Source organism: Dyadobacter sp. HNCC25DJ186, from assembly GCF_056895235.1.
This window is the reverse complement of record NZ_JBXHAS010000005.1, coordinates 1-57,671: the sequence shown is the minus strand read 5'-3', so window position 1 is coordinate 57,671 and position 57,671 is coordinate 1. Positions and strand designations below refer to the sequence as shown.

The 57,671-nt window shown below is 41.4% G+C and carries 45 protein-coding genes (1 of these 45 running past the window's edge); 19 read left to right on the top strand and 26 right to left on the bottom strand.

Features of this window, described 5'->3' with window-relative positions:
* The 5 genes from AC1XUO_RS16210 to AC1XUO_RS16190 form a co-directional block, all read right to left on the bottom strand.
* On the bottom strand, positions 1-790 hold the 5' portion of the coding sequence (locus AC1XUO_RS16210; protein WP_483330815.1) for a glycoside hydrolase family 130 protein. The gene continues 401 nt to the left of window position 1, outside the view; only the first 790 of its 1,191 coding nucleotides appear in the window; its start codon is at positions 788-790; the stop codon falls past the left edge of the window.
* Positions 791-834: 44 nt separating this feature from the next.
* Positions 835-2,664, bottom strand: coding sequence for a sodium:solute symporter family protein (locus tag AC1XUO_RS16205; protein WP_483330814.1), 1,830 nt, complete (start codon positions 2,662-2,664; stop codon positions 835-837).
* Between the two features lie 28 nt (positions 2,665-2,692).
* Positions 2,693-3,841 (bottom strand): glycoside hydrolase family 26 protein, encoded by a 1,149-nt coding sequence (locus AC1XUO_RS16200; RefSeq protein WP_483330813.1) that lies wholly within the window; start codon positions 3,839-3,841, stop codon positions 2,693-2,695.
* 214 nt (positions 3,842-4,055) lie between these two features.
* On the bottom strand, positions 4,056-5,651 hold the full coding sequence (locus AC1XUO_RS16195; protein WP_483330812.1) for a RagB/SusD family nutrient uptake outer membrane protein: 1,596 nt from the start codon (positions 5,649-5,651) through the stop codon (positions 4,056-4,058).
* Between the two features lie 74 nt (positions 5,652-5,725).
* On the bottom strand, positions 5,726-8,776 hold the full coding sequence (locus AC1XUO_RS16190) for a SusC/RagA family TonB-linked outer membrane protein (protein ID WP_483330811.1): 3,051 nt from the start codon (positions 8,774-8,776) through the stop codon (positions 5,726-5,728).
* Between the two features lie 358 nt (positions 8,777-9,134).
* On the opposite strand from AC1XUO_RS16190, the gene AC1XUO_RS16185 reads away from it, so the two are divergent.
* On the top strand, positions 9,135-9,329 hold the full coding sequence (locus tag AC1XUO_RS16185) for a hypothetical protein (protein WP_483330810.1): 195 nt from the start codon (positions 9,135-9,137) through the stop codon (positions 9,327-9,329).
* A gap of 12 nt (positions 9,330-9,341) precedes the next feature.
* Here the strand turns inward: AC1XUO_RS16185 and AC1XUO_RS16180 are convergent, their stop codons facing one another.
* The gene (locus tag AC1XUO_RS16180; RefSeq protein ID WP_483330809.1) at positions 9,342-10,409 is read right to left on the bottom strand and encodes a branched-chain amino acid aminotransferase; all 1,068 of its coding nucleotides are present in this window, start codon (positions 10,407-10,409) and stop codon (positions 9,342-9,344) included.
* A gap of 102 nt (positions 10,410-10,511) precedes the next feature.
* Positions 10,512-11,072: a cob(I)yrinic acid a,c-diamide adenosyltransferase gene (locus AC1XUO_RS16175; RefSeq protein WP_483330808.1), complete on the bottom strand. Its 561-nt coding sequence runs from the start codon at positions 11,070-11,072 to the stop codon at positions 10,512-10,514.
* A gap of 213 nt (positions 11,073-11,285) precedes the next feature.
* Here AC1XUO_RS16175 and AC1XUO_RS16170 point away from each other — a divergent pair, with 213 nt between their 5' ends.
* The 3 genes from AC1XUO_RS16170 to AC1XUO_RS16160 all read left to right on the top strand — a co-directional run bounded on the left by AC1XUO_RS16170 (position 11,286) and on the right by AC1XUO_RS16160 (position 13,717).
* Entirely contained in the window at positions 11,286-11,804 is a 519-nt protein-coding gene (locus AC1XUO_RS16170; RefSeq protein WP_483330807.1) for a hypothetical protein, read from the top strand.
* A 6-nt stretch (positions 11,805-11,810) separates the two neighbouring features.
* Positions 11,811-13,040, top strand: a complete 1,230-nt coding sequence (locus tag AC1XUO_RS16165; RefSeq protein WP_483330806.1) for an S-adenosylmethionine:tRNA ribosyltransferase-isomerase — start codon at positions 11,811-11,813, stop codon at positions 13,038-13,040.
* A gap of 74 nt (positions 13,041-13,114) precedes the next feature.
* A complete protein-coding gene (locus tag AC1XUO_RS16160) occupies positions 13,115-13,717 on the top strand; it encodes a Uma2 family endonuclease (protein ID WP_483330805.1) in 603 nt (200 codons plus the stop codon).
* A gap of 1 nt (position 13,718) precedes the next feature.
* Here the strand turns inward: AC1XUO_RS16160 and AC1XUO_RS16155 are convergent, their stop codons facing one another.
* Both AC1XUO_RS16155 and AC1XUO_RS16150 read right to left on the bottom strand, forming a co-directional pair.
* Positions 13,719-14,555, bottom strand: coding sequence for a BRO-N domain-containing protein (locus tag AC1XUO_RS16155; protein WP_483330804.1), 837 nt, complete (start codon positions 14,553-14,555; stop codon positions 13,719-13,721).
* 130 nt (positions 14,556-14,685) lie between these two features.
* On the bottom strand, positions 14,686-16,440 hold the full coding sequence (locus AC1XUO_RS16150; RefSeq protein WP_483330803.1) for a discoidin domain-containing protein: 1,755 nt from the start codon (positions 16,438-16,440) through the stop codon (positions 14,686-14,688).
* Between the two features lie 199 nt (positions 16,441-16,639).
* On the opposite strand from AC1XUO_RS16150, the gene tyrS reads away from it, so the two are divergent.
* Positions 16,640-17,941: a tyrosine--tRNA ligase gene (gene tyrS, locus AC1XUO_RS16145; protein ID WP_483330802.1), complete on the top strand. Its 1,302-nt coding sequence runs from the start codon at positions 16,640-16,642 to the stop codon at positions 17,939-17,941.
* 98 nt (positions 17,942-18,039) lie between these two features.
* Here tyrS and AC1XUO_RS16140 read toward each other — a convergent pair whose 3' ends face one another.
* The gene (locus tag AC1XUO_RS16140) at positions 18,040-18,855 is read right to left on the bottom strand and encodes a metallophosphoesterase family protein (RefSeq protein ID WP_483330801.1); all 816 of its coding nucleotides are present in this window, start codon (positions 18,853-18,855) and stop codon (positions 18,040-18,042) included.
* A gap of 125 nt (positions 18,856-18,980) precedes the next feature.
* Between AC1XUO_RS16140 and AC1XUO_RS16135 the strand changes: the two genes are divergently transcribed.
* The gene (locus tag AC1XUO_RS16135) at positions 18,981-19,439 is read left to right on the top strand and encodes a regulatory protein RecX (protein WP_483330800.1); all 459 of its coding nucleotides are present in this window, start codon (positions 18,981-18,983) and stop codon (positions 19,437-19,439) included.
* A gap of 154 nt (positions 19,440-19,593) precedes the next feature.
* Positions 19,594-20,634: a glycosyltransferase family 9 protein gene (locus AC1XUO_RS16130; RefSeq protein ID WP_483330799.1), complete on the top strand. Its 1,041-nt coding sequence runs from the start codon at positions 19,594-19,596 to the stop codon at positions 20,632-20,634.
* A gap of 89 nt (positions 20,635-20,723) precedes the next feature.
* On the opposite strand, the gene AC1XUO_RS16125 is transcribed toward AC1XUO_RS16130, so the two are convergent.
* Positions 20,724-21,719 carry a ribonucleoside-diphosphate reductase small subunit gene (locus AC1XUO_RS16125; protein ID WP_483330798.1) on the bottom strand — a complete coding sequence of 332 codons (996 nt, stop codon included), beginning with the start codon at positions 21,717-21,719 and terminating at the stop codon, positions 20,724-20,726.
* A 336-nt stretch (positions 21,720-22,055) separates the two neighbouring features.
* Here AC1XUO_RS16125 and AC1XUO_RS16120 point away from each other — a divergent pair, with 336 nt between their 5' ends.
* Positions 22,056-23,114 carry a glycosyltransferase family 4 protein gene (locus AC1XUO_RS16120; protein WP_483330797.1) on the top strand — a complete coding sequence of 353 codons (1,059 nt, stop codon included), beginning with the start codon at positions 22,056-22,058 and terminating at the stop codon, positions 23,112-23,114.
* A 4-nt stretch (positions 23,115-23,118) separates the two neighbouring features.
* Here AC1XUO_RS16120 and AC1XUO_RS16115 read toward each other — a convergent pair whose 3' ends face one another.
* The 3 genes from AC1XUO_RS16115 to corA all read right to left on the bottom strand — a co-directional run bounded on the left by AC1XUO_RS16115 (position 23,119) and on the right by corA (position 26,229).
* Positions 23,119-24,102 carry a glycosyltransferase family 2 protein gene (locus tag AC1XUO_RS16115; RefSeq protein ID WP_235152618.1) on the bottom strand — a complete coding sequence of 328 codons (984 nt, stop codon included), beginning with the start codon at positions 24,100-24,102 and terminating at the stop codon, positions 23,119-23,121.
* A 581-nt stretch (positions 24,103-24,683) separates the two neighbouring features.
* Positions 24,684-25,247 (bottom strand): GNAT family N-acetyltransferase, encoded by a 564-nt coding sequence (locus AC1XUO_RS16110; protein WP_483330796.1) that lies wholly within the window; start codon positions 25,245-25,247, stop codon positions 24,684-24,686.
* A gap of 37 nt (positions 25,248-25,284) precedes the next feature.
* Complete coding sequence (gene corA, locus AC1XUO_RS16105) at positions 25,285-26,229, bottom strand: magnesium/cobalt transporter CorA (RefSeq protein ID WP_483330795.1); 945 nt, start codon at positions 26,227-26,229, stop codon at positions 25,285-25,287.
* A gap of 166 nt (positions 26,230-26,395) precedes the next feature.
* On the opposite strand from corA, the gene AC1XUO_RS16100 reads away from it, so the two are divergent.
* The 3 genes from AC1XUO_RS16100 (at position 26,396) to AC1XUO_RS16090 (ending at position 28,438) form a co-directional block, all read left to right on the top strand.
* A complete protein-coding gene (locus AC1XUO_RS16100) occupies positions 26,396-27,583 on the top strand; it encodes an MFS transporter (protein WP_483330794.1) in 1,188 nt (395 codons plus the stop codon).
* Positions 27,573-28,178 (top strand): IMPACT family protein, encoded by a 606-nt coding sequence (locus AC1XUO_RS16095; RefSeq protein WP_483330793.1) that lies wholly within the window; start codon positions 27,573-27,575, stop codon positions 28,176-28,178. Before AC1XUO_RS16100 ends, AC1XUO_RS16095 begins: the two co-directional genes overlap by 11 nt.
* A gap of 107 nt (positions 28,179-28,285) precedes the next feature.
* Positions 28,286-28,438, top strand: a complete 153-nt coding sequence (locus AC1XUO_RS16090) for a hypothetical protein (RefSeq protein ID WP_483330792.1) — start codon at positions 28,286-28,288, stop codon at positions 28,436-28,438.
* 151 nt (positions 28,439-28,589) lie between these two features.
* Here the strand turns inward: AC1XUO_RS16090 and AC1XUO_RS16085 are convergent, their stop codons facing one another.
* The 3 genes from AC1XUO_RS16085 to AC1XUO_RS16075 form a co-directional block, all read right to left on the bottom strand.
* A complete protein-coding gene (locus tag AC1XUO_RS16085; protein ID WP_235152625.1) occupies positions 28,590-28,757 on the bottom strand; it encodes a hypothetical protein in 168 nt (55 codons plus the stop codon).
* Positions 28,758-28,868: 111 nt separating this feature from the next.
* Positions 28,869-30,632, bottom strand: a complete 1,764-nt coding sequence (locus AC1XUO_RS16080; protein WP_483330791.1) for a RagB/SusD family nutrient uptake outer membrane protein — start codon at positions 30,630-30,632, stop codon at positions 28,869-28,871.
* Between the two features lie 35 nt (positions 30,633-30,667).
* Complete coding sequence (locus tag AC1XUO_RS16075) at positions 30,668-33,928, bottom strand: SusC/RagA family TonB-linked outer membrane protein (RefSeq protein WP_483330790.1); 3,261 nt, start codon at positions 33,926-33,928, stop codon at positions 30,668-30,670.
* 320 nt (positions 33,929-34,248) lie between these two features.
* Between AC1XUO_RS16075 and uvrA the strand changes: the two genes are divergently transcribed.
* Positions 34,249-37,104 carry an excinuclease ABC subunit UvrA gene (uvrA, locus tag AC1XUO_RS16070; protein WP_483330789.1) on the top strand — a complete coding sequence of 952 codons (2,856 nt, stop codon included), beginning with the start codon at positions 34,249-34,251 and terminating at the stop codon, positions 37,102-37,104.
* Positions 37,105-37,662: 558 nt separating this feature from the next.
* Here the strand turns inward: uvrA and AC1XUO_RS16065 are convergent.
* Together AC1XUO_RS16065 and AC1XUO_RS16060 are read right to left on the bottom strand one after the other, a co-directional pair.
* Positions 37,663-38,400, bottom strand: a complete 738-nt coding sequence (locus AC1XUO_RS16065) for a LytR/AlgR family response regulator transcription factor (protein ID WP_483330788.1) — start codon at positions 38,398-38,400, stop codon at positions 37,663-37,665.
* Positions 38,397-39,467: a sensor histidine kinase gene (locus tag AC1XUO_RS16060; RefSeq protein WP_483330787.1), complete on the bottom strand. Its 1,071-nt coding sequence runs from the start codon at positions 39,465-39,467 to the stop codon at positions 38,397-38,399. The genes AC1XUO_RS16065 and AC1XUO_RS16060 overlap by 4 nt, the downstream gene beginning before the upstream one ends.
* A gap of 367 nt (positions 39,468-39,834) precedes the next feature.
* On the opposite strand from AC1XUO_RS16060, the gene AC1XUO_RS16055 reads away from it, so the two are divergent.
* Entirely contained in the window at positions 39,835-42,708 is a 2,874-nt protein-coding gene (locus AC1XUO_RS16055; RefSeq protein ID WP_483330786.1) for a TonB-dependent receptor, read from the top strand.
* Between the two features lie 97 nt (positions 42,709-42,805).
* On the opposite strand, the gene hemC is transcribed toward AC1XUO_RS16055, so the two are convergent.
* From hemC to AC1XUO_RS16020, 7 genes are all read right to left on the bottom strand, one after another.
* A complete protein-coding gene (hemC, locus tag AC1XUO_RS16050; protein WP_483330785.1) occupies positions 42,806-43,738 on the bottom strand; it encodes a hydroxymethylbilane synthase in 933 nt (310 codons plus the stop codon).
* Positions 43,739-43,823: 85 nt separating this feature from the next.
* Positions 43,824-44,726: a 30S ribosomal protein S6--L-glutamate ligase gene (rimK, locus tag AC1XUO_RS16045; protein ID WP_483330784.1), complete on the bottom strand. Its 903-nt coding sequence runs from the start codon at positions 44,724-44,726 to the stop codon at positions 43,824-43,826.
* 6 nt (positions 44,727-44,732) lie between these two features.
* On the bottom strand, positions 44,733-45,227 hold the full coding sequence (locus AC1XUO_RS16040) for an ATP-dependent zinc protease family protein (protein ID WP_483330783.1): 495 nt from the start codon (positions 45,225-45,227) through the stop codon (positions 44,733-44,735).
* Positions 45,224-46,342: a DNA polymerase III subunit gene (locus AC1XUO_RS16035; RefSeq protein WP_483330782.1), complete on the bottom strand. Its 1,119-nt coding sequence runs from the start codon at positions 46,340-46,342 to the stop codon at positions 45,224-45,226. Before AC1XUO_RS16035 ends, AC1XUO_RS16040 begins: the two co-directional genes overlap by 4 nt.
* Positions 46,343-46,379: 37 nt before the next feature.
* Positions 46,380-47,570 carry a putative sugar nucleotidyl transferase gene (locus AC1XUO_RS16030; protein WP_483330781.1) on the bottom strand — a complete coding sequence of 397 codons (1,191 nt, stop codon included), beginning with the start codon at positions 47,568-47,570 and terminating at the stop codon, positions 46,380-46,382.
* A 125-nt stretch (positions 47,571-47,695) separates the two neighbouring features.
* Positions 47,696-47,962 (bottom strand): type B 50S ribosomal protein L31, encoded by a 267-nt coding sequence (locus AC1XUO_RS16025; protein WP_235152640.1) that lies wholly within the window; start codon positions 47,960-47,962, stop codon positions 47,696-47,698.
* Between the two features lie 132 nt (positions 47,963-48,094).
* Complete coding sequence (locus tag AC1XUO_RS16020; protein ID WP_483330780.1) at positions 48,095-49,009, bottom strand: sugar phosphate isomerase/epimerase family protein; 915 nt, start codon at positions 49,007-49,009, stop codon at positions 48,095-48,097.
* Between the two features lie 453 nt (positions 49,010-49,462).
* On the opposite strand from AC1XUO_RS16020, the gene AC1XUO_RS16015 reads away from it, so the two are divergent.
* From AC1XUO_RS16015 to AC1XUO_RS15990, 6 genes are all read left to right on the top strand, one after another.
* Positions 49,463-51,907 carry a ribonucleoside-diphosphate reductase subunit alpha gene (locus tag AC1XUO_RS16015; RefSeq protein ID WP_235152642.1) on the top strand — a complete coding sequence of 815 codons (2,445 nt, stop codon included), beginning with the start codon at positions 49,463-49,465 and terminating at the stop codon, positions 51,905-51,907.
* A gap of 219 nt (positions 51,908-52,126) precedes the next feature.
* On the top strand, positions 52,127-52,729 hold the full coding sequence (locus AC1XUO_RS16010) for a Crp/Fnr family transcriptional regulator (RefSeq protein WP_483330779.1): 603 nt from the start codon (positions 52,127-52,129) through the stop codon (positions 52,727-52,729).
* 325 nt (positions 52,730-53,054) lie between these two features.
* Complete coding sequence (locus AC1XUO_RS16005) at positions 53,055-54,002, top strand: DUF4249 domain-containing protein (RefSeq protein ID WP_483330778.1); 948 nt, start codon at positions 53,055-53,057, stop codon at positions 54,000-54,002.
* Positions 53,999-56,317: a TonB-dependent receptor gene (locus AC1XUO_RS16000; protein ID WP_483330777.1), complete on the top strand. Its 2,319-nt coding sequence runs from the start codon at positions 53,999-54,001 to the stop codon at positions 56,315-56,317. Before AC1XUO_RS16005 ends, AC1XUO_RS16000 begins: the two co-directional genes overlap by 4 nt.
* Before the next feature lie 22 nt (positions 56,318-56,339).
* On the top strand, positions 56,340-56,966 hold the full coding sequence (locus AC1XUO_RS15995) for an outer membrane beta-barrel protein (RefSeq protein ID WP_483330776.1): 627 nt from the start codon (positions 56,340-56,342) through the stop codon (positions 56,964-56,966).
* A 250-nt stretch (positions 56,967-57,216) separates the two neighbouring features.
* Positions 57,217-57,429 carry a hypothetical protein gene (locus tag AC1XUO_RS15990; RefSeq protein ID WP_483330775.1) on the top strand — a complete coding sequence of 71 codons (213 nt, stop codon included), beginning with the start codon at positions 57,217-57,219 and terminating at the stop codon, positions 57,427-57,429.
* The last annotated feature ends 242 nt before the right edge of the window (positions 57,430-57,671 follow it).

The window sequence follows — 57,671 nt, the reverse complement described above, 5'->3', positions numbered from 1 at the left end:
TTATTGGCGCAGGGCCTTGTCCGTTTTTTACTTCGTAGACCGTGTGGTACTGCTTTTGATCAACGATAAATTCTTTTTCAATAACTGCCTTATCAATCGTTTCAGAATATCCAAAACCGATACCGCCGCCGGTACCAGCTTCAATAAAACCATCTTGCGGACGGGTGTAAAAAGCATATTTTCCATTTACAAATTCAGGATGGAGCACAACGTTGCGCTGTTGCGGCGATGGGGTGACCAGATCCGGCAAACGTACCCATGTTTTTAAATCAGTTGTACGGGCAATCCCGCATTGGGCGACAGCCGAACACTCATCACCCGGTTTTGCATTCGGATCTTTGCGCTCTGTGCAGAAAAGTCCATAAATAAATCCGTCTTCATGTTTTGTCAGACGCATATCATAAACATTTCCATCGGGGACATCAGTTTCCGGCATTACGATCGGATGATTCCAGAATTTGAAATTGTCTACACCATTCAGACTTTCTGCGACAGCAAAAAAAGATTTACGATCAGCACCCTCGACCCGGGCGACGACCAGATATTTTCCATCATGTTTGATTGCTCCTGCGTTGAAAGCCGCGTTAATCTCAAAACGTTTCATTAAAAATGGATTCGTTTCAGGATTTAAGTCGTATTCCCAAAAAACCGGGACGTGTGCAGCGGTGAGAACCGGATGTGTGTAACGATCATAAATTCCGTTTCCAGGCCATACTGCATAATTTTTACGTTCGAGCAATTCCCTATGCTCTTGCTGTAGTTGTGTTAGGCGTTTTGTGAAATCCGACATACTTTAAATATTTGCTGATTTACAATGAGTTGTTTCCTTATGACTTAATTGGTTGGAAGCTTTTTGTACCACGTTTTCCAGAGGATAATAATGCACGCACCAAGGACCACAGCCGTAATACCCGTTTCCAGAGGCATCATCAATACTGCAAATACGGGCAGCGCAGTAATCGAAGTTTGTCCGATCGTACCGACCAGTACATTGAACATATCCATTTTGAAATTTCCATTAGCAAGAAAATTCGGGTCTTCTTTGACTATCGCTTCGTGGACAGGCCCCCAAAAACCCCATGGTTTTACATTTTTGTAAAACTTCTTTAAAACTTCCGGATCAGTCGCCGGCGTCAAGAATGAGCCTAAAATACATCCGAGCGCAGAAAGGAGCAGGATGATTGGGAAGTAATAGAGCGGAACGGTGCCGGGAAAGATGTAGGGCAGGATCATCGCTGAGAGAATTCCTGCAAACATTCCCCAGAAGAATCCGTTGCTATTGAATCGCCACCAGTGCCATTTTAAAACGTTGGCTGCGATGTAACCGCCATATAATGCTGAGACGATCCATTGCAGTATACTATTGACATCTTTTGCAAAGAAACCAAGGGTGATACTGATCGTGACCACAACCAGACCTGTCAGATAGTTCATTTTTTTAATCTGCGTATTGCTGGCGTTCGGATTGAATGATTTCAGGTAAATATCATTCACCATATAGGCCTGCGCGGCGTTGAACGTTCCGGCAAAGGTTCCCATAAAGGCGCCCATCAGCCCAACGAGAACAAGTCCGAGCAGTCCGGATGGAATATATGCATTCAAAACAGCCGGAAGGATCCGCTCAAAATCCTGGCCATTCGGTGAGGAAATGTTGATGTCTTTGTAGAAAATTAAACCTAAAACTGCAATACCAATAATGAGTAAATAACGCGTCGGCAATAAAACCACGTTGACGATCATGCTCATCAACGCTGCCTCACGAGGAGATTTTGTAGATAGAATTTTCTGCATATCGTAATTCGGAGCAGGCCCGGCCAGACTTGATAAGATACCTTTTGCAGTCATCAACGCGAAAAAATATCCGAAAGGGTTGAAGCCATCTGAGCTGATTTTTTCATTTACTTCGTCGATATAGCCTGTCCAGTTGAGGTCCAGATTTTTACCAAAAAACAAATCGGACCAGCCAGTCGGAACTGGTAGGCTTCCATAATCTGCAAGTGCCTGCATGGCAATAATGGCAATGGCAAAGGATACAAAAACCATGATGACGTAATGGATCAGATCTGCCCAAACAATACTTTTCATCCCGCCGAGAAGCGAGTAAAAAACGGTGAATAAGGTGAAAATGATACCATAAGTATGCGCAACGTATTCAGCAGCAATTGTGAACGGAACAAATGGCTGAAGAACTGGCCAGGGAATAAATATTTCTATAAATTTCCCAAGACCGATAAAACCATAAGCCATAAAACCCAGGCAACTTAATAAAGCGAAAGCAATAATGATTTTATGGGATAGCTGCGCATCAGCCTTGTTTCCGAAACGTGTCAACATCCATTCGGCACCGGTAGAAACATTGGATCTGCGAAGCCAGATGGATAAATAGACCATCATGAAAATCTGGTTGAAAACAGGCCACAGCCAGGGAAGCCATATACTTTTAACACCATAAATAAACATAATTGCAACCATCCACGCAGTTCCGGAAATATCGAACATTCCCGAAGCATTGGAAACACCCAGCATCCAGTAAGGCATGGATTTTCCTCCGAGCAGATAATCGTTTTTACTGCGTCCGGCTTGTTTTTTTAGTACTAATCCAATAACGGTGACAAGCAGGAGATAGGCTATTATAACCAGGAAGTCAACGAGTTGTATTTTCATCTTTCGAAAAAATTAATATAAACGTTGATTATTTCCCGGTTTGTTTCCCATATAAATTTTCACTGGCGACCTTTTTCTCTAATAAAATATTTCCTGACTGCTGTAATTTCTTAAAATCTTCAACGGTATCGTTTCCTTCAAACGGCGCATAGTAGTGATCCGGGCGTCCGTTTCGCCAGACGAGCATATAACTTAGTCCCGAATTTTGGATAATGGGCTGCACAATTCTTGTCCACCAGTTGGCTTCTGTCAGTTGTTCCAGACCTGTTTCAGTAATAGCGAAAGGTTTGCCGCTCGGTTTCCCAAGTTCCCGTATGGTTGCCACCATTCTCGTTGCGTTGGAAATAAAAGCGGAATCACTTTTCGGAGGATTTCTGTGGTAGGTATCAAAGCCTAAAATATCAACCAGGTCGTCGCCCGGATAACGTTCCAGATAATGTTCCTTATTTCTAAAATTATCTGTGGAGTAGGCGATCAGCAGATTGTTTACTTTTCTTGTTTTTTGCAGGTATTCAACGGTAAACGTCCAGAATTGTTTGTATTCCTGAGGTGTGCAATAATCAGCACCCCACCAGAACCAGCTTCCGGTATGTTCGTGATAGGGACGGAAAATTACAGGGATCAGCTCACCTTTGGGTCCTTTTAATGACAGAAAAAAGTCAGCTAATTTATCCAGCGTTTTTTCGAAATTTTTCTTGTTTTTTTCATCGGATAAAATCTTCCTGATCGTAAAATCTGCTTTATCCCAGCTTGTTTTTGAAAAATCGACAGGGTTATTGGGATGCCAGCTGATGGTATTAACGCCGCCGCGTTCATAGTTTTTCCGGATATCAGCCTTGATTCTTGCAAATGGAACACCATCAAGATTATTGGCACTGTCCAGCTCGATATGCCCCAGATCATATCCAACCAAACCAGGATGTTCTCCTGAAACTGTTTTTATATCTGACCGATCTTCATCACCGACCCACCGGCTCTTGTCTGCTTTCAATCCATAAGCAAGCGCATCCTGCTGACCAAAAATAACACCCTGCAAAGCACTTCTTTTTAATCCTATATAAAGGTTTTTTGTTGCTTGTGTAGCATTTTTATCTATCTGCGCAGTCGAAAAGGTGATAGCGGATAAGATTATTGAGAATGACAAGAAATAGGGAAACGGTGATTTGAATAAGGACATGATACTTACTAATTGTTTATAATTCAGACAGGATTTCGTTGTTTTTAATTTAACGGTTGAATGTATAACAATTTATTTATAAGTATTAAAGTTTAATGACTCCGCAGGAGCCACCTGAATTTCTACAAACAGGCAACACTTACGGAGTCATTATTATGGAGGAAGGGGTAATTTTTATATGACAGAATAGTTTACAGCGAAATTTGCCCAGAGACTAATATCCTGGATTTTGTTGTAAACCCCATGTCTGCACTTCGTTCAAAGGAATTGGTAAAACCGGAATTGGATTAACCGAACCTGCAATCGAGCGTGCCTGTGCACGTGCTCTCACATCAGCTGATAGTGAGCTCATGTAAGTTCCGGTGCGTATCTGATCCCACAAACGCAGAGATTCCATACCCAGCTCAACACGGCGTTCGTGTAAAATGGCGGTCATCAAGGCTGAACCAGTAACTGAACTTGTAAGATCAGGAAGCGCTGTTGCCGGTATATTTGTTGGTTCGTAAGTAGAACCTCCAACGACTGATCCTAGTGGTAAAGTAGATTTACGAGCTCTTGCGCGGACCTCGTTTACTGCGGCGCGGGCTGTTGCTTCGTCGCCAGTTTGGGCAGCAGCTTCTGCTTTCATTAGCAATATTTCAGCATAACGCATGCGGCGAATATTCTGGCCAGATGCGGATGATTGTGCTGGCTGAACGATCGCAGCTTTACGGTTAAGGTAACCGGTCATGTTTTCAGCCGGGAACGCTACGGTTTGTCTCACACCAAAAAGGATATCTCCGTTTCCGTAAACCGTCATCGCTCTGCGCGGATCATTTACTTCAAATTCGTTAACCAGACTTGTGGTAGGATTGTTGAAACCCCATCCCCATGTTGAACGGTTATTTTGAATTACGTTGTTTGTCACACCCGTTTTGATCGGCCCCCAGGTCTGTCCTGATTCTTTTGCCTGAATTTCAAAAATGGATTCTGTATTGTTCTCGCTTACTTCATCAAAAATTGATGCATAATTGGCTGTCAGACCATATTGTCCGGACTGCGTAACGGCGTTGGTCAGATCAAGGACCTGTTTCCAGGTATGGTTGTTCGTATTGTCCATACCAAGTTGGTACATGATCACACGGGCAAGGTAACCGCGGGCAGCGCCTTTGGTCGCACGGCCAAGGTCTGAAGCACTGTATTGCGCTTTTTCAGGAAGTGCAGCGATTGCCTGTTCCAGATCTTTTTCGATGAATGCATACGTTTCAGGCAATGAAGCACGCTGCGTAGTCGAATATTCTGTTGTTTTTACAGGCTCAGAAAATAACGGCATTCCACCAAAAAGACGCGCCAGATAGAAGTAGTAATAAGCACGCAGGAAATGGGCTTCACCAGCAACACGTGTTTTCAAGGTATTACTGATCGGCGCAGTTTCGATGTTTTTCAACACCCAGTTTGCACGATAGATACCGATCCAAAGATTACCCCAAACACCTACAACCGGCGTGTTGGTCGGCAATGCTCTCCATTCTTTCAGATATTGAATATCTAAAAAGTCACTTGGCGTGCTTCCTTTTTCAGCGTCATCAGACAATACATCTCCCCACATCCACTCGTAGTTATGCGGAAGATAATTGCCAAGTCCGTCACTGCCTTCGTCGTAAGAAGACACGTCATAAACTGCATTGATAGCCAGAAGCGTATTGGTTGAATCAGAGAAATAATTGGTGTCTGTTTCACGCCCCAGCGGTTCTTTATCCAGAAAGTCACTGCAACCCTGCAACAGCATAAAAGCTGATATCAAAAGTGCCGGAAATCTATATTTTTTCATTTTTCGAAATATTTTATGGAATTAGTTTACAGCGATTGTCGGTTGCCCGTGTAAAATCGCGTTAACTGGTTTTTTTAAAAGTTTACGCTTAGTCCGATTCTTCCTACGCGAGGCTGTGGATATGCTCCAAGGTCTACACCGAAGTTCAATGGATTGTTGTTGAACTCACCGATTTCAGGATCCATTCCTTTGTATTTAGTGAAAGTCAACAGGTTATCAGCAGCAACATATACTCTGACATTGCTGATGTGTAGTTTTTGCAAAACACCTTTTGGTAAAGTATAACCCAGTGTCAGGTTGCGAAGGCGCATGTAGTCTCCACTGCTCACAAAACGATCGCTGAATTGGTCGTTGTTGTTTGGGTTCAGCTGTGTCATACGAGGCTGGTCTGTATTGATATTATCAGGAGTCCAGCGGTCCATACGGCTTGCTACAGAGTTAAACATTCCGTTCGCATTGTTTTGCCAGTGACCCAGACCATTCACAAGTTCAACACCTGTTACACCTTGAAAGAAGAAACTGAAATCGAAACTTTTGTAACCAAGACTTGCATTAAAACCATAAGAAAGATTTGGCGTAGCGCTACCAAGATAGGTTCGGTCATCGTTATCAATGACGCCATCGTTATTCAAATCGACAAACTTGACATCACCAGGTTTTGCGTTCGGCTGAATTGCAACGCCTTCTCTTGTATAAGCATCAAGATCGGCCTGAGTTCTGAAAATTCCGTCTGTTTTTAATCCGTAATAAACCGCGATTTCACGTCCAACTTCTGTACGGGTTGTTTGTCCAAGTCCGTTGATGTCGCCGCCTGCGATTGGTTCTCCACCGCCAAGGTCAACAACCTGGTTCGTGATTTTGGAAACGTTGAAACCGATGTCATAGGTGAAATCCTTGATCTGGCTTCTATAATTCAGCGCAAGTTCAATACCCTTATTGCTCATGCTTCCCGCGTTTACGTACGGAGGTCCCACACCTGCAAATACAGGGATTGGAACACGAACAATCATATTTTTAGTATCCTTTATAAAGTAATCAGCCGTTAATGAAAGACGGTTGTTGAAGAAACCGGCGTCCACACCGAAGTTTGAACTGGTTGTTGTTTCCCATTTCAAATCAGGATTACTTGCTGTTGTTGGCGCAAATCCCTGAACAGCCTGATCTCCAAAGACGTACATATTGTTACCTGAAACGGTTGTTGCATAACCATAATTGGCAGCACTGTTCTGATTACCAACCTGTCCCCATCCCGCGCGAAGTTTCAACTGGCTGATCGCAGGAATGCTCTTGATAAACGATTCTTCTGCAAGGTTATAACCAGCTGCGAAAGAAGGAAAAGTTCCCCAGCGATTGTCAGGAAGGAAACGTGAAGATCCATCTCTGCGCAACGTTGCTGTCAAAAGGAATTTTTCGTTGAAGTTGTAATTAAGACGACCGAAGTACGATTGCAACGATTCGTCAGACTGTGTTGCTTCGACTAAATAATCAGTACCTTTTGTCGCTGTCAGATACCACTGAGATTTGTCATTAGGCACATCCAGAACAGTCAGGAACATGTCGCTGTATGTTGTGCGCTGTGCTTCGAAACCAGCCATGGCAGTAAAGCTGTGTTTGCCAATTGTTTTTGCATAGGTCAGGTAATTTGTCCAAACCCAGCCCAGTTGCTCACCTCTTCCTTCACGCAATGTGCTGTGCTGACGCTGATCATCGTTTGCAAGATAATATTGCGGCAAATATCTTTTTGCATGCGTCGTTTTCCAGTTAACCCCGAATTGTGTGCGGAAAGTCAGACCAGGAATAATTTTAGCATCCAAAAAGAAGTTGGAGTTCACCAGCGTTTCGTAGGCTTTGTTGTTTTTATATTCATCAACAATACGAAGCGGGTTGTAAGATCCACCTTCCGGCACAGGACGGGTTCCATAAAAATTTGTCGCGGGATCCCATGCTTTTGCCAAAGGGGAAATTGATAACGCACTCGTTAATACACCACCATACTGACCACCTGTATACTGCGTTTTATCCGTGTTGGCATAAGCCGCTGAAATACCGGCGTCAAGCCATTTTGTTACATAAAAGTCATTGTTGAAACGAAGAAAGAATTTTTTCAGAGGCGAGTTTTTTACGATACCTTCCTGTCCAAAATAAGTCCCTGTTACGCTGTAACGGTGTTTGTCATTACCGCCCATAATATTAAGGCTGTAATTTTGAACCTTGCCAGTCTGCATAACTTCGTCCTGCCAGTTGGTTCCTTTGTCTGTTCCGTTTTTAAATGCGTTCAATGTCTGGTACAACGGCTCGTTGGTTGGAAGTACTGTACCATCGTTGGCGTATGATTCCAAACGTAAAGTCGCATATTGGCTTGCATCCAGCACGTCTACTTTATTCCATGCTTTCTGAACACCTGCGTAAGTATCAAAAGAAATCTTAGGCTCTCCGCTTTTTCCTCTTTTTGTTGTAATCAGAATTACTCCGTTTGCTCCACGGGAACCGTAGATTGCAGTTGCGGAAGCATCCTTTAAAATTTCCATAGAAGAGATATCACCAGGAGCTAAAAAGCTGATATCGCTGGTTTGAAAACCATCTACAACGTACAGAGGATCGCTATTGTTGATCGTGCCGACACCGCGAATACGTACGCGTACCGCAGCTCCCGGCTCTCCTGACTGACTAACAATGTTCACACCCGGAACGCGACCCTGAATGGCTTGGAGCGGGTTGACAGTGGCCACTTTGGTGATCGCCTCTGCTTTTACCGACGCAACGGCTCCCGTAATATCACTTTTTCTTGTTGTTCCATAACCTACAACCACAACCTCATCAAGCGCACGTTCGTCTGAAAGCATTGTAATTGTGAAAGTTGATTTTCCACCGATCTCCACTTCGAGAGACTTCATTCCCACTGAACTTAATACTAACGTTTTTGCATCAGCGGGGATACCCAAAGTGAATTTTCCTTCTACATCTGTTGTGGTACCAATCGTTGTTCCTTTGATAACCACACCTACACCAGGTAGTCCTTCTCCTTTTTCATCTGAGACCGTCCCGTTTATATTTTGATTCTGGGCGATTGCCATCAGGCAACTTCCCAGAATCAAAGAGACGATCATAAGTAATCTTTGAAACATGCTTATGACGCTTTAATTGGTTTATAATTTTTAATACAAATTAATAGACTTTTCTGATCGATACTATAATACTATTTTATCCAATACTTGAATAATAAAAACTTATTGTTAACAATATTTTACACTTTAATTACAATATGTATTGTTATTGTATTATTCTAATGAATTTAATTGTATTATTTGAGTATTTAATTCGTTTAAAATAAAAGTAACTGTCATAATATTTGATATAATACTATTATATCATTTTTTGAAGTTTAATACATTATTTGTATGATCTTTTTATTGAAAATTCAACCTTTTATGAGTTGATTTTAGCTGGGTATTTTGCGCGGATCTTCCAGATTTAGAGTAGCTTATGAGACTGAAAACGATTGAAATTGGAAATGCCAGTCGGCTGGATTTTAATGAAAATTGTAAAATTTTAAGATTTTACGGAGTGGAGAAGTTTGGCAGGGCCTTGCGCGGAAATAATATTTCAAAAAGAGCGCGCAGAAATTTGAAAAGGAACAAAAAAATGGACGACATTACTGCCGTCCATTTTATCAAATAATATCTGTAAAAACTAAACTTTCAAAGTCCAGCCGAAAACGTCTTCTGTTTTTCCGGTACGTATTTCGGTAAGATAATTTTTTACTTTATTCACAAACGAATCTTCTTTCAATTCTGGTAACGCATAATCAACACCTTCGAAAGCGATGGTTGCAAACGGAGAAACTACAACGGCAGTTCCCGCTCCGAAAGCAGATTCCAAACGTCCTTCTTTTAGTGCTTCAATAATTTCTTTCACAGAAATTCTACGTTCTTCAACAGGAATGTTCCAATGCTGAGCGATCGCAACGATACTTTTACGTGTGATACCATCCAGCGTTGTATCAGAAACAAAAGGCGTAACAAGTTTTCCGTCGATGACAAACATCACGTTCATCGTCCCCGATTCTTCAATGTAAGCATGTTCACGTGCGTCTGTCCAGATCAATTGATCATAACCATCTTGCTGTGCAAGTTTTGCAGGATAAAGGGAGCCAGCGTAGTTTCCGGCACATTTTGTTCCACCAACACCACCTTCGGCAGCACGGATAAAATGCGTTTCAACTTTTACTCTTGGCGGCTTCGCATAGTACGTTCCCACCGGAGAAGTAAAAATGATAAAGGTATAGGTATCCGAAGGCTTCACGCCGATATATGCGTCAGTAGCAAACATATAAGGCCGGATATATAATGAACATCCGTCCTGAGAAGGTACCCATCCTGAATCCAGACGTAATAATTCCGTCAGGCCGCTCATGAAAATTTCTTCCGGAATCGTTGGCATGCAAAGCCGTTCTGCCGACTTGTTAAGACGTTTCCAGTTATCAATAGCGCGGAAAAGAAGTGTTTCGCCTTCTTCACTTTTGTAGGCTTTCATACCTTCAAAAATCGCCTGACCGTAATGTAAGGCAGCAGTAGCAGGACTGAGCGAAAGATCTCCATAAGGGACGATGCGCGGGTTGTTCCACTGACCGTCACGATATTCAGTGATGAACATATGATCGGCAATGTTCCGACCAAAAACAAGGTTGTTAAAATCAACCTCTTTCAAACGTGAATTTTCCGTTTGCTGGATCTCTATTTGCAATGTGTCGGCAGTCATAAGGCCTGGAATTTATGCTGAATATTAAGTACTCTCTTATTTCTTATATAGTCTCGCAATTTAATGAAATTATCTGCAAAACGAATATGTTTAGTATAACAATTATTTTTTTATCTTGACCCTTGGTTTCCACGTGACTTCCTCAATGCCAAGTTCGTAAGTCATTGCCCGACAAAGCATAAACAAATAATCAGACAACCGGTTGAGGTATTTAACGACACTGTCTTCCACCTCTTCCTGGGTTTGCAAATGGATAACACCCCGCTCGGCACGGCGGCATACGGTACGGGCGATATGCCCAAACGATACAGACTGATGGCCCCCGGGTAAGACAAAAGCTTTGAGTGGCGGCACGACCGCGTCAATTTCATCCATAGAAGTTTCCAGCAGTTTGGTGTCTTCTTCGGATAAATCGGGAAGGATTTTTTTTGTTTGTTCAGGTTCCGAAGCCAAATGAGAGCCTATGGTAAATAATCTGTCCTGAATTTCTTTCAGCAACGCGCGACGTTTTTCATTTACGGGCTGATCCCGGAGCAAGCCTATGTAACTGTTCAGTTCATCTACGGTTCCGTAAGCCTCAATGCGAATGTGCGCTTTGCTTAAACGGGTTCCTCCGATCAATGAAGTTGTGCCTTTGTCGCCTGTTTTGGTGTAAATTTTCATTTATTATTTATTGAAAGATAAATTTTTGGTTCAATGTCGCTTGCGATTTGTGCAAATGATCGTTAATGCTACAAAATATTACGCCCGCTCCGCAGCTTTTGCGTTTAATCTTTTTATTATACTCCTGTTGCGATTAGGTTTTAGAAAGTCTCCGACCTAATTTTGCACCCAAAATATGGCGAATTTAGAAAAGATAAGGAGGATTGATATTTCATGAAAATTGGAACTTTTAGTATAAAAATATGGCGTTGGTTTTCAATGCTGATGGTATTTGGTGCACTGGTCTGGACCTATTCGGTTTTCCCTGAGCAAATTGCATTTGATTTTGCAGCTTCTGGTCTTGCCGAAATTTATGTTAACAAAGAGCATTTGTTTTACATCGTGATGGCGTTTTTTGTTCTAAATAATGTTGTTCTTTCAGCATTCGCAAGACAAATTCCGAAAATCGATACATCACATTTACCTATTCCGAACAAAAAAGCCTGGGCTCCATATCGCGAAGAGTTGAATGAACATTTGATCAACTGGTTATATACCGTAGTCTCGTCTATTAATACAGTCATTGCGATGAGCCTTCTTGCATTGGCTACCATCAACAGCAGCCAGTATAATCTTACCGTCTTCGATTTTGCCTGGGTATCCTATGTAGGTTTGGCGCTGATGATCTTAATTTTTCTTCTTCCGTTGCGCTTGTTAAAAACGCCAGTTCCTAAAGAAGAAGATACTTACTAGAAAAGCATGGAAAATAATTGGCTGGAAAAGGCGGAATCTCTTCGTATAGAGTCGTTCGACTATGATCTGCCGGATGACAGGATTGCAAGATATCCGCTCGATCCGCGTGACAGTTCTAAGCTTCTGATCTATAATCAGGGTGTTATCGAGCATCAAACCTTCGAAAGATTAACTGAGAATTTGCCGGCAGATACCCTTTTGGTTTTCAATGATACGAAAGTAATTCCGGCCCGGGCCTATTTTCAAAAGGAAACGGGCGCGACTGTTGAAATTCTTTTGCTTCATCCGGAATTGCCAACCCGGATTATCAATGATGCAATGCTCGTGACAGGATCTTGCGTATGGGAATGTATGATCGGGAATAAAAAGCGTTTTAAGCCTACCGATACGCTTTCAATAAATTTAGTTGTTCATGGAAAGCCAGTCAAATTACAGGTTGGGTATGCTGATTATGATAAAAACTACATCAAGTTATGGTGGGATCAGGAAATTCAGTTTCTTGATATAGTGCAGGCGTTGGGAGAAATTCCTTTACCACCTTATTTAAAAAGAGATACCGAGGAAGGCGATAAAAAAACCTATCAAACTGTTTACGCACGCCAAAATGGAGCTGTTGCTGCGCCGACAGCTGGTCTTCACTTTACTGAAAATGTTTTTAAACAGTTAGCAGATAAGGGAGTTCGCAGGTCATTTCTGACATTACATGTGGGCGCCGGAACTTTTCAGCCGATCAAGGCAAATTCGGTTACTGAACACAAAATGCATGCTGAGCAGGTTGTATACTCCCGCCAGTTAATTAACGAACTCCTAAAAAGTACCGAAAATATTGTTCCGGTTGGAACGACTTCTCTTCGTTCTCTTGAAAGTTTATACTGGTTTGGTGTGAAATTATACCGCGGTAAAACAACTGAATTTAATATCGAAAAACTTTATCCGTATCCTTTTAACGCAGACGAACTTCCTTCTGCAAAGGAAGCGCTGACGGCGATTGCCAGTTTCATGGACAAGGAAAAGCTGGACGAGGTGGTCGGAGAAACAGAAATATTCATTTTCCCGGGTTACACATTCAGACTTTGTAAAGGACTAATAACCAACTATCACCAGCCGGGTTCCACGCTCATCTTATTGGTCGCTGCTTTGGTTGGAGAAGAATGGAGGCGGATCTACAAGGAAGCCATGGACCAGGGTTATCGTTTTCTAAGTTATGGTGATAGTTCTTTACTTTGGAGAAAGTAAGGGTCTCGTTGTCAATCGTTTTGCTAATCTTCTGATTTTGCCGTAATTTGTGATTATAAATTTCGATGCGTGATATGGGGGAAGTACAAGTATCTGAGAAGAAATATTCTGTTGCAGATTATTTTGAAATGGAAGAAAAGAGTGAAACTCGTCACGAATATTATGATGGCGAAATCTTCGCTATGGCGGGTACTACGATGAATCACAACAGAATCGTCGGTCGAGTCCGCGGTTTTTTTGAAAAGGTTTTTCTGAAACGGGGATGTGATGTTTTTGCAGAGAACATAAAAGTCGAAGCGATTAAAAACTTTTATTATCCCTATCCTGATGTCATTGTAACCTGTGCCCCGGAAGATATTAATGGAACTTATATCGTTCGGTATCCGAGTATTTTGGTAGAAGTTTTGTCAAAATCTTCGGCGAGTTATGATCATGGATTTAAATTAAGAAAATACCAGGAAATTCCTTCGCTGCAATACTATATGCTCGTTGCTCAATATGAATGTTATGTAGAACTTTACACCAGAACTGAGCAGGAAGGCATCTGGACATACCAGACTTTTGACAAGCCGGAATCTAATATATCTTTTGACCTACTGGATTTTAAGATGCCGGTTTCTGCTGTTTATGAAGGAATAGTGTTTTTAGAAGAGGAAAAACCCGAATCTGATTTTTAGGTTACTTATTTTCTGAGTCAATTTTACGATGCGCTTTCGCCGGCGGTAGAAAATTCTCCCCTGTTACTACATTTTTCCGGGTTTGACCCTCCAGTTCCTTTCGGGCATTTTTTGCTACTGAGCCACCTTTTTTGCTTGCTTTTGCATTTTCATTCAAGCCTTTCGCTTCTTCGCTTTCAGCAATTTGTCTTGTGGATAATTCGGCAAGTGCGGTGAAGATCAGTTCAGCTTCACTCATGTGATCCCGAAGGTTTTGAGTTTTCAAACCTTTCAGATCCTTATGCTTCTTAACCGTTAACCCGGTCCACTCTTCATGAATGATATTGGTTAATAAAGCGAACTCATCTTTTTTCTCGACACCGCTATCTTTCCAGTAATCTGTTAATTTATTCCGGGTTTCTTGTCCCGTCATTCTCTGCTGAATCCATTTTTCGCTTCGTCCCAGCTTTTGCCAGTTCTCCCTCGCGCGGTCCAGGCTTTGTTCCGGATTCGCAATTTCCTGCATTCTCTCGTACCCAACTTTGGCGAGCCACTGTTTGAAAGGCTCAGCTTTTGGAGATGGTACTGATTGAATAATGCGTAAAAGTTGTTCAGTATCAGCAACATCTGTCAAACGCATTTTGCCATCCGACGATATCATTTTCAAACCGTTACAATTTGTAACGGTTTCGTTTCCTTCATCTTTAAGTCTTTTTTTCATTACTCTCCAATAGACTTGCGGATTGGGGCTGTCTGTCAATATTGCTATCACATCTACAACAGCGAAATACCAAACCTCTTTCTCTGCATCCCAATGACTGCGAACTTTCTTTTCTTCGAATAGTTTTATGTTACTCATATCGATCGTGTGATGAATTTTACTTATCTGAAACTTGGTCTGTTTTAATATAAATCAAATATACCATTTAGGTTTCGCACCTCAGCAGGGATAACTGATATAAGCAAACTTTGAATAAAATATGAAAAAATCACTTAATGTTAACGATCTCACTAAGCGCAGAAACTCCGTTTTCATCAAAAGCTTCAATTGCAAAATAATACCGTACACCAACATTCAGCGCGCGCAGTTCGAAGTTATTCGGCTCGTCATTCCAGAACTGGTAAGTTTGATATAGTTTATCAGGAGCAATTCCCCAAAGGATATTATAGCCAACCGCTCCCGCAACTTTTTCCCAAGTCAAATCCACATTCCGCTGATCTCCCTGTCTAATCGCCGTTAGTTTTTTCGGTGTGGAAGGTATTTTATCAAATCCGTTTCCAAAGACTCTTAATTCGCTGATTGCCAAAACCGGCGAAGCAACGTGAACATGTTCATACCGGATGTAGCGGGCTTTTACCGGCTTGGATAATTCAATATAAGCACAGGGACGGTCACGTTTTGGCTGAGTGGTCAGGTCGGTGGCAAGATTCCATTTTTTGCCATCCGTTGACGTGAAGATCTTAAACTGTGTGTAGACTTTTTCAGGATCGTTATCGAAAATATTGGATTTGTAATCCGTATAATTGATCTGAATTGCTTTCACTTCCTGTTCTTTTTGTAAATCTATCGTTAATGTTTCTCCGGCCTTATTTTGCTTCGCAGCCCAGAAAGTTCGCGGATTTTCATCTGTAATTTTTGACGCTGACATTGTATCAAGCGTGGAAGAAGCAGTAACCGGTTTTTTATATGAAAGTAACATCCAGCCAGTGAATAATTCATCACCTTTTCCATCCCATTTTTTTGTCGTCATTTTATGTGGAAAATCGCCGAAACGGGTATTCGCAAACATTTGTCCATCCTTGTCAAAACCGGCCGGATGTTGTACAATTCTTCTTTCCATCGCCCAGTTTAATCCAATCCAGGAAGTGCCTGTGTTCCAGTAATTTCCATAATTATCCTGAAATGTATTGCCATGACCTGCGCCAGTGGCGAATCCACCAGGTTTGTAGGAAACCGGGTTATACGGCGCATACGTGAACGGCCCAAGCGGATCATCCGCTACATAGGTCCCGTTTGCATAAACATTATATTCGGTTCCCGGCGCGCCGTATTGCAAATAGTATTTTCCCTTATGTTTCGTCATCCAGGCACCTTCTGTGAAAGGTTTGAAAGGATCTGAATGATTCGGACCGAAACGTTCCCAGCCATGTTCGTATTGGTTCAGCCAAAACATCGCCTTATACTGATCTTTAAAAGCCAGCTTTTTTGAATGGTCCAGTTCCGCGCCGAAAATTGGGTAAACGTTTGAAGAGCCCCAATACATGAACCACCGGTTTGTTTCCGGATCATGAAAAAACGCTGGATCCCATGGGCCAATGTCTTTGGGTAAGCGCGGTGTCCAGCGGTTGTAAAATTCCCAGATTCCCTTTTCAGGAGCAACTGAATACAAGATCGGGCGCGACTCAAAAGTTGATTGAAACAGAAACAAAGTGTCGTTGACCGAAGCGGCAGCGGGAGCACACATATCTTCAAATGGCCAACGGTTTGCTGTGATATACTTCCAGTTTAGCATATCTTTCGAGTGCCAGTAACCTCCGGAAATTGTTACGAAAAGAAAATATTCTGACTTATGGTTTATAATAACCGGATCCGCACCCGAGCGGTAAGAGATCTTTTCATTGAGCTGTTCAAAGTTGTATTTGTAATCAATATCCATCGGATTGCAGTAAGTAGTTTGCTGCTGGGCGAAATTGGGGAATGATTGAATACAAAAGGCGATGGTAAGAAGAATAAGTAATCTCATTTTTGTCAGTACGTGTGATCTTGATTTGTTAAAAAAAATCTAATTATAGTTCTAAATTAAATACATAAAACCAGAATAACGCAGGAACCGATTTCTAAATTTCAGTCTTCAAATCAGATACCTTTTGTAAATCTGCAAGGTTTACCAAAATCAAACTATCTTTGCACCTTGATTTTTAAAATTGCCAAATAGTAAAAAAATGAGAACCGATTTCATTGAAGAATTGCGCTGGCGGGGCATGTTGCACGACATGATGCCAGGAACGGATGAGCAACTAAATAAAGAAATGACAGCCGGCTATATCGGTTTTGACCCAACTGCTGCTTCCCTGCATATCGGTAATCTGGCGACGATCATGTTGCTTGTTCATTTACAAAAGGCAGGGCATAAGCCAATCGCCCTGATTGGAGGAGCGACGGGAATGATCGGCGATCCGTCTTTCAAAGCAGCAGAACGTTCGTTTTTGGATGAAGAAACGCTGAGAATCAATCAGGAAGGAATTCGTAAGCAATTAGAACGTTTCCTTGATTTTGACTGCGGCGAGAACTCGGCCGAAATGGTCAACAATTATGACTGGTTCAAAGATATTGGATTCCTCCAATTCCTTCGTGAAGCAGGCAAGTATTTGTCTGTTAACTACATGATGTCGAAAGATTCGGTTAAAAAACGACTCGAAACAGGTATTTCTTTCACTGAGTTTTCATACCAGCTTTTACAGGGTTACGACTTTTATCATTTATATAAGCATAAAAATGTCCGTCTTCAGATGGGCGGTTCGGACCAGTGGGGGAATATTACAACCGGTACTGAAATCATTCGCCGAAAGGAAGGAGATGAGGAAGGTTATTTCAAGGCATATGCTTTAACAACGCCTCTTCTGACAAAATCTGACGGATCCAAATTTGGGAAAAGTGAGGGTGGAAATATCTGGCTCGATGCTTCCAGAACTTCACCTTTTGAATTTTACCAATTCTGGTTAAATCAAAGTGACGAAGATTCGCCAAGATTTTTGCGTGTTTTTTCTTTAAAATCGAAAGAAGAAATCGAAGCTTTGGAAAGCGGCCATGCCGCTGAACCGCATTTAAGAATTATGCAAAAGGCACTGGCGGCGGAGCTTACGATTCGTATCCATTCCGAGCGTGATTACCAGCTGGTGTTAAAAGCGTCTGATGTTTTGTTTGGGAAAGCGACGTTGGAGACGCTTCAAAGCATTGCGATCGATGAATTTGATACTGTTTTCAACGGCGTTCCACAGACCGGGATAAGCCGTGGTGACTGGGATTCATGCCCGAATGTACTAGATTTGATTTCGACCGTTACCAACGCGGAGATTTATCCTTCGAAAAGTGAAGCGCGTCGCGCATTACAGCAGAATGCTGTAAGTATTAATAAAGTGAAAGTTGCTTCGGCTGAGCAGTCGCTTACTGATTTTCAGCTGCTTCAGGATCGATTTATTCTTGTATCAAAAGGTAAGAAAAACCATTTGATAAGAATTAATTAAGACTGTTTTTTAATTTATTAGGTATAAAAATGAGCCAGCCTTTCAAAAGCTGGCTCATTTTTTATAATTAAACCATTGATTTAAATGCTAATCCGGGTTTATTTTTTGCCACTGAATGAATTCAGAACCGGTGAAGCAGTTGGATTATATTGATAGGTTTGCCAGGTTTCATCGTCATAAATCTCAACCACGCGATATCCCTTGTAGGTAGTTCCCCAGTTCCCGCCGAAGTGTCCGTCAAAAAAATATGGCTTCTTTCCTAATGTTTTCTGGCTGTCCTGATCATGGTCGTGACCGTGAAAAATTGCTTTTACATTGGGTGTATTTGCAAATAGATCAGTTACCTCTTTACAGTTAACTCCATTGTCTGTCCATTTCTCAGGCGTGATGTGCAAAAATATGTAAATTCCTTTTGCGGTAGAATATTTAGCAATTTCAGTGCGTAGCCAGTTAATATCAGGACAAAGATATTCGCCTTTTTCGTTGGAAGTGTCTCCCAAAATAAAAGCATATTCGCCCTTTCCAAAACTATGATTTGTCGGGTATCCCCAGGTACTTTGCCAAACGTCAAGACCGACTTTATCGTGATTCCCACGCGTCACATAAAAAGGGACACGCAGATTTTCAAAAGTTGATTTTACATCATACATCAGTGTCGGATCGTCATGAATTAAGTCTCCGTTAATCACTGTAAAATCGACGCCTTTTTGTACTTTTTCCTGATTGATCCAGCCTATCAAGTCGCTGTGAAACTTTTTATAGTCGGTGTTCGGCTGGCCAAAATGACCGTCGGAAGCGACGATGAAGCGTAAGGCTAGTTTGCCGGCTTTCGGGTTATTGTCAGGTAAATTGAAAAATGATAGTCCCGACATGGCTGGCAGAAATTTCAAAAAGGAGCGTCTTTCAAAAAGCATAGGGGTAAGCGTTTGGAATGAAGGCGTAAAATTGTTGATTTACCAAAAATAGTTATTCAGAGTTGATATTTTATCTTTAATCTTGTGGCAGAGTACGAAATATAAATATTAGTTAATATTGTCTGATGGATCGTCTAATTCTTCAAAAAGCAGCTTCATATTGTGCGTATCAGGAAAGGACGCAGGACGAAGTGCGGAAACGTCTTCAGAAATGGGAAGTCTGGGGAGAAGAGGCAGACGAGATTATTGCCGAGCTGATCAGCACAAACTACCTGAGTGAAGAACGTTTTGCAAAAACATACACAGGAGGAAAGTTCAGAATGAAGAGCTGGGGAAAAATGAAGATCAAGCAGGAACTTCATCGACGCGGACTTTCGGAATACAGCATCAAAGAAGGAATGAAGGAAATTCCGGAAGATTCTTACAAAAACAGTGTAAAAGAACTATTGGTGAAAAAGAAAATTCTTCTTGACAGAACTGAAACCGACAAGTTCAAATTAAAGCAAAAACTGGCGCGTTTCGCCCTGGGAAAGGGATATGAAAGTGAACTGGTTTGGAAAACAATCGAAGAACTTGGTTTGTAAGGGTTTTATTTTTGAAATTTTCGATTTAAACTAAAAACATATTGTGTTTTTTTTAGAAAATTGCCCTGAATTAGTTAATATAGTACAAAGAAAAATCAGCGTTAAAAAACGGTAGAAATGTTGTCGTGCGGCAATTCATGAATGATTATTTAAAATGTTAGGACGGAAGCTTAAAATTCTTGTTAGTAGGACAGATGCCATCGGAGATGTTATTTTAACAATCCCTATCTGTAATATTTTAAAAGAAAATACAGAAGTTTCTGAGTTGCACTTTTTAGGTCGTTCATATACCGAAGACGTTATTGACACCTGTATCTCAATCGACAAATTTGTCAACGCAGACCTGATTGAAAAACTTGATTACAAGGATCAGGTTAAGTTTTTAAAGGCGGAAAATTATGATGCGATCATTCACGTTTTACCGAACCTGAAAATAGCCAAATTGGCAAAGGACGCAAAAATTCCAATCCGGATTGGTACTACAAACCGTTGGTTCCATTGGATGACTTGCAACAGGCTGGTTCAGTTAAGCAGAAGAAAGTCAGTTTTACATGAAGCGCAGCTAAATTTAAAGTTGTTAAAAGCATTGGACATTGAAAAGGATTTTTCACTGGAAGATCTTTTCTTTCAATTTCAGTTAAAGAATATTGCTCCACTTCCTGAAAGATTATTTGCTTTTTTAAAACAAGACAGGCTTAATATCATTTTGCACCCAAAATCCAATAAAAGCGCACGGGAATGGGGCTTGCAAAACTTTGCGGATCTGATCCATCTTTTACCGAAAGAAAAATACAGAATATTTATTTCCGGTACCAAAGCCGAAGGGGCTTCCATGAAAGATTGGTTAAGGCAGCTTCCCGAGCATGTTGTAGATGTGACGGGTATGATGACTTTGAAAGAGTTTATATCCTTCATTTACCACGCGAACGGATTGATCGCGGCCAGTACCGGACCTTTGCATATCGCGGCTTCGATAGGAAATAACGCTTTGGGATTGTATCCGCCCATGCGTCCGTTATTCCCGATGCGCTGGGGGCCAATCGGTCCGAAGGCTTCCTATCTTGTGGGAAGCACCTGCTGTAATAAGTGCCAGGAAGATGTTTCCAAGTGTGAATGTATGAATCAGATTTCTCCTATCGACGTTGCCTCGGTTATAAAAAAGTGGGAAAAGAGCGCAGATCTTGTACGGATTTGAACCCGAAACAATTTGAACTTTCAATCAAAAAGCCTTATTACTCAGGACAAAATTGTCCAAAATAATAAGGCTATTCAAATTGAAAAATATCAGAAATCGGAATCGAAAGAGATTTTATGACCTGAATCTTTGTCCTGTAATCCGCTCATGACGCCGGCTTTTTGATAATCACCCACACGTTTTTCAAAGAAATTAGTTTTTCCGGGAAGTGATATCAATTCCATAAAGTCGAATGGATTGGTTGATCCAAATTGCTTAGGGCAACCCAGACGTTCAAGCCAGAAGTCAGCGATATACTCGATATATTGGTTCATCAGATCGGCGTTCATACCAATTAATGAAACCGGAAGCGCGTCTGTCACGAATTCCTGCTCTATTTTCACGGCATCCATCATAATCTCAATGACACGTTCCTGCGGCAGTTGATTGACGATGTGCTGTGTATAAAGAAGGCATGCAAACTCGCAATGCAAGCCTTCATCACGCGAAATCAATTCATTAGAAAATGATAATCCGGGCATTAATCCACGTTTTTTCAGCCAGAAAATAGAGCAAAAAGAACCCGAGAAGAAAATTCCTTCGACCGCAGCAAAAGCGATAATTCTTTCCGCAAAAACGGGACTATTAATCCACTTTAATGCCCATTCTGCTTTTTTCTGCACACATGGAACGGTGTCGATCGCTCTTAACAAATGATCTTTTTCTGCCGGATCCTTGATATAAGTGTCAATCAGAAGAGAATATGTTTCTGAATGGATATTTTCCATGGCAATTTGAAATCCGTAGAAACATTTTGCTTCGGCATACTGAACCTCACTCAAAAAATTTACAGCCAGATTTTCATTGACAATACCATCCGAAGCCGCAAAAAAAGCAAGAATATGAGAAATAAAATGGCGCTCGCCGTCATTTAGATTGTCCCAGTCTTTTTGGTCCTGCGAAAGGTCTATTTCTTCGGCGGTCCAGAAAGAAGCCTCATGACGCTTATACATTTCCCAAATATCCATGTGTTTTATTGGGAATAAAACAAAACGCAAAGGATCTTCAATCAACAGGGGTTCCTGCTTTACAATTTCTTGTGACATACTAAGTTATGTTGTTTTAATAGATCAGATTAAGGTTGCAGTACTGTGAGGATTCCTGAGGGTAGGTACTGCTAAAAACAAATCTACATCGTTTGACGCGGAATTTCAAGGAGATTTCGATCAAATACGCTGGTTATTTTTTTCAGATTTTATAAGCAATATTTTTATTTCGATTTGCCAATTTAAATAAAATAAAAAGAATGCGTTTGATCATTTGCCGATATTTTTCTTATAAATGAATTACTTTTAAAAAGTGAAGAAACAATATTAGCCAGATAGCCGTCATGTATTTTAAGACTATTGGGTTCAGAAATCTATTCTATTCATTTAAGGTTGATGTCTAAAAAAATTATTGTTGATTGTGAGCGGATGCGGTACCCAAACACCGGCTTATATCATTTTTGTCTGCAATTGGGTAAGGCGTTGAAAAATCAGATTGGTTCGGAAGATGAAATTGGATTTTACTTACCGAAGACTGAAAAAGATGTTTTCGGCGCGGGCAACAAGTTTGCAACGCACAATTCGATGCATAAATATTTGTTTCCCAATACCGGAGACGTCAAATTATGGCATTGCACTTATCAAAATACCAACTATTTCCCATACCGAAAAAATATTCCGGTTGTCCTTACCGTTCACGATTTGAACTTCCTTTACGATTCCAATCAGAATAAAGAAAGGACTGACAAGCTTTTAAAGCAACTTCAAAGGAAAATTAATAAGGCAGACCACGTTGTTGCAATATCAAATTATGTGTTGAATGATCTTGAAAAATATTTGGCCCTGGAAGGCAAAGCGAGTTCTGTCATTTACAATGGCTGTAATGTTGATGACAGCATTCCGATAGAAGTCCCTAAGGTTATTTATGACAAACCCTTTTTATTTACCATCGGAACGATTGCCGAAAAGAAGAATTTTCATGTTTTGCCTCCACTTCTAAAAGGTAATGATCTTTTGCTGATCATTGCAGGCATTGAACAGAGTAAGACCTATAAGCAATTAATTATTGAAGAAGCTGAAAGGGCAGGAGTGGCAGACCGGGTTATTTTTACGGGTCCAATAACTGAAAACGACAAAAAGTGGCTGTTAAGTAACTGTCTCGCATTTTTATTTCCTTCAACTGCGGAAGGTTTTGGACTGCCGGTTATTGAAGCAATGTATTATGGCAAGCCGGTTTTATTATCCAGATGTACCTCACTGCCGGAAATCGGGGGAGATTGCGCTTATTACTTTGATAATTTTGATCCGGAACATATGCGGAATGTGCTGGAAAATAGTCTTGCTGACTACAAAAAAAATCTGCCTGTTGAAAAAATCAAAACAAGAGGCAGATCATTTTCGTGGGAAACAGCAGCTATTCAATATCTCAATGTGTATAGAACTTTGATGACCTAAACATTTAAAGTTTAATGACGTGCTGATATTTGATCATCATTTTAATGTTATCTATCACATCCAGGATACCAATGTTGGAGTGATTTCTCTTCATTTGACGATTGAAAGCACTTTTCTTGATTCGTAATCCCTTTCTGTTGCTAAGGAAGTCACGATAAGCTTCGATTTTGTAAAACTGGCAGGTAAATGCGCCCATCATTACGTCACAAAGCAAAATCTGTAAATGCCACAGCGCAAGATCTGAGCCCTGCAGGTGCAGATAATGAACATAATAGCGATTGCGGAAATGTATTCTTTTTATCGCACGTTTATGGTTGTGGTTTTTGGTACTGGCCATAACTTCGTGGCGGCAAACAGCATTGTGTTCGTAGTAACATTTCCATCCCATTCTCCATGCGCGAATAGAAAGTTCCTGATCCTCACCATAATATGGATTGAACATTTCGTTGAAACCATTGATTGTTTTCAATTTCTTTGTGTCCATCAATGCGTTGGCACCCGACAAATAAAATGTTGGTGTGAAAGCGTCCATGTTTTGCAGATGGAAAAGATCCGAAGATTTGATCTTTCTGCCCATAATACGAGGCTCTCTCGCAGCCTCTCTTATCAAGTCATCATCCATACCGATAATGCGGCCCATCACCCCAAAAGTATCTTCCTTCTCGAAAAATTTATATAGCTTTTCAAGGTATCCCGGTTCAAGCGTAACGTCGGTATTAAGCAGAAATATTAAATCCATATTTGCCTGTTTTATACCCAAATTACACGTTTCAGAGAATCCCGAATTTGTTTCTTTTTTTAGAAGTGTGATGCTATCCCCATAATGTTGTTGCAAATATTCCACAGATCCATCCGTCGAGGCGTCGTCGATTACGATGATCTCAACCTCTGTATCAATGGAAGTAAGCACTTGAAAATTATGGTTGAAATATTTTTCAAATAAATGTTTTCCATTATAATTTGGAATGATTACTGAGATGCTTTTCATTCAATCGGTTATTTAGTTAAACAGATTTTTAATAACCTATACGGTTGAAACTGTCTTTTCAATTTCTCAGTACGGTTTTCTACTAAAACAGCCTATGGCAGAGATTCTCACGTCGGGATTGAAACGACTTTTTGATAAGAATCATTGCGTCGCAATTAACAAAGCTCCATAAGAGTTGGAAGCCAAATCAAATGCGTTCATAGTCCTTTGTACATAAACCTTTGATTCCTTAACTGTTAAGAATTATAGCACTTACTATAATCCATACCAGATTTCCTATGAATCTGTTGCAAGTTTTATGCCAATATCAACATGACACTGCTTTAAGAGAAAGGGTTGGAAGAAGTAAAAAAATCTGAAATCGACCTGATCTGAATCTATATTGATATATTCAATTTAGATGGTAAAATTTCAAGTATCAGGCAGATGAAAGCGTTGATTTCCACAAAATTAAATAATTAATGTCTATACGTAATATAAAGTTGAGGGATTAGCCGGAAAGTGCTAGTCTTTGCTGATTTAGTTCAAGAAAATTTTCGGAATTAACAATTTTATAACAAATAAGAAGATGCTTGTTTAACTTAAAATTTCCATGCAACCACATTCCAGATGTCCACGTGATCCTGATGTCTGTGAATGGTCTCAAAGCCGACCCTTTCATGGGCTCGTTGAGATCGACTGTTTGAAGTTGAAATTTCTGTTATTAAAAGGTCGAATTTCTCCTTATATATGTTTTTGTGGGTCTGATATAATTGGTCAAAAATCCCCTGACCGCGAAATGACTCACTTACGCAGATTTGTCCCATCACGTAATAATTATATTCGCTGACAACTCGGCCATTCCATGTAATGTTGTCAATAATTTCAAACATAGGTTGAAGGTCGGGAATAAGTTTTCCGAGCGACGGCAGCATGGCCAACGCAAAAGCAACGACGTCTCCGTTTACCGTAGCAATAATCTGGGGCGTTGTGTCCTGCATCAGTTTTAATTGTTCTGCCGTATGACAAACTGTGAGAAATCCCTGATCTTGTTTGATTGATTCGGCGATGTTGGTTTTCAGGTTAATTTGTTGCAGCGCCAGGATTTGTTCAATATGCTGATCTGTTTTGGCAAATGTATATTCAATAAGGGATGAATTGTTCATGCAGGATTTCGACTTAATAGGCAAGAGAAAGTTTGTTTTAAATCCAGCGTTTTCGTCTGAAAAACCACAGCACCACCAGCGAGGAAAGCACCATCAGCAACAAAGAAACCCAAAATCCCCAGGGTTCTTCCGTGGAAGGTATGTGGGTGTAATTCATACCGAAAATTCCGGCGATTAGGGTGGGCGGCATGAAGATGATCGTCACCACTGTGAAAATCTTGATTACCTGGCTTTGTTCAAGATTGATCAAACCCATAAATGTATTCTGTAAATACTCCAACCGCTCAAAATTGAAGGTGGTATATTCCAAAAGTGAATTAATATCTTTCAGGATAATCCTTAAGTGTTCTTTTCTATCTTCCGGGAAATACTGACTGCGCAGAATTCCTGACAGTACGCGCTGCTTATCAATACTCGTTTCACGAAGCATCATCGTTGTTTCCTGCAACGCACTTATTCGGATCAAAACCTCTTGCCTGGCTTTTTGTTCGTGTGCCAGATCCTTACTGATTACCGAAATATCCCTGGAAATTGCTTCAAGAGAATCTGCGTCAGCCTCAATTCTGGTTTCCAAAAGCATAAGCATAAAATCAACGCCGGTCTGGAAAGTATCCGGGCTTACTTTCATTTTCTTGACCGTGTCTGCGAAAGTCTTGGAATCTCCGCGACGGTATGTAAACAGAATATTTTTGTGAAGGATAAAGGAAACAGGATACGTTTTGTAGCCATCACGATCGATACTCAAAAAGTTTGAGTTGGCATTGATCGTTTCATTTTGTTCAAAAAAACGTGAACTGCTTTCAATTTCAACGATTTCCTGCGGTGTCTGAAAACTGATCTCACATTTATTCTCAACCCATTCTTCTTCCTCTGCCGAGGGTGATTGAAGATCAACCCAGACAAGACTATCAACTTTTCCTAATTCGCGAATGTCATTTTCACGTTTTATCAACCGGCCTTCTTTATAAAATATTCTTACCATAACGCATTGAATTTAAAAGTTGAGCGCCTTACCAAATCAGAAATAATAAATACTAAAGCTGATTTTCTTTTTTTACTGATTTCGTCATCAGCAATTTATTTCAACCGGACGCCAACCACTTTCAAGTATTCTTAACTTTTCTCCAAGATAGTTGTAATTTTGTGGGATGCAAAATACGGCTTCTCCAGGAATATTTACACTGCAGTTTTGGTTGTTAGGTACGAGTTCCTTTTTATTCTCTTCCAGTTTCAATATGCTGATTCCTGAGCTTCCGGGTTATCTCTCGGACATGGGAGGTGCGGAATACAAGGGTTTTATCATTGGATTATTCACATTGACGGCAGGTATATCCCGGCCGTTTAGCGGAAGATTAACGGATCGGGTCGGCCGGGTTCCGGTGATGGCCTTTGGCTCTCTGGTCTGTTTTGTGTGCGGATTTCTTTATCCGATTTTTACAACAGTAATGCCTTTTTTACTTTTAAGACTGGTCCATGGATTTTCGACCGGATTTAAACCAACGGGAACCGCCGCCTATATTGCAGACATTATTCCGGCAAATCGCAGGGGGGAAGCGATGGGGATTCATGGGATGTGCATGGGCGTTGGTTCAGCTTTCGGGCCGGCAATCGGAAGTATGATCAGCCAGGCTTTTTCGATGAATGCACTTTTTTATACCTCGTCATTTTTTGCGCTGCTTTCAATCGTTATTCTTTTCAATATGAAAGAAACGCTGGTTGAAAAGGAGAAACTATCTGTAAAGGCTTTCAAGCTTACCTGGCGGGATATTTTTGAACCCGATGTTTTCAGTCCGGCATTTGTAACTTTTCTCGCCTATTTTGGTTTTGGCGCAGTTGCGACGCTGACGCCGGATTTTAGTGAGATTCTCGGTCTGGGTAACAAGGGAATGTATTTCATGGTATTTACCTTGTTTTCCATTTTGATCCGTTTCGTAGCCGGAAAACTTTCTGACCGGAAAGGTAGATTGCCGGTTACCATAGCTGGTATTATCGTTTTAATTTTATCCATGATTATCACGGGTTATGCTGAAACTGTATTCATGTTTTTAACCGGCGCAGCCTTTTTTGGCGTATCCATGGGAATTTTGTCGCCAGTACTATCAGCCTGGACGGTCGATTTAAGCAGCGATCATAATAGGGGACGAGCAATCGCTACCATGTATATTTGCCTCGAAGCGGGTATCGGACTTGGCGCATTTCTTTCCGCGGCATTATTTGCAAACAAGGCTGAGAATTTGCCGTTGGTGTTCTTATGGATGGCAGGTTTTGCTGTTGCGGCTTTGCTTTATTCAATTATTATATACAGGTTCAAAAAAAGATCCAGACGTGTTATTTGATGATACCTACCGCACCATAGCGGAACCGGCCGAAGGGTTTTTCAAAGATAAAGGGAGCAAATTTATCTCGTTTATTTTTCCAGTTTCTTCCGAGAACGAAGCCAAAACTCATTTGCTTGAACTACGGGAATTGCATCCGAAAGCAAATCACCATGTATATGCATACCGGCTCGGACTTGATCGAATGACTTATCGGCTAAGTGATGACGGCGAACCCTCCGGTTCTTCCGGTCGGCCGATTTTGAATACACTTTATTCGAAAGAGATAACCAATATTCTCGTTGTGGTTGTTCGTTATTTTGGCGGGACACTGCTGGGAATTCCGGGATTGATCAATGCCTACCGATCTGCAACGGAAGTTGCTTTGGACAATACCCAGATCGTGGAGAAACATTTGTTCAATTTATATGATCTTCAATTTTCCTATGTTCAAATGAACGACGTTATGCGGATTGTAAAAGAAATGGAATTGCCTGTCAGAGCGCAGACGTTTGAAATGGAGTGCAAAATGGTGGTGGAAGTAAGGACTATACTGACCGAGCGATTTATGACCTGCTGCGAAAAGGTGGAAGGCCTTTCTATAAAATTATTATAATTTTTTCTCGGTATTTGCTCGGATAGCTTAATCCTGTCACATTACCTAATAGTTTCGTAACTACGCTGTATTAAGATATGGTTGTTAAGAATTTGAAATATAATACTATGAAAACCACACGCAGTCTGAATACCGATATTCAGTTAACTTTTAAGCAGCTTAAAGATCTGGCAAAGCAACTGCCAGAAAAACAGCGTAGGGAGCTTGCTACAATCTTGATAAATGAGATTGAAAATATAAAAAAAACAGTTGGTTGCTAAGATTAAAGAAGGCCTTGAAGAGGTAAGGCTTTATAAAGAAGGTAAAGTTACACTTCAATCTGGGAGAGAATTCCTGAATGAACTTTGAAATAAAACTTTCGACGGCTCAGGAAACTTGGAATTAGGCACCTTATTTCCAATTCCAGTCGATTTAAAGATCATTTTCCCTCAACATCTTCACAAAATCATCTTCGTAAGCCTTTACAGCTTTAAGCAGTTCTTCAAGCTCTTTCTTTTCCGGTGTTCCCGGTTTTGCACCGTAAATTTCTTCAATTCTTTCAGAAGCTTTTTCGTAGTCGCTTTCGTTTTTTAATACCATGTCTGATTCATTTGTAATATTTTGCAAATATAATTTTATTGGTAACAAAGACAAAAAACCGGCCCGAAGGCCGGCTCTTGGATTCAGTTTAGGTAGTTATAAAATCTTCGGCTAGTATCCCGGATTCTGAGTTAATGTTGGCTTTCCATCTAGCTGGCTGTTCAGAATTTCATCCTGAGGTAGCGGGAAATAAAGGTTTTTGTCAGTAAATGTTTTTCCTGCCATGTAACCTCTTTTACTAAATGTTCGTCCTGACGGCTCTTTACCGGCCACAGCTTCTTCTGCTGCATATTTATTTAAAACTTTTACAGCAATGCCCCAGCGCACCAGATCAAAGAAACGGTGACCTTCCATTGCAAATTCAAGGCGCTGTTCCATACGTGTTGCATTTCGGGCAAAGTCTGCACCTTTACTTGCAAAAGTTCCGACCGGATAAGGTTCCACTTTATATGTAACAGACGCATCTTGTACCGATCCTGTTTTGGCCCGGTTACGGATCTGGTTTACATAACCTTCTGCAACGGCCAGATTTCCGAGTTCAATTTCACATTCTGCCAACCATAACAATACATGGGAAAGTTTGATCATCCTGAAATTGTTGTTAACATTTCTTTTGCTGGTCGAATGCGTTGTGCTGTTTTCTTCGCCAAGGTAGTACATCCACTTTTTGCCGGTGAATGGTCCTGCGTAAGTTTGATCCCGAATCCAGGAGGAGCCTGGCATAGGTCCCCAATCCAGGAAATTTACACCGCGACGGCCTACTGTCCAGTCAAGACGAGGGTCAACAGGGATCGTTTTATCCAATGTAAATGGTGCAGATGCTGCTATTCCCTGATCGTTCGGTAGGTCTACTTTATTATATGTATCAAGCGTGCCATCTGCTGCATCACCAATTAAGGGTAATCCATTCTCGGTTTTGAATGCGTTCACGAGGTTATGTGATGCCTGGTAGAACCCGCAGCAGCCACGTCCCGGGGCACCTGCTGAATAAGGCCAGTTAAGATTATCTCCTGCGTTACCGTTGTTACCGTTCGTTCCGTCATTTACTGAAAACTGTACTTCGAAAATAGATTCACTATTATTGTTTCCCGCAGTCCGGTAATTGTCATGGTAGTTAGGCACAAGTTTCTTTCCGGAATTAGTTAATACATCGTCAAGTAGTGCCTTTGCCGGTGCCCATTTTTTCTGAAACAAGTACGTTTTGGCAAGGAAAGATTTTGCAGCCCATTGGGTAGCTCTTCCTTTTTGAGACTGCGTTGCAGGCAAATTTTTGGCAGCGAAGTCGAAGTCCTCTTCGATTTTAGCCCAGATATCCTCCGTGTTAGGTACTTTGGTCGAATTTGGATCTGACGATACATATGTCTTGTCGTCAATGTATGGAATTTTGTTCCACATTTTCTTTGCTTCAAAATGGAAGAATCCTCTGAGAAAACGAGCCTCAGCAGTTACTTGTAATATTTCCGCGTCAGTCATGTCTTTAACCAGTTCGCTGTTCACGATCTGGATGACTTCATTACACCTTCCAACACCGTCATATTGATGCCACCATTTTCCTAGAAAATACGTGTTGTCAGCCAACCAGTTGTATTGCTCGATAAACGACTGTTCAGGCTGGTCGCCGGCGTCTGTACCTTTTACGGCATCATCGCTGGCAATTCCACCGAAAACGTAATTTGAAACTGTGGACTGGCGGCCCGTATTTCCTGATCCAACGCCATCTACAAGCGAATAGGCTCCGATCAATAATGCATTGACACCATTTTTATTACTTAACTGTTCAACCGAAGCGCGGCCCTGCGGTTTTAGATCAAAAAAGCTGTCCGAGCAGGCGAAGCTGATCGCGGTCATGAAAATTATTAAAGCTATTTTTTTCATTTTAGTATATGAAATTTTTGTTAATGTCTAAAATATTAGAAACCGAAACGTACACCTACAAGATATGATTTAGCCACAGGATAGGCGCCTTCGTCCACACCTAAATGCTTATCCTCATTGTCATTACCCGATCTTCTAAGGTTAATATCAGGATCAAGTCCGGTATACTTGGTAAATGTGAGTAAATTTTGTCCTTGCAAATAAACCTGTGCAGATGCGATTTTTACCTTTTTCAGCAGCGCAGAAGGAATGGTATAGGTCAACTGGATGTTTTTGATACGGAAATAAGATCCGTCTTCCAAAAAGTAAGAAGAAACTTGCTGGCTTGTGGCATCTCCTGAATTTAATCTCGGTAATTTGGCGTCGTCGCCAGACTTTTTCCAGGAATTATAAAGCATGTCCTTTGATCTGTTACCCTGGAAAACGTTGAAATCCGTCCAATATCTTGTATAGTTAAAGATCTCATTACCGTATACTCCTTGCCCAAATACGGTTAGGTCAAATGCCTTATATCCAACATTTAAGTTAACGCCATAGTTGAAATCCGGGTGTGGACTGCCTATGATGGTTCTATCGGCAGCAGTAATAATACCGTCACCGTTCACATCTCTGAATTTAAAAACGCCTTCGCGTGTATACGAACCGAATTTAGGAGCTGCATCCGCTTCGGTTTGGTCTTTAATAACGCCATCAACAAAATAGCCATAATAGCTGGCAATTGGAGAGCCAGCCCGGGTAGCTGACATGGCAGGAAGACGGGTTGCAAATCCGAAAATGGTTGAATTGGGATCATTATTCAACTTAACAACGTTGTTTTTATAATGCCCGAAATTAACCCCTAACGCATAATAGAAGTCATTTTTTCTATCCCTGAAATTAAGGCCGATGTCGAAACCTTTGTTTGTTACCTCTCCGATATTTGTATAAGGGATTGTTCCAGTACCGGAAGTACGAGGAATAGCGATTTGCGTCAACATATCTGTTGTCTTGCGGCTATACAAATCCAGCACAACTTCAAGCTTACTCTTAAACAAAACGGCATCGATACCAATATTTGTAGAAGTATTCGTTTCCCATTTCCCGTTCGCATTCCCGAATTGTACAAGGTCGAACCCTCCGACAATGGATGAGCCTGTACCATTGATGTCATAACCATTGTTCTGTGGATCAGCAGCATAGAGCGTGTAGGCATTGTAAACATTCGGGATCAGCTGGTTGCCCGTTTTACCCCATCCAAAACGTAGTTTCAAATCGTCCAGGACTTTTCGGGTTGGTTTCATGAAATCCAGCTCCGTCATACGCATACCGACTGAAAATGCAGGAAAAATACCATAACGATATGCCTCAGAGAAACGTGAAGACCCGTCACGGCGCAGTGTGAAATCTGCCAGAAGGAGATCTTTATAGCCATAATTAATTTTACCGAACTGGGAGAAGAGTGCACTTCTTGTTGCGCCGGCACCAGCGTTGGCTAATCCGGCTGCTGCACCGGCATCCAGATAACGGTAGTCAAGATCATCAAATGCAAAACCACTTCTGCTAGCCTGAAAACCTGCCGCGTAAGTTTTAACGGCTTCTGTTCCTATTAAAACATTCACATTATGCGACCCAAATATTTTGGCATAATTCAATGTGTTAAACCATGTAAATGAGCGATCCAGGTTATTGATTACGTTCAAGCTGTTTGCATTTCTTGCTTCCGCAGCCTCAATATCTCTGTGGAAATACTCAGATCGGTTGGACTGATTGTATTCAAGACCAAAACTGGTGCGACCGGTCAAACCAGGTAGAATATCAATCTGAGCATAAGCGTTTCCGAATACGTGGGTTCCTTTTGTAATGTTGTCTTTTTCACGATACAAGCGCGCTAATGGATTAGGCGCGTTTCCGAGGTTACTTCCCCTGCTTCCGGCAAAACCGTTAAATGGAGATGTATTGTTTCCTCCCAGTGCCTGCGGGCCGCCAGTAATATCAAAAACCGGAATAATTGGATGCACACGGATGGCGAACATGATCGGGTTACTCTCATCATTATTAGTAATACCCTGCCGTTCATCGTAAGAAAAAGTAAGGTTCTCACCCACGGTAACTTTCCCTTTTTTAAATTCAGTATTGGCCCTGATAGAATATCTTTTGTAATTGGTATACTTCAAAATACCATTCTGTTTGAAATAATTTGCAGAAATAGCATACTTCGCATTGTTTGAACCTCCGCTTGCCCCGAGTTGATAATTTGAGATGGGAGCCGGATCAAAAATGACATCCTGCCAGTCAGTACCTTCCTTATTAGCCTTGGTTGTGTTGAAAGCTGTTTTTCCCAGGTTAGGATCTGCAATGTCGTTGGTATAGGTGTAGTTAGCCGGAAGCTCACCAAATACGTTAGGATAGATGTAGTCCGCTACAGTCTGGTTTCCATTTTCATCAAACCTATACTGAACCGACGGAGAAGTAACAGAAGGATTTTTACCTGCGCCAAGATCTGACTGATACAGATATTCTCCCAACTCTCTTGTGTTCAGTAAATCCAGCATTTTGCCAGGGCGCTGTGTTCCGGTATAAAAGTCAAACGTGATGCTTGGAGCTCCCGGTTTCCCTTTTTTAGTTGTAATGATCACCACACCATTGGCAGCACGTGCACCGTAAATGGAAGCAGCAGATGCATCCTTAAGTACCTGCATGGATTCAATATCATTCGGATTGAGCTGATTGAGCGTACCCTGAGTCGGAACTCCGTCAATGACATACAAAGGGCTGTTGTTGTTAATAGATCCGAACCCCCTTATACGTACCATGGTTCCACCGCCCGGAGAATTATCATTTCCAACGGTAACACCGGCGGCGCGGCCCTGAAGCATCTGTGTCACACTGGCTGCGGGAAGTGCAGTAAGTTCCTTCGGGCTTATTACCGTGACGGCCCCGGTTATGTCCTGTTTACGCTGGGAAGCGTACCCGGTAACAACGACCTCAGTCAATGCTTTGACATCATCAACAAGAACGAGATTAACTACTGACTGTGCGTTGGAGACGATTATTTCCTGTTTGATAAATCCAATTGAAGAAAATACAAGGGTAACACTTTCGGCTTTTACATTGATTGAATACTTGCCGTCGCTGTCTGTTACAGTCCCGGTTGTAGACCCTTTTAAGGTCACGCTGACACCGGGAATTGGGTTGCCATCCGCGGAGGAAGTCACGCCTCCGGTAATCGTTTTGTCTTGGGCTTTAGCTGTACCACAAAATATTGCCGTAAGCAATAGGGCAGCAGCAAACATTACAAATCGTAAATTTTGCTTCATAGAAATGAAAGGGTTGAGATGTTAAAAAAATATTACTAAATATCAATTTAGTATCAAAGCTAAACATTAGTACAGAACTATTTAAATATTTAATGTTTTTTATAAGAAAAAATATAAATATACTAATGGTTGCAAAATGGTTGTTGAGTGGCATATCCTTGTTTACATTTGTTCGAAACTATTAAAAGAAATTTACTTAGCTCACCAGATGTTGAATGCACCGGTAGCAGGAAAATCACATAAGATTTTTGCAACTCAACCCGTACATTTGTGGTTATTCTTTATAGTGCCTTCAACGATTATAAATCAATAGGATCATTTTGGAACATTTGAATGGAATTGAACTCGCTGAGCAGGATCTGATCGAAGTACAGGGAGCTCGTGAGCATAATTTGAAAAATATTGACGTTAGCATTCCTCGCAATAAACTTGTTGTCGTGACTGGTATAAGCGGAAGCGGGAAGTCTTCTTTGGCATTTGATACCATTTATGCGGAGGGACAACGCCGCTACATGGAAAGTTTTTCTGCTTACGCGCGTGGTTTTATTGGGGAAATGGAGCGTCCGGATGTTGATAAAATCAGTGGGTTATCTCCTGTTATCAGTATTGAACAAAAAACCACGTCACGAAATCCGCGTTCAACCGTCGGAACGGTGACTGAAATTTATGACTTCCTGAGGTTATTATACGCAAGGGCAGGAGAGGCCTATTCGTATGTGACGGGAAGAAGAATGGTGAAACAATCGCAGGACCAGATTGTTAACCAGTTGATGACGCAGTTTTTAGGTCAAAAAACAATTCTTTTGGCTCCCGCTGTAAAAGGTAGAAAGGGACATTATCGTGAGCTTTTTGTGCAGATCGCCCGGCTGGGTTATACCAAAGTGCGCGTGGATGGCGAAGTTCAGGACATTTTGCCTAAAATGCAGCTGGATCGTTATAAGGTGCATGATATTGAAATTGTGGTTGACCGCGTAGTTCCGAAGGCAGAATCCGAAGATCCGCAATCCCGTTATCGGTTAAGCCAATCCGTTGCGACAGCGATTAAACAAGGGAAAGGTGCTTTGATGGTTTTAGATGAAAAAGGAGAAACCTATTATTTTTCCCAAAATCTGATGGATCCGGAATCTGGTATCAGTTATGATGATCCTTCACCCAATAATTTTTCTTTCAATTCTCCTTATGGCTGGTGTCCAACTTGTCAGGGTTTGGGAATGGTGGAGGAAATTACGGAAGAGTCAATTATTCCGGATCGCTCGTTGTCAATCAGCAAAGGTGGAATTGCTCCGATGGGTGAATATCGGGATGCATGGATTTTCAAACAAATGGAGGTTTTGTTAAAACCTTTTAAAGTAAATCTGAATACACCACTCGAAAAATTTCCTGAGGAGGCAATCAAGATGGTATTGTATGGAAGTGAAGAGCCGGTTGCTGTTCCCTCCAAAAAATATCCGGGAACGGAGTGGGATACTAAGTTTGACGGAATCGTCAATTTTCTGAAACGCCAGCAGGAAACGGGAAATGATAAAATCCAGGATTGGCTGAAAGATTTTATGACGACCAATGTTTGTCCGGAATGTCACGGAAAACGTTTACGTAAAGAATCCTTACATTTTAAAATTGATGGAAAAGATATAGCAGATCTTTCAAACCGCGACGTGCGTGAATTATCCAACTGGCTGGTTGATCTCGAAGATCGCCTGGAAGAAAGGCAGCGGGTGATCGGTCACGAAGTGTTGAAAGAAATCCGGAAACGGGTGGGATTTCTTCTTGATGTTGGTCTGGATTATCTGACTTTAAACCGTGCACTTCGTACACTTTCTGGTGGTGAGGCGCAGCGCATCCGTCTGGCGACACAAATTGGAACACAGCTTACGGGCGTTCTTTATATTATGGATGAGCCAAGTATAGGTCTTCACCAACGCGATAATGTCAGACTGATTAATTCTTTGAAAAGTCTGCGTGACCTTGGGAACACCGTTTTGGTTGTTGAGCACGATAAGGATATGATGCTTGCTTCTGACTATATCGTCGATATTGGTCCCGGTGCCGGCCGTCATGGAGGAAATGTCGTTGGAGCTGGTACACCGGAAGAATTTTTAAAGAATGGATCTTCGACGGCGGACTTTTTAAGTGGTCGCCAGAAAATCGAAATTCCTAAAGTCAGGAGAAAAGGAAATGGGAATTACCTTTCATTGAGAGGATGTACTGGGCACAATCTTAAAAATGTGACTTTGGCTTTTCCGTTGGGGACGATGATTTCCGTAACAGGTGTGAGTGGCAGCGGGAAGTCTTCCCTGATCCACGAGACACTTTTTCCATTATTAAACCACCATTTTTATAAATCCCGAAGAGAGCCGCTTCCGCATAAAAGCATTGAAGGGCTGGAACATATTGATAAGGTGATTGAAGTAGATCAGTCGCCGATTGGCAGAACTCCACGTTCTAACCCTGCAACTTATACCAATTTATTTACCGATATCCGTACGCTTTTTGCGGAATTGCCGGAAGCGAAAATCCGTGGATACAAGCCTGGCCGTTTTTCGTTTAACGTTAAAGGCGGAAGATGTGAAGATTGTGAAGGAGCCGGAATGAAGAGAATTGAGATGGACTTTCTTCCTGATGTGCATGTGAACTGCGAAACATGCAAAGGAAAGCGATTCAATCGGGAAACGCTTGAAGTTCGTTTTAAAGGAAAATCGGTTGCTGATATTCTGGATATGACAGTTGAAACCGCGCTGGAATTTTTTGAAAACCAGCCCCGTATTTTAAGAAAAGTGCAAACACTTTTTGATGTTGGTTTAGGTTACATCACGCTTGGTCAGCATGCAACTACGCTTTCCGGCGGAGAAGCGCAACGGGTGAAATTATCGGAGGAATTATCAAAACGTGATACAGGAAAGACGCTTTATATTCTGGATGAGCCTACAACAGGACTACATTTTCAGGATATCAAACATCTTTTGGTAGTTCTTGACAAACTGGTTGAAAAGGGAAATACTGTTCTGATTATCGAACATAATCTTGACGTGGTAAAAGTTTCAGATTATGTGATCGACCTGGGCCCGGAAGGTGGTGCTTTGGGTGGAAAAATAATTGGAGAAGGTACACCTGAGAAAGTTTCGAAAGTGAAAGGAAGTTATACCGGGTTTTATTTGAAAGAGGAGTTGAAGGGATGAGTTAAAGCTGTTGGCTATTAACGGTTAGGATTTTAGCGATTGGAAGAGCGGTCAGGTATTGAGATAAGTATCCTTAATACCTGGCTGTTTTTTATTAATCTAACCATTATTTTTTGTTTCTGAGTAAGTGGCCAGGATATAGGAAGTAATTTATCCCAAAGTTTTCCTTGCTCCTGTGGAGCCTCCTGTTTATAGAAAGTATTTGTCCCAAAGATATCCTGGCTCCCTCGGAGCCTCCTGGAAATTGCCGGATAATTTTTGGTTAAATTTCCAGGAAACTCCGATGGAGTTACGTTCAATTTTGCAGGTGCGTTTTCTATAAACAGGATGTCCCGAAGGGACAAAACTTCTAAATCGAGTCTGCAAATATTTCAAAATATGAAAACGATGAAGAAAAATATAAATAAGAAAACCGACTCTGTGAAAATAGAAAAGATCAAGATTACTGCTTTGGTTAAAAGTATGTCATCAAGTTCAAAGTTTCCAGAAAATTTTGATTACAGAGTTGAGTATCATAAGCATCTGGAAAAAAAATATAAATGAACACGTATAAAACCCTCACATCCACTTACTCAAAAACTGGCTAAAATTCTCCTTATACTGATCACTCACCGGAATGGTCACCGTTCCAATCTGAATTGTATTTTTTGTTACGGCCCCGATTTTATCCAGATTTACGATAAACGAACGGTGAACACGCATGAATTTTGCTGACGGCAATTTTTCTTCCAACGATTTTAAACTTGTGAGAGAGAGCACCGGCTTGGTATCCGATTTAAGAATTACTTTAACATAATCCTTCAGTCCTTCGATATAAAGAATGTCGTCGTAAGCGATCCTTACGAGCTGATATTCTACTTTTAGAAACAAATAATCTTCCCTCATTTCCGGTGGCGCCGCGACATTTGCAGCGCGCTGAACCAGTTCCACATAAGCCTTACCTTTCGAGGCAGCTTTTAGGAATTCTTCATAATTGAAAGGTTTCAACAAATAATCCAGCGCATCAACGCGGAATCCGTCCAGGGCAAATTGATTAAAGGCCGTTGTGAAAATGATTCTCGGGCCCTGATTTCCTGATTTTTCAATAATCCTTGCCAGTTCAATGCCTGTTAAATCCGGCATCTGAATGTCCAGAAAAATAAGATCAACCTGTTGCTGATGAATGGCTTCCAGTGCTTCAACGGCACTGGAATATCTACCGGCAAGATTAAGGAAAGGAGTTTTATCAATAAAAGCACAGACCAGTCCGAGCGCAAGTGGCTCATCGTCAACAGCTATACATTGTAATACGTTCATGCAGTTTGTAATTCCAAATGTACTTCAAATTCCTTTTCTTCGGCGTTTTCATTCACATCCAGCTGATATTTTCCCGGATATAACAAATCAAGCCTTCGTTGTGTGTTAGTCAGGCCAATGCCGTTGCTTTCATCCAGCACAGTTCGTTTTTCAGTGAACAACGTGTTTTTCACATCTATAAAAACTTTTTCTCCTTTCTGCCAGATCTTGATGTCTATATTACTTGGCTGAACCGCGCTCACACCGTGTTTGAACGCGTTTTCTATAAAAGGTAAAAATAGCATGGGAGCAATGGAAACGTCGTGTAACGGAAAGGGCGGATCAAGCGTTACCGATACCTTATCGGTAAGTCTCAGCTGCATCAATTGAATATAATCCTGTGCAAAAGCAATCTCCTGGCTCAGCAAAACAGTACCATGTTGCGTCTCATACAAGACATAACGCATCATCCTCGAAAGTTTATGCAGTGCCTCCCTTGCCATTTCTACGTCAATAATTGTTAATGCATATATATTATTGAGGGTATTGAAAAAGAAATGGGGATTGATCTGTGCTTTTAAAAACGATAGTTCTGAATTGATTTTTTCTTGTTCAAGGTTTCTTCTGTATTGTTTATCACGTTCCGCATTCTGCACAGCTGCAACGCTTGTACTGATACCGATAATGATCAGTGCCGTTAGTAAGGCAAAATAATCAAGACGATCCTGATGTCTTTTATCCCCGTTTGCTTCCCTGGCCATTTTAAATGCCCTATCCATTTGCTCACCATGATTAATGGCAATTTTTACTTGCTCCATTAAAACAGCGAGAACAATGACGGATAAAACGTTAAATAAAATAAACTGCCAATATCTGTTTTTCGCCAAATACTGAGGAAACCAGAAATAAAAGTTCAGGTAAAAAACAGCGATTAACATTGTAAATAACACGGCCTGCTTAACCCAGAATGAGGCAGGAAACTGAATCTGCCAGCTCAGAGGCTGCCACATTAAAAATAATGCGAGAAAACTCCATCCTAAGAGATGCAAGAACAGCGGAGGATATTTTCGTACGGTGGGGTTATTCATGCAAATATTTTTATGTCGATGGTTTTAAACCTTTTATTCACAATACAATCATACAGGGAAATTTTGTAAGTGCCTAGCTGATTCGATCAAAAGAAGTTAAAAATCGACAGATCGGCACAGAGCGTCTATGAGCGAATTTTCAAAAATACCCGGAAAGATCAGTGAGCGGACAGTTCCAGCAATCCTTCTGGAAAACATGCAATTGACAAAACGAAATTTGCCAATGCGTAATTCTTACTTCAATCTCGTCGGTTAGAAATGCCGATTGATCGGTAGAACCCGGCTCTTTATCTATTGCCTTTTTTTAACTGCTTGTTTGATACTTATTTTGAACTTGATTTATACACGATATATTGCCCAATTCATCATGAACATGATAAAACGATTTACATTATTAGGACTAATCCTGGGACTGACTAGCACAGCATTTGCGCAATTTGGTGGCGGAGGCGGCGGCCGTCCAGGCGGTGGAGGTGACTTCCAGCGCGGCGGAGATCGCCAGAAGCAGGCAGTTATCCCGGGAACAATTGACGATGCGCCGAAAGGAAATGGTAGAATAAAAGGTATACTGATCGATTCTCTTAGTAAGAAGCCTGTAGAATTTGCTGCGCTTGCGCTTGTTGACGAGAAGACAAACAATCCGGTAGATGGTACCACTACGGATGAAAAAGGAGCTTTTGATATGACAAAGGTTGCTTCGGGAAATTTCAAGATCCTTATTTCTTTTATTGGTTATAAAACAAAAACAATCAAAGGAATCAAGATTGAGAAAAAGACTGAACTCGATCTTGGATCAATAATCCTTTCCCCCGATGTTGTGCAGTTGAACGAGGTACAGGTTGTTGGAATGGCACAGCTGATCGAAGAAAAAGTGGATCGTCTGGTTTTCAACGCTGAAAAAGATATTACAAGTAAAGGTGGCGATGCGAGTGATGTGATGCGTAAAGTGCCTATGCTTACGGTGGATCTGGATGGAAACGTTTCTTTACGAGGTAATTCGAACGTTCGGGTTCTTATCAATAATAAGCCTTCAACAATGGTAGCTACCAGCGTTGCGGATGCTTTAAAACAAATTCCGGCAGATATGATCAAATCTGTTGAGGTGATCACATCTCCCTCTGCAAAATATGATGCGGAAGGTTCTGGTGGTATCATTAATATCATTACCAAAAAGAGCACGATTCAGGGTGGTACCTTAAATCTTGATACAGGTGTTGGTATCCGTGGTTCTAATTTAGGTTTGAGAGGAAATTACCGCACGGGTAAACTTGGTTTCAGTCTTGGTGGTTTTGGTCGTTTCAACTATAACCAGCCGGGAAGAACAGAAAACTTACAAACAGGAGATAATTTCTCGATCGAGCAGACAACGACTTCAAAGAATAATGGTGCTTTTGGGTCCTATAACTTCGGTACAGACTATGAAATTGATCCAAATAGTACCATTTCTGCCGGTATCCGTTATGGTTTAAGAAACAGTATTACGCCGCAGACAATTACGACCAACAACACACGCAGCGGCGTTACTACTTCTTCCTACCGTGACGTTGATGTGAAAGACTTGTCGGGAACATGGGATGTCAACGTTGATTATATTAAAACATTAAGCAAGCCACAGCAGGAATTGAGTATACTTGGGCAGTATAGCCGCAATAACAGGACAAATGATTTTGACGCGGATCTTTATACTTATAAAAGTGGAGTGGCAGAATTCCTTGGACAATCAGGCAACAATAACAAAAGCTCTAACCAGGAAAGTACAATTCAGCTTGATTATCAGACGCCGATTAAAAACAACCAGTTGTTAGAAGTTGGAGGTAAAGGAATTTTCCGTCAGGTAATAAGCCGTTTTGATTATTACGATGAAGTAAATACACCAAATCCGTCAAGTAGCCTTGATTATGATCAAAATGTGGCGGCAGGATATGTTTCTTATACATTGACTACAAAAAGCAAGTTTACATTTAAAGGGGGAGCGCGTTATGAGTACACGGCCATTAATGCACAACAAGGCGAAGTTGACCTGAACTTGCCAGCCTACGGAAACTTGGTTCCGAGTTTGAATCTTTCAAAAACTTTTGGAAAAGGACAAACCGTTAAGCTAGGTTACAACCGCCGTCTGCAACGCCCGGGAATTCAATTTTTGAACCCAAACGTCAATGCTGCAAACCCGCAAAATATTACTGTGGGTAATCCAAACCTGGATCCTGAATTAACAGATAATATTGAATTAGGAACAAGTTTCTTCAAAAACAGCTTGTATGTCAACGTCTCAACTTTCGCACGTTTCACGAACAATTCGATAGAAAATATTCGTACAACAAACGAAGCTGGGGTGATCACGACGACTTACGGAAACATAGGAGATAAGCAGAACTATGGTGCCAATATCTTTGGAAACCTTACACTTTTCAAAATCTGGCAGGTAGGCGGAGGAATGGATGTCTATTATGTTAATCTGAAAAATAATAGTCCTGATGCAGCCTTGCAGTCCAGCAATAGCGGATATGTGGTAAGCGGTCGTTTCAGGACCGGTGTAACTTTGAAAGGTGGCTGGGGAATACAGGGTGGCGGATTTGCCAGAGGAAACGAAGTTCAGCTACAAGGGTCTGCCGGTGGTTTTCGAATGTATGATCTTGGTGTCAAAAAGGATTTCAAGAATAAAAGAGGTAGTGTAGGCCTGGCAATGGAAAATTTCCTGAGCGATGCGCTTAAAATGAGAACAGATCTCTCTTCGTCAACATTTAATCAGGTAAGTACAATTTATCGTTATAACCGCGGCTTCCGTATTAACTTCTCTTATCGTCTTGGTAAAATGACTTTTGTCGAAACCAAAGCACGCAGAAGAAGATCGGTTAACAATGATGATCAGAAAAGTGATGGCGGTGGCGGAAATGACGGCGGCGGACAAATGCAGCAAGCTGCACCAGCCGCAACACCAGCAATAACGCCGGGAGCAGGAGGGCGTCCGGCAGGAATGGGCAACAGACCACAGGGACAGCCTGGATTTACCGCACCTCAAACACGGCCAGATAGTGCATCCCGTATGCAACCAGGAATGAACATTCCTCAAAAGGCCGATAGTATGCAGAAAAAAATGGATAGTACGCAGGTTATGCCAGGTACAAGAATTCCACAGACACCAGCTGATAGCACGCAAAAGATGCCAGCAACGGTTATCCCACAAACACCGGCTGATAGCACGAAGAAACCCACAGATTCTATTCCTCCGATTAAAAATTAAGAATCGGCTTTCATGAAAAAAAAGAGGCTGTCTCGGAATTATCTGAGACAGCCTTTTTATGTTAAGAGTATTTTTTTTATTGTAGAAAGAAGGTATTTCAAACCAATGGATTGTGGCTGCGAATATCCTGTAAGATACGATCAGCGCCGGCTTCGATTAGCTCATCAGCGAGAGCGGTGCCAAGTTCTTCGGGAAATGCAGGTGAGCCGCTTTCAGAACGGCGAATAATTTCTTGTCCGTCCAGGCTGACAATTCCGCCTGAAATATTAATTTCATCATGTTTAAGGATGGCCAAAGCAAAAACCGGTATACTGCATCCCCCTTGAAGTCTTTTAAGAAAAGCCCTCTCAGTTCTCAGGCAGATTTCCGTCGCTTCGTGGTTAAGTAATTGTTTCAGCACTGCCTTTTTCTCGTCGGATAATGAAACAGCACTTTCAATCGCAACACTTCCCTGGCCGACAGCGGGCGTAAATTCATCCAGTAATAAATGTTCAGCAATCGCGCCATCATATTCCATACGGTGAACGCCTGCATAAGCTAATAATAAAGCGTCACATTGTCCTTCCTGTAATTTCCTGAAACGTGTCTGTAAATTACCTCGCATGTCAACAATTTTGATATGCGGATAGTAGTGTTTCAAAATTGCAATGCGGCGCGTTGAGGACGTGCCCACAACGAAAGAGTCGCCGCTTTGCAGCGAAAGGCTGGTATTATAACTTACCAACACATCGTTGGCATGTTCCCGCTCGGTGAAGGCAATAAGCTCAAAATCATCATCAAGCGAAGATTGAAGATCTTTTGCGCTATGAACCGCGATATCTATATCACCGCTTCTTAGCTGATCTTCCAATTCCTGAGTAAAGACACCTTTGCTGCCAATTTTGGACAAAGAACGGTCAAGAATTTTATCACCTTTTGTTTCTATAATGACGATTTCCGTAGTCACGCCTCCTTTTTGAAGAAGGGTTTCAACATGATATGCCTGCCAAAGCGCCAGTCTACTACCACGTGTTCCTATTTTGATATGCATGATTTTCTGTAAGCTGTTAGCTACTAAAATTTGGTGATAATAGCTGCCGATTTTTATTTCAAATTTACGAGATACAATTGGTATTCTAAACCCCAACCGTATCGCCTTCATCTGTAACTATTTTCTCTTCAATGTAAGCAACAATCAAAGAGGCAATATCGATCCCGCTGATTTCTTCAATTCCTTTTAAACCAGGTGAGGAATTTACTTCCATCACCAATGGGCCTCTTTCCGATTGCAATAAATCCACACCGGCAATTTTAACGCCCAGTGCTTTGGCAGCGGCAATTGCAGTATGTTCCTCCTCGGGAGTCAGCTCTACCAACGAACCTTCGCCGCCACGGTGCAGATTGGAGCGAAAATCTCCCTCATGTCCCTGACGTTTCATGGCAGCCACCACTTTATTTCCAATCACAAAAGCACGGATATCGGCACCCTTTGATTCAGCAATAAATTCCTGAATTAAAAAATTCGCACGCAGGCCGTAAAATGCTTCAATAGTTGATTTTGCCGCTTTCGTAGTTTCGGCGAGCACAACACCAACGCCCTGTGTACCTTCGAGTAATTTTATGATAACCGGCGGTCCGCCGACCATCTGAATAAGCTCGTTTACCTGCGCCGGATTTTTAGCAAAAACAGTTTTAGGAATATCAACACCGGATTTCGCAAGTACCTGCATACTCCGCAATTTATCTCTAGACCGTAAAATCGCTTGTGATTTAACAGTCGTAAATATTTTCATAAGCTCCAGTTGGCGAACCACAGCGCAGCCAAAAGCATTCACAGAAGTCCCGATTCTTGGAATGACTGCGTCAATTCCCTCAATTGGCTTTCCTTTATAAATGACAGTTGGTTTTCCTCCTTCAATCATCACAAAACACTTGACATGGTCAATTACCACAGCCTTGTGACCTCTCTGTTTGATTGCCTCCACCAGACGCCTCGTTGAATAAAGTTCGGGATTGGTGGATAATACGGCGATTTTCATATAAATCTATTGGATTAAAATAGTAGGGTTGGCCTCAGGATCAGGCTTTTTTTTAAGTCTGATTTTCTCGGCATTTTGTTTGAAGGAAAGATCTTTTTGCGAGACATCGACGATGAAACGGCCTTTGAGCAATTTTCTTCCGAGCAATATCGGATAGCTCATTTTCTTACGATTCGCTAATGAAAATTCAGTACGTATTTTCCGGCCAAAAAGCGTGATCTGCGTTTTGATCACATATCTTTTTTCTTCTTTCCCTGAGGAATTTCGGACAACTGTTTCTTTAAATTCACTGACTGTAAAGGATTGCCCGGGCGCGCCTTTTTTTGAATCCAGATAAAAGCAAAGTCTGGTTTCCTCGCCGTCTTTAATGAGCCGGACTTTTGCACAATGTATGGATGATGTTGCAGCACCGGAATCTACACGTACCGGAGCCTTGTACCAGCCAAGTTCGGGCAGGTCTACAATGTCAGTGGCTCCAATCAGCTCAGTCTTTTTTTTCATCTGCGTTGAAAAAATGGTGCAATCGTTAAGGACAAATCAAGAAATACCATTTTTGCTCTTACATTTCTTTCGATATGGTAATAAGCAACGTTGACTTCCTGAACCATATTTTCCAGAGCGTCGAAATTAACTGCCTTGGAAAAATTCTGCACGAAAGTAAGTTCTTCCTCCGGAACCCGCAACAACTCGGCAGCTCCCTGGCTCCACACCAGCATATCGCGGAACAATCTTAGGGAATATTCGAAAAGCCCTTTTTGCTTTTCCTTATTCATGGCGTCGAAATTATCAGCAAGTTTTACCAAACTCGCCACGTCGAATTTATAACAATACCTCATCCATTCAGCAAACCATGCTGATCTGTCATCGGAAGTTTCGTTGACAAGGCGCAGTGCTTCTGACAGGTTTCCATCAGACAGATATGTTATCTGATTTGCAATATTCTCATTAACAGATTGTTGCTTTAAAAATGAGCGAACTTCTTCATCAGAAAAAGCCGGAACAGCAACGCGCTGTGTGCGGGAAATAATGGTAGTCAATAACCGGTCCGACTGATCGCTGACCAACAGGAAAAGTGTTTTATAAGGCGGCTCTTCCAGGATTTTCAGCAAGGCATTTGCAGAAGAGGCATTCATAATTTCCGGTTTCCATATTAAGAGAATTTTATATTCACCCTCATAAGATTTAACAGAAAGTTTTTTTAGGATTCCCCGCGCTTCTTCCACAGAAATATTTCCCTGTTTGTTTTCAGCATTGATAAAATCCAGCCACTCCGGAAGAACCCGATAAGGTGTATCAAGCAAAAAACTCCGCCACAAAGGCAAGAAGGCTTCACTCGTATTTCCGTTAACTTTTTTCGATGTGGCAATCGGGAAAATAGAATGGAAATCGGGATGAATCAACTTGCTCATTTTAGCGCAGGAAGCACAAACGCCGCAGGCGTCGTCTTCACTCCGGTTTTCACAATTGATATAGGTAGAAAACGCAAGTGCCAGAGCTAATCCTCCACCTCCGCTCGCCCCATCGAACAGCAGGGCATGAGCCAGATGGCTCGTTTGTACCGAACGTCTGAGTGTTGATTTTATGTGTTCCAGTCCCGGAATATCTTTAAACAGCACAATTGTTTTAGGTTAATCTATATTAAATGTAACTATTTTATCGCTGGCTTTTAGTTTGTTCAAATACTTCACGAAGCATCGCTTCTTCATTATCACCGAACGTAATGCCCCGACGGCTAACAGTATCTTTGGCAACGGCAATGGCCTTTTCAAATCTGTATTCGGTAAATCCTTCGGCATTGCCACCCCAGGAATACGAAGGCACATGTTTCGGCTGGAATCCTGCACCAAATATATTGGCATTTACGCCCACAACCGTTCCGGTATTGAACATGGTGGATATTCCTGCTTTTGAATAATCGCCCATAAAAAGTCCGCAAAAAAGCAGGTCCGTATTTTCCAGTTTTCCGGTAACATAACTATGCAGTTTTACCGTAGTATGGTCATTTTTAAGATTGGAATTATTCGTGTTCGCTCCCAGATTACACCATTCGCCCAGCACAGCATTGCCCAGATAACCGTCGTGTCCTTTGTTGCTATATCCAAAAATCACACTGTTGCTTACTTCTCCCCCCACTTTGCAAAAAGGGCCAATGGAGGTATTGGGCCTGACTTTGGTTCCTTGTGCAAGGACTGAGCTTTCGCCGATAGCAAATGGCCCCTGGATCGTTGAACCCTCCTGTATCGAAGCATTTTTCCCAATATAGATCGGGCCGTTTTCTGCATTCAACACAGCAGCCCTGACAACGGCGCCTTCTTCAATGAAAATATCGTCGGGATTGTAGCAATATGTGAAAGGATCTGTCAATTCTGTCGATTTTCCCGACATACGTATTCTGGCGAAATCCGATTTGATCTGAACACCGTTATTAGAAAATATGTCCCAGATATGACGGATTATGATGACGGATCCGGAAAATACTATTTTGTTAAGACCGGTTATTCCAACCTCCGGATTCCATTTTTTTGAATCGGTTTTCACCGCTAAAATCTCACCGTCACCTGACATCAGGACAGATTCCTCCGTTAATTTTTCAATTGCTTCTACAATTAAAGTGTCTGGACAAAGTCCACCGTTGATATAAATCTGATCGGCTGAATAAACGCAGGGAAAACGTTGGCTTAAATATTTTTCGGTTTGAAAAGAGATTGAAGTTTCCAGCCAGTCATTCCATTTTTCAGCGATTGTCCTGATTCCGCATCGGATTTTTGCAACTGGCCGGGTATAAGTAAAGGGTAATAATTGTAAGCGGATTTTCGGATCGTCGAATAAGATGATACTACGCATAGAGTGTTTAAGTATGTATCATCAAAGTTCGTCCATTTTTTTGGTTCGGGCAAAAAAAGAAAGCAGTCCCGGACAGCTTTCGCTTTGAGACTGCTTTCTGTAAAGCACTTAATCAGTAATAAAAATTAAGCTTCTGCTTCAGTAGTTTCTTTTGTACCGTAACGTTTTCTGAATTTATCAACACGTCCCGCAGTATCAACAAGTACATTTTTACCTGTGTAGAATGGGTGAGACTTAGAAGAAACCTCAACTTTGTATACAGGATAAACTGTTCCATCTTCCCAGGTAATGTTTTCGCTGGTTTCGATTGTCGAGCGTGTAATAAATTTAAAGTCACTGGATAAATCCCAGAATACTACTTCTCTGTAATTGGGATGAATATCATTTTTCATTTGTATATGCAATTATGTGTTTCGATACAATTCTCAAAAAGGATTGCAAAAGTAAAAATTCTTATCTATTAAACCAAGCAAATCGGAGTTATCTTTCTCAATATCTACGCGATAAATATAAAATATTCAAAATCACACCTCACTAATTTGCTTTTGAAGTACTTCAATCCCCTTTTTAGACTGACTATCAAAGTCCTGATAAACGAAACATTCGATCGAAAGCCCACCTTTATATTTGATTTTTTTCAACGCGCTAAGATATGGTCTGAAGTCGTCGCCAGCGACACCCGGCGGTGTGCGATTCTGTTTTTCAGCGATATGGCAGTGAACAATATGTTTTCCGAATTTAATAATCTGGTCAGCAGGTTCGTCTTCTTTTAGCATATGAAAAATGTCGCAAAGCAGCTGAAACGATGGGCTATTAACGGCATCGATTATTTCAACGCCTTCTGAAAGACTGTTTATAAAATTAGTCTCTCCGCGGTTTAAAGGCTCTAATGCAATCGTCACACCATGTTTGTCGGCGAGCGGAGCCATTTTTTTGCTCAACTCGATATGTTGCAATTTTGCTTGGTCACGGTCAAATCCGTCCGGAATAATCCTTGAAGTGCCGCTTCCAAAAACAATATATTTTGAGCCGCATTCTTTTGCCCGTTTCAAAGCTAGATCGGTGCGTTGTAAAATCGCTTCATGATTGGCGTCCGGTCCGAGTGTTTTCAAATCTCCGGGTAACAATATAACATAAGACCTGATAGGAAATTTTTCCTCTTGCAGCTGCTTAAGATTTTTGGCATATTTCAAGTCACCATCTTTTGGAATCAAAAATCCGCCAACAGATTCCTCAATATAAGAGCAGCCATAACTTTTCAGCATTTCAGCTTTTTCATAGGAGGCGTAGACACCAAGTGGCAGCGAAAATTTCACACCGGATTCGTGGGACGCCATGGCTTCTGCGAGCGTTCCTGCCCCCAGTGACAGGCCCGCGTAGATTCCGGCAGACTGCTTCAAAAACTTTCTTCTTGATTGTTGTTCAAAAGGCTGATCCATATCGATGATTTTTTGAAAAGTATAGGTGGAAATAAAAAGGTGAAACGGTAATAGTATGAATACAAAAAGTATAACTAAATGTGAAAAGTTTGCAAATTTTAAAATACTGACAAAAATTATTTAATGGTAATGTATTGAAAATCAGATATTATTATTGTAATTATTTTGAATTTACAAAGGATACCCCGAAAAAAAGTTTACAAATTTTTTAGCTGAATATTTATCAAAATTATTTTTGGTAAACGTATTTAGGTTCTTTTTTGCTAACCGACTTGTTATAAGAATATTAACAATTTGATAATTTGTACTATCCCTGCAAAGCCATTTTTTTACTTAGATTACCGTTTGCAGTTTCGATTAATTTTCAGTTATTTCAAGAAAATATTATCCCTCCCTTCATTCACATTAACATCTAAAATCACTTTCACCTCAGAAAAAGAAATTGACATGTCCATGTACGTAATAAAGCGTGACGGTCGCCGTGAGTCGGTAAAATTCGACAAAGTGACTGCCCGTATTGAGAAACTGAGCTACGGCCTCGATAACAATTATATCCAGCCCATAGAGGTAGCCAAAAAGGTTGTTTCCGGTATCTACGACGGCGTTACAACTGCCGAACTCGATAACCTTGCTGCTGAAACAGCCGCTTCCATGACTACCAAACATCCGGATTATGCTATTCTGGCTGCCCGGATCGCGATCTCAAATCTTCATAAAAACACATTGAAGTCGTTTTCGGCAACAATGAAACGTCTTTATACCTATGTCGATGCTAAAACCGGTGAAAATGCTTCGTTGATTTCAAAGGAAGTTTATGAAGTAATTCGCCAGAATGCATCGCTGCTCGATTCTACCATTATATATGACAGGGATTATGCCTATGATTATTTTGGTTACAAAACCCTTGAAAAATCTTATCTACTTAAAGTTGACGGTAAAATTGTAGAAAGACCCCAACAAATGTTGATGCGCGTTGCTATCGGTATCCACCAGGAAGACGTACAATCGGCGATCGAAACTTATCATTTGTTGTCTGAAAAGTGGTTTACACATGCCACGCCAACATTGTTCAACGCAGGAACACCGAAGCCGCAAATGTCTTCCTGTTTCTTGCTGACCATGAAAGAAGACAGTATTGAAGGGATTTATGATACGCTTAAACAATGTGCGCTTATTTCTCAGTCTGCGGGAGGTATCGGTTTGAGCATACATAATGTACGTGCGACGGGTTCTTATATTAAAGGTACCAATGGAATGTCAAATGGTATCGTGCCAATGCTTCGTGTATTTAATGATACTGCACGTTATGTTGACCAGGGCGGTGGAAAACGTAAAGGTTCTTTTGCAATATATATGGAACCATGGCATGCCGATGTTTTTGATTTCCTTGATCTAAGAAAAAATCATGGTAAAGAAGAGCAGCGCGCACGTGACCTTTTTTATGCGATGTGGATTCCTGATTTGTTCATGAAGCGTGTAGAGGCCAATGATACCTGGTCATTATTCTGTCCGCACGAATGTCCTGGATTGGCAGATACGCATAGTGCAGAATTTGAAAAGCTCTACGAAAAGTATGAGCTAGAGGGAAAGGCAAGAAAAACAATAAAAGCGCAGGATCTTTGGTTTGCCATTTTGGAATCGCAGATAGAAACTGGTACACCTTATATGTTGTATAAAGATCACGCAAACTCAAAATCGAATCAGAAGAACCTGGGAACGATTAAGTCTTCAAACCTTTGTACGGAGATCATGGAGTATACTGCTCCGGATGAAGTTGCGGTTTGTAACCTGGCTTCAATCGCTTTACCGAAGTTTGTGGAAATGCAGGCGGATGGATTTTTCCGTTTTGATCACCAGAAATTATATGAGATCACCAAAGTGATCACACGCAACCTGAACAAAATAATTGACCTGAATTATTATCCCGTTCCGGAAGCTGAAAAAAGTAATAAAAGACACCGTCCGATCGGTATCGGGATACAAGGGTTGGCAGATGCTTTTTGCATGATGCGCATGCCTTTTGATTCTGATGAGGCGCGGCAGTTAAATAAAGATATCTTCGAAACAATTTATTTCGGAGCGATGGAATCCTCCATGGAGCTGGCGAAACTTCACGGGCCTTATGAAACCTGGGAAGGCAGTCCGATATCACAGGGAATCTTCCAGTTTGATATGTGGGGTGTAAAACCAGAAGGTAATCATTGGAATTGGGAAAAGTTGCGTAAAGAAGTTGTTCAGAACGGTGTTCGCAATTCGTTGTTACTGGCGCCAATGCCAACGGCCTCGACAAGCCAGATTTTAGGAAATAATGAGTGTTTCGAACCATTTACGTCTAATATATATGTAAGACGCGTTCTTTCGGGAGAATTTGTTGTTGTTAATAAATATCTTTTGAAAGATCTGGTAAGGCTTGGGCTTTGGAATGAGGACATGAAAAATAATCTTGTTCGTGCCAGTGGCTCTGTTCAGGCCATTCCAAATATTCCTCAGAATATTAAAGATCTATATAAAACGGCCTGGGAAATTAAGCAGCGCAGTATTTTGGATATGTCTGCTGACAGAGGCGCATTTATCTGCCAGTCGCAGTCGCTTAATATTTTCCTTGAAGAACCGAATTTTGGAAAACTTACTTCGATGCATTTTCATGCCTGGAAGAGTGGCCTGAAAACTGGTATGTATTATTTACGTACGCGCGCAGCTTCTGCTCCTGTTCAATTTACGTTGGGCAAACAAGCGGAAGCGCAGATTGAGCCAGTTACAGAATTGGTTGCTGAGAAAGAATTAAATTACATTCAATACGCAGAAGATCATACCAAACCGGTCACGCCACGTGATAGTCGTGCAGACATGCAATGTTCGCTCGATGATCCGGAAGGATGTGAGGCTTGCGGAAGCTGAGGTTTTAGCGTTTGACTTATTTAAGAATAGCCCTTGCTGAAAAGTGAGGGCTATTTTTGTAATGGCGTTTTGTGCTCACGGCCGTTAAATCAATCGCTTTTGTAACTGTTAATATATTTTAGTTTATTGCGAAAGTTATTTTTTATCGCTGATAAATACAGTCTTGCTCAACCTTTTGAAAAATGAAATGAAACTTGTTCAATTCATTTTACACACATTATGAAACTATTGCTCCAAAACCTGACAAAACTTACCAGATTACCTGATTCAGAACTTATACCATTGCTCCCCTATTTTGAGCCGATGACAACGGTTGCCGATACCGCACTTCTCTCACCAGGTGAAGTAGCATCAAGCGTATGGTTTATCGGCAGCGGCGTACTGAGGGCATTTCATATTGTTGAACAGCGGAAACGTTCGCAAGTTCAGGAAAAGCTGGTGAGAGAGATCACCAATTGGATCGTTCCGTCAGGTGGATTTCTTACCGATATCCGTAGTTTTATCTATCAAACGCCTGCAAATTATTTTGTTGAAACATTGGAAGCGTGCAGGTTGTACAGTTTATCCTTTAACAATTACCTGATCCTTCAATCTTCGCACCCCGAAATCGCCAGGGCCGTTTTTGAAAATACACTGGTCATGGCCGACATGCGCGTGCAAATGTGTAATCTCCGTGACCCTCAAAGCCGTCTTGAAATGTTTGAGAAAATGTATCCTGGTTTGAAAGGTCATTTGTCGGTGAATATTCAGGCATCCTATCTGAATATTGATCCCACTACGTTAAGTCGTTTACGTAGCAAAAGAAGTAGAAACAATTCTTAGTTTTTTATGTTTCGTGTAGTAGCAATTTTTGATTCAAATCGAAACACTTTCTGATTTGAGTCTGATTTTATTTTTAACCAGTATCCTACATTTGCAAACGAACGCACCTGCAACAGGTTTGAAAGCCAGGAAAGCTAGATGTTTAAGTTGAGTTTAGATCATTTGTTTTAAGTAAAATAACTGAAAATCAGTTTAATAATAATTGATTTTATCCTAAATTTATTTACCATCTCATCTTGCTACGAAAAGGGACAAAATCCTGTACTCATTACTGACGTTTTTCGAATTATCTTCAAAAACATAACTAATATTTCAACGGTAGTACATGATTAGAGAGACTATTATTTTCTTAATGCTGCTGGTTGTTATGGGTTGCAAAGAGACCGATCTCAATCTTGATATCCCGTATTCAGGTGATAAGCTGGTTTTATGGGGTAAACTCAAAGCGGGATCTCCCATACGAATACAAGTAACCAGAACCTTCAATCCTGTTGGATCTATACCGGAGGACGTCACCGTTTCGGATGCAAGAGTGGAATTAATATTGGATGGTAAGGAATCCATTGAACTTTCTTCATTGACAAGCGAGAAAGGTATTTATGTGTCTGATCACATAATAGAGGCGGGAGTCACCTATATTGTAAAAGCTTCGGCTCCGCTATTACCGGTTGCCGAATCAGCACCTGTACTGGTTCCATTGGATGTACCGGATGTTGATGTAGCACGAATCCGCGATGTGCCTGGTGAAATCAACCACCAGACGCGCCAGGATTTAGTAAGTCTATACTTTACAGAGCAGCAGTCTGAGGTAGAAAGCTATTACACACTTACATTTTTATCTTACTTTGATAAGGATACCGTTTCGGCTAGTCCGTATGGTGCCACGGACAATATACCTGCCAAGGAAGAAGATTGCCATACCTGGGCAACAGAAAAAATATCGACCTATTACAGTGAGGCTGCGGGACTTACATTCGACCTTTCCGCACGGGTCTTTTTGATGAAAAGTAAATGCTTACCGGAACGTAAGACCCCTATAAAATTCTATATTGAGACAAGCAAGGGAAATTTTGACACTCCTCAGTGGGCATCTAAGGTTACCATGCGCGTGGAAGTTGTTACAAAAGAGGCATTTGATTATGCCAAAATAGAATATGATCAACCCGAGGGCGTTGACCTTTTGGTGCTTCCTCCCCAAAGAGCTTTGACCAATATCAAAAATGGTTACGGGCTCATTTTTGCTTCCAACGAAAAGGTGATCGAAATACCATGACAAAATACTTAGTAATTGCCTTTTTCCTGTTAACGAGCGTACAAATAGCCTTTTCTCAAAAATTAATTATCAGTGGAACCGTGCGCGATGCCGCAAACGGAGAACTGCTCGTAGGCGCCACCGTGCGGGACAGTCTGTCGCAAACGGGCGTGCAGACAAATGCATACGGATTTTTCAGTCTTGAAATTCCTACGCATAGCCACGCTCTTAAAGTCAGTTTTGTTGGCTATGCGCCTCTATACATCAAGGATTTTGTCCAACACAAGTTCCCCTTGGATATCAAGTTAAAGCAGGACAACCTTCTGAAAGAGGTGACTGTGAAAGAAATCAAAAATATGGATGCGCCTATTGGAAGTTTATCGATTCCGATGGACAAAATAAAATCAATGCCTGCGCTTTTGGGTGAGGTGGACGTACTGAAGGCGTTAAGTTTTACACCGGGCGTTTCCACCGGAACGGAAGGTAGTGCCGGCCTGTATATCCGGGGAGGAACACCGGATCAAAATTTGATCTTACTGGATGAAGTCCCTGTTTACAATGTCACGCATCTGGGGGGATTCTTTTCGGTTTTTAATCCAAATTCATTGAAATCGGTAGATTTATACAAAGGCGCATTTCCTGCCCGGTATGGAGGCAGGCTCGCCTCAGTGATAGACCTGACGATGAAAGATGGGAACAACCAGAAATTCGGCGGGGAAGCAGGAATAGGCCTGCTCAACCAAAGTCTGACATTGGAAGGGCCGATCGTTAAAAACAAGGCTTCATTTATTGTATCGGGGCGAGTTTCTACACTGGGACTTTCTTCCTTATTACAGCCTAAGAAAACAAGCGGATATGGTGAATACCGAAAGTATCGTTTTTATGACCTGAACGCAAAATTTAATTATCAAATCAACAAAACGGATCAAGTTTACGTAAGTCTTTACAATGGTTTTGACAGATTCACCTACGGGGAATGGAGTGCTATAAACGGGAGGTCAACGGAAACCTCACTGGGTAACAACTGGGGAAACACGACCGCAACCCTGAGGTATAGCAAAGTATTCTCTCAAAAACTTTTTGCAAGGTTCATTTTGCTCTATTCCAAGTACACCAGCGAGCTGGCCAATAACTTCGAAGACCTCAATGTGGACGCGGAACCCGTGAAACTTTATCGGAACACCAACGCGGGGGTAACGGATTTAGGTACTAAAGTTCAGTTTGACTATTTCCTTTCCAATCGTGCGAATCTGAAGTTTGGCCTGGACCTCACCAGGCATTCTTTTAGTCCGTTTGTTACAAATAGCAATTACAGTGGATCACAGCTTGAGACCGGAAAGGGAAGGCTCCCCGCAACGCAGCTGGACTTTCACGTGGATGCTAATATCAGCCTAACGGACAGGTTGCACTTTAATCCCGGTCTTCGCTATAGTACGTATTATGTCAATAACCGGACTTTTTTAAATCCGGAACCACGCCTGGGATTAAACTGGTCGCTTCCGGCCAACTGGGCACTCAAGGGCGGCTATGCCGTCATGAATCAATACGTTCATCTACTTACCAACAACGGTTTTGGCTTTGGTTATGATGCCTGGCTTCCTTCCACAGGTAAGGTAGTTCCTTCGCGAAGCGCGCAATTGTCAGTCGGTGTGTATAAGACTTTTCCTGAGGGAGGTCTGGAACTGTCCTTGGAAGCTTATTCAAAAAAGATGAAAAACCTGATCGATTATCCGGACGGTACCAATTTTTCGGGCCTGCTTGCAGATTCCTGGGATGACATTGTCATCAAAAACGGTGTGGGGCGTGTGAAAGGAATTGAATTGATGTTGAGTAAAAAGGCTGGCAAATTAAATGGATGGGTCTCCTATACCTTATCAAAATCGGAACGAAAGTTTTCGGAAATCAATGATGCCGAGTGGTACCCAATGAAGTATGACAGACGGCACAATGTAGCGATAACCGCAAACTACGAGCTTGGTAAAAAATGGAAGTTAAGTGCCAGTTTTATTTACCAGACCGGACATGCCGTTACTTTGCCGGAAGCGGCCTTTATTACTGAAAATAGTGACGGCCCCAGATTTATATATGATAAAAGAAACAACGGAAGAATGCCTGCATTTCACCGGCTGGACATTGGCGCTAGTAAATCCTTAGTAACGCCCCATAAACGTAATGCGGAATTACGCCTGGGCTTGTACAATGCTTATAACAGGAACAACCCACTGTATCTGGATATGAAGACTGAACGGAATCTGAATGTGCCGACACGAATTGTTGTAAAGCAGGTTTCATTCTTCCCAATATTGCCTTATATCGGCTACACACTCAAATTTTAACATAATATCATCCATATTGACTATGAAACAAATATCTCTTTTCTTTCTTACCGCTCTTCTGATGTTTTCCACCAATTTGTTTGCACAGCAGGGCGGTGATTCCAGTCAGATTGATGGATCAACACACATTCCTACTTATAAGACCTTAAAAAAAGGAGCTTTGACTTTTTCGTTGAATGGTTCTGCGAATAATGACAGGCATTTAGCGGGCTGGTCTTTGACGCCCCAGGCGGGTTATCTGGTCGCTGATCGGCTCGTTGTTGGGCTTCAGTTGTCTGTGGCCAATCGATTTTCCAAGCAGAGAAGTAGCTGGTCAATTTTGAAACGTGGTGGTGTTAGGGAATATGCCGTTACACCAGAGGTATATGCCCGTTATTATGTGCTTCCGTTTCGGTTAACGCCGTTTGTACAATTGTCATCTGGGTATAACATTGGCGAACTTTCATTTACAGATGGATTTTTAGGGAGCAAAGTTTCAATTAGTACGAACAATTACGTTATGTTCGGAGCACTCGGACTAAGTTGTAGAGTTGGTAAGTATATGGCATTACAGGCTCAATATAATTTGCCGTTAATTGTAGACAAGCAAAAGAATGATATGATCAGAGGCAACCGTTTTCGTTTGGGATTATCCTTTTATTTCAGATAATATCTGTCAAAAAAACTGATTTGGGTAGGTTTAAAACATTTTAGGAGAGGCCCTTGCTGAAAAGTGAGGGCTTTTTTATGATGAAACTATTTTAGTGGAAAGTAATTTATTTTTTGTTATTGCAGATATACTGTCGCCGGGTCTGGTTTGCATTAGAAAGTAAGTTGGAAAGATTACAATCTAGCCATGCCGGCTCCATTTTGAAAATTTATACATGTTATTGAGGGAATCAAAAGTTGACCATAGATTTATGAAAACATATATCACAGTTCTTAGAGCAGTTCTTATGCTCACGACGATTAGCTCATTGGCACTTGGAGTTTTGTTCGCCTATCAGCATTGGGCTGGAAGTAACAATTTGTTATGGATTGGTTTGTTGCTTTTCATGATCATGGTTGGAGATCATTATTTAAGCAAGAGAACTTTTCTTAAACGCAAGAGTGATTCAGGTGATCAGGATTAGTTAAGTTCGAGTTGTTGTTGTGCTCTCATCACATGATTAATGGAATCGACTTGCATTATTTTAGGTATGTTCTGGTCATTTTAACGATACTAATTCCTGGCTCGCTCAGAGCTCACTGTTTCTAGCCATGAAGGACATCTGCAATTGTGCAGTGCTCCCTCAGTGCTCCCTTTTCCTAATCAGAAACAAATCCCGAAATTTTCCGGCACTTGGGAGCCACCTGTGAACAATCCTTAAACCTC

Coding starts and splice junctions, on each gene's coding strand:
- AC1XUO_RS16205 (WP_483330814.1), bottom strand. CDS start 2,664: ATGAAAATACAACTCGTTGACTTCCTGGTTATAATAGCCTATCTCCTG.
- AC1XUO_RS16200 (WP_483330813.1), bottom strand. CDS start 3,841: ATGTCCTTATTCAAATCACCGTTTCCCTATTTCTTGTCATTCTCAATA.
- AC1XUO_RS16195 (WP_483330812.1), bottom strand. CDS start 5,651: ATGAAAAAATATAGATTTCCGGCACTTTTGATATCAGCTTTTATGCTG.
- AC1XUO_RS16190 (WP_483330811.1), bottom strand. CDS start 8,776: ATGTTTCAAAGATTACTTATGATCGTCTCTTTGATTCTGGGAAGTTGC.
- AC1XUO_RS16185 (WP_483330810.1), top strand. CDS start 9,135: ATGAGACTGAAAACGATTGAAATTGGAAATGCCAGTCGGCTGGATTTT.
- AC1XUO_RS16180 (WP_483330809.1), bottom strand. CDS start 10,409: ATGACTGCCGACACATTGCAAATAGAGATCCAGCAAACGGAAAATTCA.
- AC1XUO_RS16175 (WP_483330808.1), bottom strand. CDS start 11,072: ATGAAAATTTACACCAAAACAGGCGACAAAGGCACAACTTCATTGATC.
- AC1XUO_RS16170 (WP_483330807.1), top strand. CDS start 11,286: ATGAAAATTGGAACTTTTAGTATAAAAATATGGCGTTGGTTTTCAATG.
- AC1XUO_RS16165 (WP_483330806.1), top strand. CDS start 11,811: ATGGAAAATAATTGGCTGGAAAAGGCGGAATCTCTTCGTATAGAGTCG.
- AC1XUO_RS16160 (WP_483330805.1), top strand. CDS start 13,115: ATGGGGGAAGTACAAGTATCTGAGAAGAAATATTCTGTTGCAGATTAT.
- AC1XUO_RS16155 (WP_483330804.1), bottom strand. CDS start 14,555: ATGAGTAACATAAAACTATTCGAAGAAAAGAAAGTTCGCAGTCATTGG.
- AC1XUO_RS16150 (WP_483330803.1), bottom strand. CDS start 16,440: ATGAGATTACTTATTCTTCTTACCATCGCCTTTTGTATTCAATCATTC.
- tyrS (WP_483330802.1), top strand. CDS start 16,640: ATGAGAACCGATTTCATTGAAGAATTGCGCTGGCGGGGCATGTTGCAC.
- AC1XUO_RS16140 (WP_483330801.1), bottom strand. CDS start 18,855: ATGCTTTTTGAAAGACGCTCCTTTTTGAAATTTCTGCCAGCCATGTCG.
- AC1XUO_RS16135 (WP_483330800.1), top strand. CDS start 18,981: ATGGATCGTCTAATTCTTCAAAAAGCAGCTTCATATTGTGCGTATCAG.
- AC1XUO_RS16130 (WP_483330799.1), top strand. CDS start 19,594: ATGTTAGGACGGAAGCTTAAAATTCTTGTTAGTAGGACAGATGCCATC.
- AC1XUO_RS16125 (WP_483330798.1), bottom strand. CDS start 21,719: ATGTCACAAGAAATTGTAAAGCAGGAACCCCTGTTGATTGAAGATCCT.
- AC1XUO_RS16120 (WP_483330797.1), top strand. CDS start 22,056: ATGTCTAAAAAAATTATTGTTGATTGTGAGCGGATGCGGTACCCAAAC.
- AC1XUO_RS16115 (WP_235152618.1), bottom strand. CDS start 24,102: ATGAAAAGCATCTCAGTAATCATTCCAAATTATAATGGAAAACATTTA.
- AC1XUO_RS16110 (WP_483330796.1), bottom strand. CDS start 25,247: ATGAACAATTCATCCCTTATTGAATATACATTTGCCAAAACAGATCAG.
- corA (WP_483330795.1), bottom strand. CDS start 26,229: ATGGTAAGAATATTTTATAAAGAAGGCCGGTTGATAAAACGTGAAAAT.
- AC1XUO_RS16100 (WP_483330794.1), top strand. CDS start 26,396: ATGCAAAATACGGCTTCTCCAGGAATATTTACACTGCAGTTTTGGTTG.
- AC1XUO_RS16090 (WP_483330792.1), top strand. CDS start 28,286: ATGAAAACCACACGCAGTCTGAATACCGATATTCAGTTAACTTTTAAG.
- AC1XUO_RS16085 (WP_235152625.1), bottom strand. CDS start 28,757: ATGGTATTAAAAAACGAAAGCGACTACGAAAAAGCTTCTGAAAGAATT.
- AC1XUO_RS16080 (WP_483330791.1), bottom strand. CDS start 30,632: ATGAAAAAAATAGCTTTAATAATTTTCATGACCGCGATCAGCTTCGCC.
- AC1XUO_RS16075 (WP_483330790.1), bottom strand. CDS start 33,928: ATGAAGCAAAATTTACGATTTGTAATGTTTGCTGCTGCCCTATTGCTT.
- AC1XUO_RS16065 (WP_483330788.1), bottom strand. CDS start 38,400: ATGAACGTATTACAATGTATAGCTGTTGACGATGAGCCACTTGCGCTC.
- AC1XUO_RS16060 (WP_483330787.1), bottom strand. CDS start 39,467: ATGAATAACCCCACCGTACGAAAATATCCTCCGCTGTTCTTGCATCTC.
- AC1XUO_RS16055 (WP_483330786.1), top strand. CDS start 39,835: ATGAACATGATAAAACGATTTACATTATTAGGACTAATCCTGGGACTG.
- hemC (WP_483330785.1), bottom strand. CDS start 43,738: ATGCATATCAAAATAGGAACACGTGGTAGTAGACTGGCGCTTTGGCAG.
- rimK (WP_483330784.1), bottom strand. CDS start 44,726: ATGAAAATCGCCGTATTATCCACCAATCCCGAACTTTATTCAACGAGG.
- AC1XUO_RS16040 (WP_483330783.1), bottom strand. CDS start 45,227: ATGAAAAAAAAGACTGAGCTGATTGGAGCCACTGACATTGTAGACCTG.
- AC1XUO_RS16030 (WP_483330781.1), bottom strand. CDS start 47,570: ATGCGTAGTATCATCTTATTCGACGATCCGAAAATCCGCTTACAATTA.
- AC1XUO_RS16025 (WP_235152640.1), bottom strand. CDS start 47,962: ATGAAAAATGATATTCATCCCAATTACAGAGAAGTAGTATTCTGGGAT.
- AC1XUO_RS16020 (WP_483330780.1), bottom strand. CDS start 49,009: ATGGATCAGCCTTTTGAACAACAATCAAGAAGAAAGTTTTTGAAGCAG.
- AC1XUO_RS16015 (WP_235152642.1), top strand. CDS start 49,463: ATGTACGTAATAAAGCGTGACGGTCGCCGTGAGTCGGTAAAATTCGAC.
- AC1XUO_RS16010 (WP_483330779.1), top strand. CDS start 52,127: ATGAAACTATTGCTCCAAAACCTGACAAAACTTACCAGATTACCTGAT.
- AC1XUO_RS16005 (WP_483330778.1), top strand. CDS start 53,055: ATGATTAGAGAGACTATTATTTTCTTAATGCTGCTGGTTGTTATGGGT.
- AC1XUO_RS16000 (WP_483330777.1), top strand. CDS start 53,999: ATGACAAAATACTTAGTAATTGCCTTTTTCCTGTTAACGAGCGTACAA.
- AC1XUO_RS15995 (WP_483330776.1), top strand. CDS start 56,340: ATGAAACAAATATCTCTTTTCTTTCTTACCGCTCTTCTGATGTTTTCC.
- AC1XUO_RS15990 (WP_483330775.1), top strand. CDS start 57,217: ATGAAAACATATATCACAGTTCTTAGAGCAGTTCTTATGCTCACGACG.